The following is a 54,868-nucleotide window of genomic DNA, read 5'->3' as shown; positions in this document are numbered from 1 at the left end:
GAAATTCAACAGTGGCTACAAACTTATGACAAGAATTATTATGTTGCTCAGCGATTAAAACGAAGGCCTCAAATACTGCGAAAGTTAAGAAGACTTAGTGTCAGGCTAACTCAATTACAGGACATTGGAGGTTGCCGAATTATCGTTGACACAGACAAAGACGTCGACGAAACGCTAAATTTTATTAATTCGAAGATTAAAACTTCCGAGATTATCAAAATTCTACGTCGAACAGATTACAGAGAACTGGGGCGCGATGACAGCGGCTATCGCGCCTATCATCTTATTCTTCAAATTGAGGGATGCACTATAGAACTGCAGATCAGGAGCAAGATACAACATTATTGGTCTGAAAGTATTGAGCGGACATCGGTTATTTATGGGTACCGCCTAAAAGAAGGCGAAGGAAATCGCGAGGTCATCGCCTACTTCAAGCAATTTTCAAATGCTCTGTACCGTATCGAACAAGGCGAGAGTCTGGACCGCGATACTGAGATCCAATTGCAGGAACTCAGAATGGGCGCGGAAGAGATAATCGGAAGAAGCTCGGATAAAAGAGCGCTAGGCGGTCACGTCAACTATGACATTGTGAAGACGATGTCAGCAAAAGAAGAACAGAGTTACGGACAGCTCAACAACTGGATACTTGTATTCGATTGGGCGGATGGGAATTTTGTACTGTGGGACATTGTTAGCCGCGAAGCCAATGAAGCTGTCGAGGCTTACTCCAGGTATGAGCGAGAGTTTCCCGAAGAGGAAAAATACGAAGTCGTGCTCATTGGAACTTCAAATATTGCGACAGTCCAACAAACTCACAGCCACTACTTTGGAATTGAGCATCACGTCGAGGCGCTTCAACAAATGGACGAGTCGATCATCGGACTTTCCCACCGAAACGAACTCGATGTAGGGTCGCGCAGAATACTACTTACGATGAAACGACGCAGCTACTGGGGAAAAAACACCATTAACGTAGCCACCTTGAAGAATCATTTCTGCCGAAATGTTGGAACTTTCGAGGACTCGCTATCAAACCTGAGAACCAGAGGGCTCATTATAGGCAGCGATCCCGTCTCCCTCGACGTTAAGAGAGCTCAAGACATCAACTCATACGTTTAAGCCACCGAAGTTGATGTGTGGCCGAGGAAGAGCTGATCGCGCGCGCCCCACAGTTTACAAAATTGGTTTTCACGTCAATAAAGGCAGCAGCAGACGAAGGGGCAAATAAAGCGGCTCCTCGCAGCCTTTCGGTGCGCGTCCGTGGAGGACGAAGACTCGAAGGCATGGGCGAGCGCAAGCTACCTAACCTTCAGCTTTTCCCGGAGAGGGGCGCAGTTCCGTTGGCAATCCTCTCGCCGAGCCTCCCTATTGCAAAATCTGAGCGCTGCCCCTGATCGGACAAGGCTGAAGCTTTGACTGGATCCTCGGGTCAAGCCCGAGGATGACGACCTCTAGCGCGGAGGAAGGTATTCTCTTTTAGCGTTCTGCGACCGAAACGGTGGCGGAGGATACCCGTTGCTCCCCTCACCCTCCGTCATCCTCGGGCTTGACCCGAGGATCCAAACACAAGCGTACCAAAGCCAAACACCCCCGCCAGACACGCCGCAAATCGCAAAGAAGGGGGACGCGCCGTAGCGTTTCCTCAACAAAATCAACAAAACGATTTTTTTTCATCCCCGCCCATTTCCACCCCCGTAGAATCAGCGCTGTCCCGCCCTCGGATACACCTGACGATGCGATGTCAGGCGAGGCGGGGCCGGCGCCGGGATGGAGGGTTGTCGCAGATCCAAGATCCCGGCCCGCTGCAACGGTCTCCCTCCGGACGAGGGGTTGGTAACGAAGGTGGCGGGGTCGGAGCCCCCACACCGGATACCCCGATCGGAAGGACGTGCCTTAGAGGCACACAGACAAGGCGCCCACGCCGTCGCGAACATCACCAGACGGCGGGGCGACAAAAAACGGCGGGGATGAGGGCCGAGGTCGCAAATGACCGAAGGCCGCATCCCCCGGGCGAGGGTCCCGGTCGGCATGGTGCACCATCCGGCGGGAACCTCCCGGGCCACCGGCCAGGCTCTGGCAGAACACTCTTCGGAGGACTCTGTCACAGCCGGACCCTGCGCCCGGTCAATCCTCGGTCCTCGGGTCACGCCCGAGGATGACCGAGGACCGTCGCCGCCTTGCCAGAGAGACGCATGCAGCGGGAAAAAACGCCGAACGAGGCGCCGGAAGGAGCCACATAAAACTACTTAGACAGGTTGCTTCTGGCGCCTCGTCCGAGACAAGTTCGACCCACCCGGAGGGAGATGATCCCAACCGGCGGCGAAGCTTGGGGTTTTTGAAAGTTCGGTGTCACCTCCCCCCGATGTGGGGGAGGACGGAAAATCGAAGGCTTAGGCGAGCGCAAGCCGCCTAAACTTCAGATTTTCCTGGTGAGGGGATCAGTGCTGCGGGCACGGGATAACCGACCCCCTCACTTGCGATTTCAGATGTTTAGGCGGCTTGCGCTCGCCTAATTCATCGAAATCGCTTTCTCCCCCACCAAGGGGGAGATGGCAACCCGTTACCATCACCGATCCCCTCACCAACAACATCTGAGGTTTAGCCCTGATCGGGCTAAGCCTTCGATTTTGTAACCTCCCCACAAGAGGGCGTCGCCCCGCCGCCCCTTCCGAAATTCCCTATTTCGCCAATTCCCGAAACACCGAAAGGAGCTCGACATGCCAGACCCACAAACCACCCCCGCCCCCGAAGCGTTGACGCTGCGCCTGCTGCGCGACATCTTCGACAAACGGGGAATCCCGCGCCGCTGCCCACGCCGCCGATGCCGGCGCAGCCGACACTGCAGCGGTGCAGCGCTCAGCCCGGCCGACCCGCTCACCACAGGCGAAAGGCTGCCGCCCTGCGCCGTCAGCGCCAAACCCGAGGCGCGCCGGCAGTTCATCGCCATGGCGAGAGATTTGCTCCCGCCTCTGGACGACAGCACCACCCTTGGCACATGGCCCCATGACAGAGAGGCGGCCAACCATCTTCGCCAGGCGATCGCGATCGTCGAGCGTATTCATTCCCGCCCCGGGCCGCATCCGGACAGCGAAGGGACAGCGCTTGCCGCCTGGCATGCCACCGACCCAGCATCGGAACTCACCGCCCTTTGCCGCCGCATCTGGCGCCAACCCAAAGCGGAGAAGCGCCCGACCGCGAGCCCGGACACCGCGCCCTCATGAGGCACGCCCCCATCCTGCGACAGGAGGTGACGCGGCCTGCCGTCGTCAAGGCGGACAGGCCGCAAGGCCGCGATCGTCGCAACAGGAGGGAAGCGCCGCTAGGTTGCCGCGAGACTGAGCTCGCCGCCAATAGGCTCGTAGAGAAGGAGAAGCTCCCTGTGGACCTCGGCCTGAAAGGCGAGGATCTCCCGGCGCACATCCTCATAGGTTTGGCCGGTATCGAACAGCTCGGTTTTCAACCGGCTGCAGAGCGTTTTCCAGAAATCGGTCGCCGCCTGTCCGTTCAACTGATCCAGCCGACAGGCGGCGGAGCGAACGAGTTGCCGACGATGCGCAAGGGGGAAGTGAATGATCGTCTCGCGCGCCTGCGAAACGAAGCCGTCGCTGTGCATCTGTGCCTTCTCCAGTTGTTGGTATCTGGGGACCCCTCCCAGGGGCTCACGGATCAGGATGAGGAGATAGCGCAAACGCGCGCAGCGCCCGGCGGAGCTGATCCATGCCATGCTATGCCATGCCATGCCAGTCCTACTGGGGTGACAGTGCCGATACCGTCGTCGACAATGGCCAGTTCACCGGAGTATTCGGCAATACTAAAAAACGATATGTCACTGTCAACAGGCGTTGACAGGTTCTCCACCAGATTTGCGTTTGGTCAGATTGTCCAAGGCGGACTGTCAACCGGGGCTTACGTTTCGCCCCTACTCCGCCGCCTTGGGCAGATCCTCGACCTCGGCCTCGACGGGCAGCGGCTCCATTTCGTAGGAATAGCCCTCGAGCATGGCATAGGCCCGCTCGATCGCCGCGATCTGCACCTCCGAGGCCTTGATGGCGTCGGTGATCGATTGCGCCCGCGCCCGCAGCATCGAGCCGAGCACGTCGGTGTCCGGCCGGCGGCCGAGGCGGTCGAGATGCTTGCGCACGCGGGCCCGGTGGCGCTCCAGCTCGAGAATATGGAAGCGGCATTTGAGGATGTCGTCGGTGAGCTTGCGCCGCAGCCCCGCGACCGGATCGAAGGAGCCGGGCTCGCGCTCGTCGAGGATCATGTCGTTGATCAGCGTTTCCAGCACCATCAGCCCCTTGAGGTCGGTGGGCTCGGCGAGCTGCGGATCATAGCCGGTGTCGTCGAACACCCGGCGGCGCACGGGATCCTTCAGGAGCTCGTAGCAGGCGGAGATCTTGGCGAAGGCATCCGCATCGCCGCCGGCATCCGGATGGGCCGTCTTCGCCACCTTGCGATAGGCGGCCTTGATCGCGGCCTCGTCGGCATCGCGGGTCACGCCCAGGAGCTCGTAAGGATCGATCACCGCGGCACCCGTCTTTGCCATACTCATCCACTCCCGCGTCCTGAAAGCCTCGACCCCGCCCCCGGTCATCCCTCCCCTAAACCCGGAAGGCGGCTGCTTCAAGACGGAACACGAGCTCGTCCAAGGTCGCGATTGGGATGGGCTTTCGCCCGGGCGGCGGGCAACGCTTTGCGAGCGCCGCCGCTTCACCCCTCAAATCTCAAGGATTTCAGCCCGTTGCAGCCGAAAAGCGCGGCCGACTGTGACTTTTCATACTTGCCAAGATTCCGAAATGACCCTACCTCTTGTCGCGTTCGGGCAGCAATGATCCCGGAGACTGGACTGATGTGTATTGACCGCGACCCGCGGTCCTGGGGGCCTTCTCCCGCCGGTAGACGTTCTTTCCCCGTTATCGCGACCACTCGACGGTTCCGTTTCGGCGGAACTTTACCTAGCCGCTTCCGGTCCGCCGGCCGCGGCGCAGACGACAAACACGGGAACAAGGAACTCTCCCATGGCCACCAAGGGCACCGTAAAATTCTTCAACCAGGACAAGGGCTTCGGCTTCATCACCCCGGAAGGCGGCGCGAAGGACGTATTCGTCCACATCTCCGCGCTCCAGGCTTCCGGCATGCAGACCCTGCAGGACGGCCAGCAGGTCACCTTCGACACCGAGCCGGACCGCATGGGCAAGGGCCCCAAGGCCGTCAACATCCAGGCTGCCTGATTACACGATTTCGAATGGCGTCCCCCGGGACGCCATTTTTGATTTACGACCTTAGAAACGCCGGAATGCCGCGCTAGACCTTATTCCGCAGCGGCAGAACTGCTCGAAGTACCCTGTGTCTTCGGCCCGCCCGCGATGTCGACCGCCGCAAAGGCCTCGGCGATGAGGTCAGGCGACACGCCCGGCTTGGTCGCCTCGGACGACAGGATCTGCCGGTAGCGCCGGGCCCCCGCATAACCCTGGAACAGCCCAACCATATGCCGCGTGACATGGTTGAGCCGCCCGCCGGACGCCACCACCCGCTCCGCATAGCCGATCATCTGATCGCGCACCGCATTCCAGTCGACCGGCTTCGCCGCCTCGCCATAGATACGGGCATCGACCTCGGTCAGAAGCGTCGCATTGTGATAGCTCGCCCGCCCGAGCATGACGCCATCCATGACAGCGAGATGCTCGACCGCCTGGTCGAGATCGGCAATCCCGCCATTGATGCCGAGAAAGACATCCGGGTTTTCCCGCTTCATCCGGTAGACGAACTCGTAATCCAGCGGCGGAATCTCCCGGTTTTCCTTCGGCGACAGGCCCTTGAGCCAGGCCTTGCGCGCATGGGTCCAGATCGCATCCGCCCCTGCCCCGATCATCCGGGCGATGAAATCCGGCAGCACCGCCTCCGGCTCCTGCTCGTCCACCCCGATCCGGCACTTGACGGTAACCGGCCCCGTCGCCACCTTTTTCATGGCCGCAACGCAAGCCTCCACCACCTCGGGCGTCTGCATGAGGCAAGCCCCGAAGGTGCCCGACTGCACCCGGTCAGACGGACAGCCGACATTGAGGTTGATCTCGTCATAACCGTAATCGGCCGCGATCCTCACCGCCTCGACAAGCTTTGCCGGATCCGAGCCACCGAGCTGCAACGCCACCGGATGTTCGGCTTCGCTGAACGAAAGCAGCTTCTCCCGCGGCCCATGGATGATCGCATCGGCCACCACCATCTCGGTATAAAGCAGCGCCCGGGCCGAGAGCTGCCGGTGGAAGAAACGGCAATGCCGGTCCGTCCAGTCGATCATCGGGGCCACGGCAAACACCGCCCGCCCATAGGGTGCGGGACCGGGAATGTCGCGGGTGAGGAAGTCAGCATTCGTCGTCATGGCGGCGCAGATATCACGCTTTGCCGGGAAATGACACCATCCACGCCAAGCAAGGCGAGCACCGGTGCGTCAGCTATCAAGCCCGATCACTTTCTCGAGCGCTTCCCAGCTGTCGTCCATCGCGTAAGCCGCAAGGAATGGCAGGTTGATATGGCCGTAGAGCGGTGAGAGCTGCCACTCGGCCTCCTCCTCGTCGACACCTGCCACCTGCTGCAGGAAGATGACAGAGGCAAGGCCCGTGCGGTCGGCGCCGGACATGCAGTGCACGAGGATCGGCTGTTCGGCCGTCTTCAGGATTGAAAGCAGTTCCTGCGTTCGTTCGGCGGTGAGGTCCTTGCGGGCCGACATGCCGAAATCGACGTGTCTTGCGCCATGCGCGGCGGTTGCCGCAATCTCGTCGTCATACCAGTCCTTGCCCGGATTTTCGCCGCGAAGGTTGATGACCGTCTTGATCCCATAACGGTCGATTTCCGCGCCCAGCCGCTCACCCGAAAGCTGGGCCGAGCGATAGAACTGGCCGGGGAGCACCTCGTGAAAATTCCCGGAGAGAATAAGCAGTCCGACATAGGCGCCGAAGAGCAGCGCCAGAGCCGCAATCGTCACGAAGGCCCGCCGCACGGGCACGCGCCAGGAAGACCGCTTCGGAGCATTTGCCGCCGCTGCAGAATGCGTCTTGTCGATATTATCCAAAGTCAGACCCACCCATGAACCTTACCCGCAGACAGGCTGCTCGCCGATTCCGGCGTTAGAATGGCGGAACAAAAGGCAGGACACCAGGAAAAGAAGCGCGGATGAAGGCCTTGGTCAGAGCAGTCCCAGTTCGGCGAGTTCCCGCTTCAGATCGTCGGGCATGTCCTCGATATTGGCACCGGATGCCGAGAGGTCCCGGGGGGCGGCGTCCGCCTCGAGATAGCGCCAGCCCTGGAAGGGACGACGCGGCGCAGGCGCCACCTCCACCACTTCGGGTCCGAGGATCAGTTCGCAGCGGGTGATGCCATCACCGCCGGTGAACGTCTTGATGTCGAGCAGCTTCTGACGGGCGGCGAGCTGGCCCTTGATGATCCAGTAGAGCGAGCCGCCATCGAGCAATTCTTCAACGCGCTTCGGCACCATGCGGGTGACATGCGACGAATGCGGCTCGAGCCCGGCTGCGACCGCCACGAGGCAGCGCTCGGCGACCCAGTCGCGCAGGTCGTCGATGGAGTCGGCTCCGACGCAGAGCTTGAGGAGATGCAGTGCCATGACACCGAGATAGCCGCTCCCCGCGGCGGGTCAAGGGCCGGGGTGTCGCAGGGGTGATGTGCTCAACAGTTTCGGTATGTTTCGCGGTCAGCGTCATCCTCGGGCTTGGCCCGAGGATCTATTGAGGGCGGCCATTCGCGGGACGATGGCATGGGTATGCCACGTCCAACGTCGGGGGCGTCGGGGGCGGAGCGGACGTAGCAGATCCTCGGGACAAGCCCGAGGATGACGGCAGAGACGGGCCGGGACAGGGTTAGCCCCTGCCCGCCTCAACACTCCACGACGTTGACGGCGAGACCGCCGAGCGAGGTTTCCTTGTATTTCTCGTTCATGTCGTTGCCGGTCTGGCGCATGGTTTCGATCGCGGCGTCCAGCGGTACGAAATGCACACCGTCGCCCTTCAGAGCGAGTGAGGCGGCGGTGACGGCCTTGACGGCGCCAAGCGCGTTGCGTTCGATGCAGGGCACCTGGACGAGGCCGGCGACGGGGTCGCAGGTCATGCCGAGATGGTGTTCGAGGGCGATTTCCGCCGCGTTCTCGATCTGCTCGGGCGTGCCGCCCATGACGGCAGCGAGACCGGCGGCGGCCATGGCCGAGGCCGAACCGACCTCGCCCTGACAGCCGACTTCCGCGCCGGAAATCGAGGCGTTGTGCTTGATGATCCCGCCGATGGCGGCAGCCGTGAGCAGATAGTCGCGAATGCCCTCCTGATCCGCATCCGGATGGAAGTGCAGATAATAGCGGATCGTCGCCGGCACGACTCCGGCAGCGCCGTTGGTGGGCGAGGTCACGACGCGGCCACCAGCGGCATTTTCCTCGTTGACGGCCATGGCATAGACCGACAGCCAATCATTCGCGAGCACGGGATTGAGGCGGTTCGAGCGCCACTCCTCCTGCAGCTTGTCATGGATCGACTTGGCGCGGCGGCGAACTTTCAGCCCGCCCGGCAGCTGGCCTTCCTGGCGCAGGCCGCGGTCGATGCAGCTCGCCATCGCATCCCAGATCCGGTCGAGGCCGGCATCGAGGTCTTCGCGCGAGCGCACCACTTCTTCATTCGCCCGCTTCATCTGGGCAATCGTCAGCCCGGAAGAAGCCGCCATGGCGAGCATCTCCTTGGCCGAGGCAAAGGGATAGGGCACCTTCTGGCTCGAGGCCTGTTTCTTCTGCTTCTGAATGGCCAAAAGCTCTGTATCGGTGACGACAAAGCCGCCGCCGATCGAATAGTAGATCTGGGTCAGCAGAACCCGGCCGTCCTTGTCGAGCGCAGACAGGCGCATGCCGTTCGCATGGCCGGTCAGCGGCGTCTTCTTGTCGTAGACGAGATCGTCCTTCGGCTGGAACTGGTAGGCCGGATGTCCCGGCGGGGTAACCCGACCCGTGCGCTCGACATCGGCAATGATCGTTTCCATGCGATCGGGATCGACACTGTCAGGCGCCTCGCCCATCAACCCGATGATCACGGCATTGCCGGTGCCATGGCCGATGCCGGTATAGGCCAGAGAGCCATGCAGGCTCGCCTTAAGGGCGGCCACATGAGCGCCGGCCGGACGCGGCCACTGGTCGGACAGAATGAGATCGAGAAAGCGATTGGCCGCCGTCATCGGACCCATGGTGTGGGAACTCGAGGGGCCGACGCCGATCTTGAACACGTCGAAAACCGATAGAAACATGAGGCTCCTCGCATGCGGGATAAGAAAGCGCAAAGGCTAGTGCATCGCCTAACACGAATGCGCCTTGCAATCGACATAGGCTTTCATCGCCGCGACATGCCGGAGATGGTGTATGGGTCGCCGAAACGCAAACAGCGCGGTCGAAACGACCGCGCTGTTTGTTCAATCGCCTGTGGCGGATGTCAGATCGTGCCGAAAAGATAAGCCAGGCACATAATGCCGGCAAAACCCATCAAGGCACGGAAGGTGACACCCCAGCACGACTTCTGGAAACTGCCTTCCATGAAAACTCCGTGTGAGATCACATTCACAGGAAAGCCGTCCCCCGACCGCTTTCTGTGTGTCTGATTATTAAAATCGGGGCCGCTCCGCAACCGCAAAAATGGCAAAAGGAAGGCGCATTTTGCGCATCAGGCATGCGCTCACCGCATGGATTTATGAAATTTCAATGGGTTAGAGCATTAATTCGTTAACGGCCACAGCGCGCACAAAGCCCCAATTCGGGCCAATGTCTTTCGCGTGGTTAATTCCCGTTGTGGAGAAACACGCGACAACGATAATGCCGGCAGCCTTCAGACTCTGGGATTCGCTCACATGACCATCGTTGATTACTGCGCCATGGCGCTCTTTCTGCTGCTCTGGCTCGCCTATGCCCGCATCATCGGCGATCAGCAGATTCTCTCCCGCACCAGCCTGACCAAGGCCATGGCTGAGCGACGTCGCGAATGGATCCTGAACTCGATGAACCGCGACCTCAAGATGATCGACACGCAGATCATGGGCGGTCTGCAGAACGGCACAGCCTTCTTTGCTTCCACGACGATCTTTGCAATCGGCGGCTGCTTCGCCTTGCTCGGCGCCACGGAACAGGTCGATGCGATCCTGAAGGACATCCCCTACATCGTCCAGGGCGGACGCGCGACTTTCGAGCTCAAGGTCTGCGGCCTAATCGGTCTCTTCGCCTATTTCTTTTTCAAGTTCGGCTGGTCCTACCGGCTGTTCAACTATTGCACCATTCTGTTCGGCGCGATCCCAATGACCGAGGAAGCGGCCAAGGACCCGGAGCGGGCGATGGCCGCGGCCGAGCGCACGATCCAGATGAACATCATTGCTGCCAGCCACTTCAACATGGGCCTGCGCGCCATCTTCTATTCGATCGGCTATCTCGGCTGGTTCGTCAGCCCCTGGATCTTCATGGTGGCCACGGTTCTCGTCTTCATCGTTCTCCTGCGCCGGCAGTTTTTCTCAAAAGCCCGCCTTGCTCTCCTCAACGGAAGCGATACCTGAAAGACGGCGCGCGGGTCCGACAGCCATGAATTCGCCGTCTTTGAACCCGACCGGGCTCTCAGTGAAAAGCTTGCCGATTAAGACGTGAAGGACGACTGCGTGGCAGACATGATTGAGCCCCGATCCGGGTCACAGAGACCGCGCCTGCTCTCCCTGGACGCCGCGCGAGGGCTCGCTCTCATTGCCATGGCGACCTACCATTTCAGCTGGGATCTGGAGTTCTTCGGCTATCTCGCCCCGGGCACCTCGACGCAAGGCTTCCTGCGGATCTATGCGCGCCTGATCGCTTCGAGCTTCCTGTTTCTGGCAGGTTTCAGCCTGGTGCTGGCGCATTATCCGAAGATCCGTTTTGCGCCTTTCCTGCGCCGGCTTGGCGTGATCGTCGCGGCCGCCGCCGTGATATCCGTGGCCACCTACTGGTTTACCCCGGACAGCTGGATCTTCTTCGGCATCCTCCATGCCATCGCGGTGTCGAGCCTGATTGGGCTCGCATTCGTCAGGCTGCCGCCATTGCTGACGCTTGGCGTCGCCGCGATTGCCATTGTGCTGCCGGCCCTGTTGCGCTCGCCGAGCTTCGACGCGCCCTGGTTCTGGTTCCTTGGCCTCTCCGAGACCCTGCCACGATCGAATGATTATGTGCCGCTCCTTCCCTGGATCGGCGCCCTGCTGGCGGGCATTGCAGTCGCGCGCCTCATGATGGACCGTCAAAAACTCGACGTTCTCGATCGGCTGCCGGCCGGACCCCGCTGGCTACGCTGGGGCGGGCGCCATTCGCTGACCGTCTATCTGCTGCATCAGCCGATCCTGATCGCCGGGCTTTATCTGGCAAACTTCGTCGTGCCGCCGCCGGCCGTCGACCCTGTCGCCCAATATACCGGCAGCTGTGAAGCAAGCTGTCTGGAACAGGGTAATGAAGCGGGGCTCTGCCAGCGCTTCTGCGCCTGCACGCTCGAACGCCTGCAGGCGGAGAATCTGTTCGAACCGCTCCAGTCTGGCGCAATCTTGCCCGATCAAGATCAGCGGATACAGACGCTGGCGGATGACTGCACCATCAGGAGTCAATCAGCGCCGTAGGGAGGAGTTCTTCAATGAATGCCTACCGTGCGAAGCCACTGAGATATCCCTGGCCACCGATGCTCTATCTGACGAGCATCCTGACCGCCATGCTGGCCGGCCGGATCGCGCAACTGCCGCCGATCCCCTCGCCTTTTCCGTTCGTCCTGCCATCCCTCGGTTTCGCCATCGCCATGCTGGCGGTGACCCTCGACATCTGGGCGGTGCGAACGCTGATGCAGCGGCAAACGGCCGTGCTCGACAGCGGCTGCGCCCGCTACCTCGTCACCTGCGGTCCCTTCCGCTTCAGCCGCAACCCGATCTATCTCGGCTATACGCTGTTCACTATGGCGCTGGGGCTGATCTCCGGAAACAGCTGGTTTTTCATTGCTGCCATCCTTTCGGTGACAGCCACACGCGTGATCGCCATCCCGAGCGAAGAGCGGCATCTCGAGGCCCGTTTCGGCTTCGACTACGAGACCTACCGGAAGCGCACACGACGCTGGATCTGATTCGGGAATAGACCCGGGGCGGCGTCAGGTGCCGACGCCGATCTCCACCAGGCGGGTCAGACAGGCTTCTTCGGCCTGATCGAGTTCGGACAGGGTCTCGTCGATGTCGCGACGCTTCTGGCGCAGCTCGTCGCGCTTCTCGTCGATCTTCTTCATCATCAGCTTGAGCTGCCCGATTTCCCCCGGCGGCTCCTTGTAGACGTGAACGATCTCGCGGATTTCTGCGATCGTGAAGCCGATGCGGCGGCCGCGCAGAATTTCCTGGAGGAAACGCCGGTCGGCGGCGCGGTAGAGGCGCGTGCGGCCCCGACGTTCCGGATGCAGCAGGCCTTCGTCCTCGTAGAACCGCAGGGTGCGCGTCGAAACACCGAATTCACGCGTGAGCTCTGTTATGCTATAGTATTTCTTCACGGTCGTCCGATCCTGTACTGGAGACCATGATATTGACTTTTACGTACAAGTCAATTTTTTGCCCTACCCTCACCCACCGGTGAGTGCCCGGGGCGCGCTCTTATTGTGCGATTCCTCACATAAACCACCAGGTGGCAAGGCCGAGGAAGGCAAAGAAGCCGGTGATATCCGTGACCGTCGTGACGAAGACGGCGGAAGCAACCGCGGGGTCTGCCCCGAATCGATCAAGCGCCAGCGGAATGAGAATGCCGGCGATGGCAGCCGCCATCATGTTGATCAGCATGGCAGCCGCGATGATGCCGCCAATATTGACGTCCTGGAACCAGAAACCGGCGATCGCGCCGATCAGGATACCGAACACCACGCCGTTCAGGAGACCGACGCCGGCTTCGCGGCGCACGACGCGAAAGGCGTTGTGGATGTCGAGATTGCGCGTCGCCAGCGCCCGGACCGTGACCGTCATCGTCTGCGAGCCGGCATTGCCCCCCATGCCGGCAACGATCGGCATCAGCACGGCGAGCGCCACGATCTGCTCGATGGTGGCTTCGAAGAGCGAGATGACGGACGCGGCCAGGAAGGCGGTGACCAGATTGACGGCAAGCCACGGCACGCGCGAGCGCGAGGTTTCGGCGACGCTGTCGGACAGTTCTTCGTCACCGACACCACCGAGACGCAGCAGGTCTTCCTCGGCCTCTTCCTGGATGACGTCGACGACGTCATCGATCGTGAGAACGCCGACGAGGCGCTCGTTCTCGTCGACGACGGCGGCCGAGAGAAGGTCGTATTGTTCGAAAAGCTGCGCCGCCTCTTCCTGGTCCATCTCGGCGGGGATCGGGTGGTTCGTCGCATGCATGATCGTCTCGATCTTCACCTGCCGCTTGGTGCGCAGGATCCGGTCGAGATTGACGGCGCCGAGCAGTTTGAAGGTCGGATCGATGACGAAGATCTGGGTGAAGCTCTCCGGCAGATCCTCCTCGTCGCGCATGTAGTCGATCGTCTGACCGACCGTCCAGAACGGCGGCACGGCAACGAATTCGGTCTGCATACGGCGACCGGCCGAGCTTTCCGGATAATCCAGCGCCCGGCGCAGGCGCACGCGCTCGGTAAACGGCAGCTGCGCGAGGATCTCCTCGCGGTCCTCGTCATCAAGGTCTTCGAGAATGTAGACGGCGTCGTCCGAATCAAGTTCGCCGATCGCTGCCGCGATCTGCTCGTTCGGCATCTGATCGACGATCTGCATGCGGATCGCTTCGTCGACCTCGGTCAGCGCCGTCATGTCGAAGTCGTCGCCGAGCAGGCGGATCATCGCGAGACGCTGATCGGGCTGGATCGCCTCGATCAGGTCGCCCAGTTCCGATTCGTGCAGCCGGGCGACGTTCTGGCGCAGGAAGATGACGTCCCGGTCGGCAATCGCCGCGCCGACCATGGTCAGGAAGTCGTGTCGGACCGAGCCTTCCTCGTCATAGATATCGTCATGCGTCTCGTCAGCCGCCGGGCGGTCGAGAATGTCGTCTTCGTTCTCTGTCATCCCACCCTCACGCTTTGCGGCACCTGTCTCGACGCCCCGGAGAATGGCGGCAAAAACCCTCAAGTCAACAAGCAGATAGCGGAAAAATGCCGGTGGCTGTGCAAAGCAGGCGGCTTCCTGCTAGCGTGACCCGCATGCCACAGCCGATTGCTGCGGCACCACCCGAGAGAAGTGACGATATCGTGACCCGCCTGACCATCCGCCGCTATCCCGATCCCGCGCTGAAGACCGTCGCCGCACCGGTCGTCGACTTCGGCCCAGCGCTCCAGTCCCTGGCCGACGACCTCTACGAGACGATGAAGGCCGCTCCCGGTGTCGGCATCACTGCGCCGCATTGCGGCATCTCACTACGCCTGACGGTGATCGAACTGCCGGAGCTTGGCGGCCGCAAGGATTACGCCAACCCGGAGATCCTCTGGGCTTCGCCAGACCAGATGACGCAGACCGAGGGCAGCGTCTCGATGCCGGGGATGACCGAGGAGGTCACAAGACCCAGGGCGGTCCGGGTCCGGTACCAGACGCTGGATGGCGCAATCGTCGAGGAAATGCTCGAAGGCTTCCCCGCCATCTGCATGCAGCACGAGATCGACCAGCTGGACGGGATCTTCTGGATCCAGAAACTCTCGCGGCTGAAGCGCGAACGGCTCCTTAAGAAATGGGAAAAGGCGTCCCGCTGACGGCACCTGCCGAACAAAGGCGAAGCCGCGGCGTTATCTCGTCAACCAATGTGACGAAGGAGCCCTCCCATGGCCAAGGACGACCGCAAGACCGATTTCTCCCGCGAAGACGATTACCGCGACTATGACCAGCGCAATATCGGTGACGGCTGGCCCTATGCGGATGGCCCTGGCGCCACCGCGACACCGGTGGAAAATCGCGGTTACGGCGAGACGGGCGCGAATTTCGACCGCGACCGCAATGAGGGTTTTCGTGTCGACGCCGTGGATGGTGAAGGCTTCGAACCCGACGTGGCAACACCCGTCCTGCCGACCACCGACGGTCGCGAAGATGACGACCAGCTCGAATCGGACATTTCCGTTGCACTCGAGGCCTTTGACGACAGCCTGCTGACCGGTCTCGACATCCATGTCGACGGCCATGTCGTGACCCTGCGCGGCTCGGTCGATACGGCGGAAGAGCGCCGCGCGATCGAGCTGAAGGTTCTGGGCGTGCGCGGTGTCAGCGAAGTCAAGAACTTCATCACCACGCTCGGCGTCGACAGCCACATTCCCGACGACGGCGAATGACAAGGGATTGAAATCACAGCAACAAAAAACCCGGCACAAAGGCCGGGTTCTTTTTTGGTGCGGTCGAGAAGACTCGAACTTCCACGGGTTGCCCCACAGCGACCTCAACGCTGCGCGTCTACCAATTCCGCCACGACCGCATCGTGGTAGGCGCCGAATTGCTCCGGCGCGGCTGCATGTAGCAAAAGCATTCTGGGTCCACAAGCCCGTCGTGACAGATTTTTGAAAATTCGTCACGACCCGTGGAAAACCCCTCCGGACGGGGGTGGCCGCTGCCCTTGAACTCCCGGGCTTTTCTTGCCAAATACAGGGAAAACAAGGCTTTTCGCCAATCCACAGCCGAAGGCAGATTTCATGCTCCGCACCGAACTCGACCATGCCATGCATGCCCGCGAAGGCTCAGCACCCGTGCGCTGGCGAGTCTCCGACGGGCTTGTCCCTTACGAGGACGCGGTGGCCGAAATGGAGCGCCAGGTGGCGCTGATTGCCGACGGAAAGGCCGATGAACTGGTCTGGCTGGTCGAGCACCCTCCCCTCTATACGGCGGGTACAAGTGCCGATTCAAAGGACTTGATCGAGCCGGATCGGTTTCCGGTTTTTGCCACCGGACGCGGCGGCGAATACACCTATCATGGTCCCGGCCAGCGGGTGGCCTATGTCATGCTCGACCTGAAGCGCCGCCGCCAGGACGTGCGCGCCTATGTGGCAGCACTCGAAGAGGTGGTGATCCGCACCCTCGACAGCATGAATGTCAAGGGCGAGCGCCGCGAGGATCGTGTCGGCGTCTGGGTTCGTCGGCCGGAGAAACCTGTTTTGCCCGACGGCACGATGTCCGAGGACAAGATCGCCGCCCTCGGCATCCGGCTGCGTCGCTGGGTGAGCTTTCACGGACTGTCGATCAATGTCGACCCGGACCTGAGCCATTTCACCGGGATCGTGCCATGCGGCATCTCAGCCTATGGCGTGACAAGCCTCGTCGATCTCGGTCTGCCGGTCATGATGGCGGATGTCGACATGCGGCTGCGCGAAGCGTTCGAAGACGTCTTCGGGCCGACCGTGATGGAGGCCTGACGCCTCAGGCGCGGCCCATCACCGGGCCGTCGAGATCGCCCGACTTGCGGCGGCGCTCGTCCTTCTCTTCATAGGATTCGATCTGACGGGCGATCTTTTCGATCAGCCTGCCCGTCTCGAGATGGGCCTCGGTCAGGCGCTGCAGATCGAGCTTCAGCGCCTCGAGCGGCAGGTCCCCGCTTTCCTGGATCGGGCCGGAGCCGACACCCGTCATCAGCCACATCGGAGAGACACCCAGAATACCCGCAAGGTCGATCAGGCTGGAGGGACGCGGCTCGGCACGATCGGCTTCCCAGGCGAGCAGGCTTTCGCGCTTCACGCCGATCCGGTTGGCGACATCGGCAAGGGACAGCCCCGAGGCATCGCGCGCCGCAGACAGGCGTCCGCCCAGCGTGTCATCGCTCGAATCCGTCATTCGGTGATAGTTTTCGCGTGCCGGCATCGCGACCTCCTGATCGTTCGGGATCCGCCGCGCATAGCTGTCGACGGACAACAAAGTTCCGATCTCACATCGCTATATTAGCCGATACGAAGACCTCACATCTGCCCCGGGACGCCACCAACCTGTACAAAACCGCCGTGTGGGGCTGTCCGAAAGAAGCATACAAACATGCGGATAACGCGGAAGTCGACCCTTTGTTCCAAATTTCTTTTGCTTGATTGCGCTTCAGCGCCGTGCTTGGTCACGACCCACAAACACTCTCCCTTTTCAGAGTCGCCACAATGCAGGCTTCGCTTTCCAGTCCTTTCCGCGGCATCGTCTTGATGGCGGGATGCATGCTCGTGCTTCCGGTGATGGATGCCATCGCCAAATACATGGCGAATGTGGAGGGCATGTCGCCGGGGCAGATCACCTTCTATCGTTTCTTCTTCCAGCTGGCCTCCGTGCTCCCGGTGCTCCTAGCGCTCAATGGCCTCAGCGCCTTTTCCGCCAAGCGTCCCTGGGTCAATCTGTTGCGCGGTGCAATTCACGGCGCCGCCAGCCTGATGTTTTTTATGGCGGTCAAATACATGCCGCTGGCGGACGTTTTTGCGATCTATTTCGTCGAGCCTTTCATTCTGACGGCCATGTCGGCGATCTTTCTGAAGGAGAAGGTGGGCTGGCGGCGCTGGCTGGCAATTGCCGTCGGCTTCGGCGGCGCGATGATCGTCATCCAGCCGAGCTACGAGGTCTTCGGCCTGACGGCCCTCCTCCCAGTCGCCTGCGCCTTTCTCTATGCCCTCTACATGTTCCTGAACCGCGCCATCGGTGAAGCCGATTCGCCGATGACGATGCAGACCATGGCGGGCATCGGCGGGACGCTGTTCATGGCGGGCGCCTTGATGGCGGGGACGGCTGCGGGTGACGCGGACTTTGCACTCTCGCTTCCCGACTCGACGCTGGGCCTCGGGCTTCTGATCCTGTTGGGCGCGATCTCCGGCTATATCCATCTGCTCGTCGTGCGCGCTTTCCGGATGGCGACGCTCTCGGTCCTGGCTCCGTTTCAGTATTTTGAGATCATCGCCGCCGTAGCCCTCGGCTATCTGCTATTCGATGACTTTCCGACCCCGTCGAAATGGCTGGGCATCGTGATCATCGTCGGCTCTGGCCTTTTCATCCTCTGGCGCGAGCAGAAGCGGGCCTCCCCTGCACCGCTGGTGGCAGAGGCGGGTTGAGCAAGATCAGGCAATCGGTCGCATTTTACCGATTCTGCCCACCAGATCGTAAGGTCTGTCGTTTAGTCTGGCGCTCATCATCCTCACCATCGGGAGAGCCCTCTTGGCGACTTATCAGGCCGCAGTCTTTCTGGCCGCGTTCAATCTCGCCTTGCTATGGCTCCTGATGGCAGCGCCCCTGGGCCGCCGGACAATCCGTGTCAGCCGCGTCATCCGGGAGCGCCCCGAAGAGCTCTGGAATATCACGCGGCCCGCCGGCAACCAGACAGCCTGGCACCCGAATGTGATCTCGGTCGAGCCTGTGCAGGGAAAGCCGGATCTCGTCGAATTCGCCTACAAACATCCGGACAGGCACGGGCGCCCGAGCCGACGCACCATGATCGTGGACCGGACAGCGAGAACGGCCGCCGGCTGTTTCTCGTGCGATCTGCGCGTTGTCGGCGACAGCACACTCGACCAGACCTTCTGGGAAGGCTACCGGGAAAGCCGCAAGGTGGAGCGCGCGCCGCTCGGTAGCCGGGTCACCTTCGAGCAGACCGACAATTACCGCGGGCTTGCCTTCTATCTCTTCCGCCGCATGGCGCTCGCCCGCGAACTGGTTTCGCTGCAGGATCACGTCGAGCAGCGCCGCAGCCATGGCTTGCTGCATTTCGAGCACCCGCTCTGGCAGACGGCGCTGGTGATCGTGTCGACGCTCCTGCTCTGGCCATTCTTCAGCCTGACCGCGACCGGACTGATGATGTCGGTCTTCCTGACCCTGGTCATCCTGCTGCATGAACTCGGCCACATGGTCGCCTATCGCGCCTTCGGTCATCCCAGCGTGCGCATGATCTTCGTGCCCCTGCTCGGCGGGATCGCGATTGGCGGGCGGCCCTATAACAGCCATTTCGAGGTGGCGACTTGCGCCCTGATGGGCGCTGGCTTCTCCGCCCTTCTCGTCCCGATCCTGATCGCGGCGCATGAATCGGCGCAAGGGATTCCCCACTCCGTCGCCATGGATGGGCCGGCACTGGTCTTCCTCGTCATTCTCGGCGCCTTCAACCTGCTCAATCTGCTGCCGACCTACCGGTTCGACGGCGGCCAGGTCTTGCGACAGGTGTTCGAGGGGCAAAAGGCGCTTGCCGTGACAAGCTTCGTCGTCACAGCCGTCATCCTCTGGACCGGATGGCGGATCGGCCTTGGCGCGCCCATGCTGATTGGCGGCCTCGCAATCTTCATCCTGCTCAGCATGATCCGGACAAAATCCATCAAGCCGCGCGAAGCCCTGGTGCCGATGAACGCCCCAGAGAGACTGATGACCGGCTTCGGCTATTACGCGGCACTCGCCATTCACGCCTATGCCGTCATCTATGCCTGCGACAGGCTGTTTGCCTGAACGGATCGGCGATCCCGCCGCTTGACAGAACGACCGGCTCGGGTTCCAACGGGCGCATGGACAAGACCAACGCCCCCCTCTCCGCTGGCTACCACGACGTCGCGCCCGAAATGCTGGCAACGATCGTGACCTGCCTTGAAATGACGGCCAGACCCGATCCGCGGCCGAACCCACCGGCCGACGGCCTTTCGGTGGAGCGCTGGATTGCGCCGACGCTTGATGAATACCGCAGCGTTTACCGCAGAGTCGGCGAGAATTGGCTCTGGGTGTCCCGTGCCGTCATGGAAGACGACCGGCTGAGGGCGATCATCGAAGACCCCGCAGTCGAGATCTACACCATGATGCGCGACGGCGAGCGGCTCGGGCTTCTGGAACTGGACTTCCGCGAATCCGGGCAATGCGAACTCGCCTTTTTCGGTCTGGACCAGAGCCTGATCGGCTCCGGTGCAGGTCGCATCCTGATGAATGTCGCGATCGACAAGGCCTGGGAGAAACCGATCTCCCGCTTCTGGGTGCATACCTGCCATCTCGACCATCCGGCAGCACTTGCCTTCTATCAGCGCTCCGGATTTCGTCCCTACAAGCGCATGGTCGAGATCTTCGAAGACCCACGCCAGACCGGAAAACTGAGAGCCGACGCGGCTGCGCATTTCCCTGTTCTTCGCGCAAAATAGCCAAGAAGAATCAGACTATTGAGAAAATCCGGTTCTGCTCTTGAGCCGGATGGTGAAGCCGTGCGAAAGTCCGCGCCAACGATTTGTCAGGGAGATAGACCATGGATGTCCGCGCCGCCGTTGCCACCCAGGCTGGGAAGCCGCTCGAAGTCATGACAGTTCAGCTCGAAGGCCCACGCGCCGGCGAAGTGCTGATCGAGGTGAAGGCGACTGGCATCTGCCATACCGACGACTTCACGCTCTCGGGCGCTGATCCGGAAGGCCTGTTTCCGGCCATCCTCGGCCATGAAGGTGCGGGTATCGTCGTGGATGTCGGCCCCGGCGTCACCTCGGTGAAGAAGGGCGACCACGTCATTCCGCTCTACACGCCGGAATGCCGCGAATGCTATTCCTGCCTGTCCCGCAAGACCAACCTCTGCACGGCGATCCGCTCCACCCAGGGTCAGGGCCTGATGCCCGATGGCACCAGCCGATTCTCGATCGGCAAGGACAAGATTCACCACTACATGGGCTGCTCGACCTTCGCGAATTACACGGTCCTGCCGGAAATCGCGGTGGCCAAGGTCAATCCGGACGCGCCCTTCGACAAGATCTGCTACATCGGTTGCGGGGTCACGACCGGCATCGGCGCCGTGATCAACACGGCCAAGGTCGAGATCGGCTCGACGGCGATCGTCTTCGGTCTCGGCGGGATCGGTCTGAACGTGCTGCAGGGCCTGCGCCTTGCCGGCGCCGACATGATCATCGGCGTCGACATCAACCCCGACCGCAAGGAATGGGGCGAAAAATTCGGCATGACCCATTTCGTGAACCCGAAGGAAGTCGGCGACGACATCGTGCCCTATCTCGTCAACATGACGAAGCGCGGCAACGACCTGATCGGCGGCGCGGACTACACCTTCGACTGCACCGGCAACACCAAGGTGATGCGCCAGGCGCTGGAAAGCTCGCATCGCGGCTGGGGTAAGTCCGTCATCATCGGCGTGGCCGGCGCTGGCCAGGAAATCTCGACACGCCCCTTCCAGCTAGTCACCGGCCGCAACTGGATGGGCACGGCCTTCGGTGGCGCACGCGGCCGCACCGACGTGCCGAAGATCGTCGACTGGTACATGCAGGGCAAGATCCAGATCGACCCGATGATCACCCACACCATGCCGCTCGAAGACATCAACAAGGGTTTCGACCTGATGCACAAGGGCGAGTCGATCCGCGGCGTCGTGGTCTATTGATGTCTGCGCCTTACAGCGTCGACGTGCGGAGGCTCGACGAGTTCTCCGCCGTCGATCTCTACGCCATGCTGAAGCTGCGCGTCGATGTCTTCGTCGTCGAGCAGCATTGCCCCTACCCGGAACTTGACGGCAACGATGTCGACTGCCTGCATCTCAGGCTGCTCGATGGCGAAGATCTTCTGGCCTGCGCACGGCTCTGGCGACCGACGCCGGAGCATCATCCCCGCATCGGTCGGGTGGCGGTCTCGCCGGATCATCGCGGCAAGCGGCTGGGTGAAGCCCTGATGCGCGAGGCGATTTCAGAGGTGGAGAAGCGTCATCCGGGTGAGCCGATCGAGATTTCCGCGCAGAGCCATCTGCAGAAATTCTACGGGTCCCTGGGGTTTCAGGTGATCTCGGAGGAGTATCTGGAGGACGGGATTCCGCATGTGGATATGCTGCGGCGGGAATAGGTTTTCACGATCTTTTTCGAGAGATGGCTGGTTGTGCGTGGTCATGCTAGATTAGTATGATCTCCGGGAGTTGACGTCATGAAGCATGACCGCATTGTGTTGGACGACAGACAAGCTGCTCTGGTCGAGCGCTTGGTGGAATCAGGCAGGTTCAGCTCAACCACAGACGTCATCGGTTACAGCCTTGATCTGCTCGAGCAACGCGAGGCGGCGGCAGCACAGTTCTTATCTGAACTGGAGGATGAAGCCGTTCGGGGACTGGAGAGCGGCCCAGCGGCCGACATGGAAACTGCGGAGGAACTCATCTCCATGTTTCGCAAACGGCGTTGAGCCATGGCCCGGATCCGGCGACGACCGCTCTTCGTCGAGGATCTCAATGCGATCTGGAAGTTTGTCGCTTCCGATAACGAAGCGGCCGCCGAACGGCTGATACGCGACCTGGAAGAACGCTACCAGATGTTGGCGGAAAGGCCTCTACTCGGCGTGCAACGTTTCCCGAGGTACCCGGCCATGCGCCTCTTCCCCTTCCGCCGATACCTGATTATCTATCAGCCACTCGACACCGGGGACGGGATCGAGCTCATCCGTCTCCTGCATGCGGCGCGAGACTATCGCAGATTCTTTGACGACTGACCCATGCCCGAAATCTATGTCGATGCCGATGCCTGTCCGGTGAAACCGGAGATCCTGAAGGTCGCCGAGCGGCATGATCTGCCCGTGACCTTTGTCGCCAATTCGGGTCTGCGCCCCTCGCGCGATCCCAAGGTCAAGAATGTCATCGTGTCAGGCGCCTTCGATGCGGCGGATGACTGGATTTCCGAGCGCTGCGGCGAAGGCGATATCGTCGTCACCGCCGATGTGCCGCTCGCCGGGCGTTGCGTGGCCGCTGGCGCGCTGGTGACCGGGCCGACCGGACGCATCTTCGACACCGCCAATATCGGCATGGCGACCGCCATGCGCGACCTTGGGGCACATCTGCGCGAGACGGGCGACAGCAAGGGCTACAATGCGGCCTTTTCGCCGCGGGACCGCTCCGCCTTTCTCGAAACGCTCGACCGGCTGTGCCGCCGCGTCAAGAAATAAGCCTCCAAAGGCTCAAGCATAAGGACAGATCCCATGAACATCCTTTCCCAGAACACCGCCTTCGGCGGCATGCAGGGCGTCTTCTCGCATCAGTCGGAAGCGACCGGCACCGAGATGACCTTCGCGGTCTTCGTGCCGCCCCAGGCAATCAATGAGAAGCGGCCCGTGCTCTGGTATCTCTCCGGCCTGACCTGCACCCATGCGAATGTGATGGAAAAGGGCGAATACCGCCGCATGGCTGCCGAGCTCGGCCTGATCGTCGTCTGCCCGGACACGAGCCCGCGCGGCAATGACGTGGCCGACGAGCTCACCAACTGGAAGATGGGCAAGGGCGCGGGCATGTATCTGAATGCCACGGAAAAGCCCTGGGCCGAGCATTACCAGATGTATTCCTACATCACGGAAGAGCTTCCCGCCCTGATCGCCGAACAGTTCCGCGCCGACATGGACCGCCAGGGCATTTTCGGCCATTCCATGGGCGGCCATGGTGCCATGACGATTGCGCTGAAGAACCCGCAGCGCTTCAAGAGCTGCTCGGCCTTCGCGCCCATCGTCAATCCGCTGACCGCCGACTGGACGCAGGACGCCTTCGAAAAGTATCTCGGCCCCGACCGCGCCAAGTGGCGGGAATACGATGCCTGTGCGCTGGTGGAAGACGGCGCCCGCTTCCCGGAATTCCTGATCGATCAGGGCAAGGCGGACAGCTTCCTTGAGACAGGCCTTGCGCCCTGGAAATTCGAGGAGGCGGTGAAGGGCACCGATATCGCCCTGACGCTCAGGATGCACGAGCGCTACGACCATTCCTACTACTTCATCTCGACCTTCATGGAGGATCATTTGAAGTGGCATGCGGAACGGCTGGGGTGAAAGCGAGCCGGCTCGTGATGCTCGGGCTCGTCCCGAGCATCCGCTACCGTTGAATCTACTGCGACGTCAGTAGATCCTCGGGACAGGCCCGAGGATGACGTGCCAGGGTTTAGGCCCCTTCACCACATCCTCTTGAGACGCCGATCACCCATGCCCATGACGATGATGCAGATCCGGGTAATGCGGATGTTTGTGACGCAGCGGCGTGTGGCGGTGCCAATGCGCATGCGGCTCGGTCACCGGGCCGTCATGGACATGGCTGTGGTGGTCGTCATGGCTGTGGAGATGATCATGCTCAAGCGGATCGTGCTCATGGTCATGCTCGTGGCGTTCGGACAGATGTAGCCACAAGCCGATGCCCATCAGGAAAGCCGCGATAAGGAGCGAGACGGATGGCGCCTCGCGAAAGACGGTCACGGCGATCAGGGCGCCGATAAAGGGCGCGAGTGAGAAATAGGCGCCGGTGCGCGCGGTGCCGAGATGGCGCAAGCCCAGCATGAACATCACAAGGCTGACGCCGATGCCGAAAAAGCCGACGACAGCGCCGGCGGCGATGATCGTCACGTCGGGGATGGCGGCGCCAAGCGTAAAGGCCAGGATGACATTGGTAGACCCGGCGGCCAGCCCCTTGATCATCGCGATCTGCACCGGGTCGGCAGACGAAAGCTTGCGGGTCAGATTGTTATCGATGCCCCAGCAGAGGCAGGCTACCGCAATCCATAAACCGCCCGGATCAAGCCGGAAAGCGCCACCGTCAAATGACAGGATCGCCGCCCCGAGAAGAATGGCAAGCGCGCCGATCAACAGGCGGCGATCGACATTTTCGCGAAACACCAACCAGGCGATCAGCATCGTGGCCAGGCCTTCGAGATTGAGCAGCAGGGAGGCGGAAGAGGCGGTCGTCAGCGACAGGCCGAGCATCAGGAAGAGCGGCGCCATGATGCCGCCGAACAGAACGACGGCGGCAAGCCAGGGCAGGTCCGGGCGCGACAGCGGGGTTTCTACCCGCTCAAGTCCGATCAGCGGCCGCACCCAATGAACAAGCGCGAGGCCGATCCCGGCACCGAGATAGAGGATTCCCGCCAGAAGCCAAGGATCCACGCTGCCGAGCAACCATTTCGACAGCGGCGCCGAGGCGCCGAACAGGATGGCCGAGCCGAGGGCGAGCGGAACGCCGGGAAAGAGGTGAGAATGATGTTGGTGGTCCATGCGCCGAGTTTAGCGACAATGTCGAAAGCGTACAGCCCATTTCACGCCGCGACTGTCCATCCGGGCACGAATGCACTGACGCATTGGTACGACATAGCCTCCCCGCGCCGTCATGCTCGGGCCTGTCCCGAGCATCTGCGACCGTCGAACAAAATGAAACCACAGTAGGTCCTCGGCACGAGGCCGAGGATGACGATCAATAAATGCTGTGCCCCTCACCCCCGCCGATAGACGAACCGCTCGAAATCCGCCGGTCGGCCCTGGCCCGTGATGTCGAAGCAGAACATAGCGGCAAAGGCGCCGGTGAAGGAGCCGTGTTCACCGAAGCCGCCTTCGTCGGAGACGACGCCGGCGTCGAGGATCGGGCCGATGGCTTGCCATTCGCCCTCGCCTGCCAATCGCCAGAAGAATTGCAGGTCATTGTCGGTGATCTCCATGGCAAGATCGATGGTACCTTCGGGAATCGACTGCCCCATGCCGATGGGGAACTCAAGGCTGCCCGAGGGATAGTCGCCCGGGCAGGACAGGATGATCAGCGAGCGGCCGAGCTGTTCGTCCGTGGAAATGCCGAGCGCGTGGAATTTGTAGCGATTGTAGTAATGCGTCAGGCCCGCGACCTGCTGATAGGTTTCGGGCGCAAATTCAAGCCGTGTTTCGGCGCGGAAGCTGTGATGCTCCTGGCGACGGGCGACCAGCGACTGTTCGAACCAGGAGCCGATGCTTTCGCGGCCGAAGAGGCGCAAGCGCCCTGCCCGCTCGGTCAGGCTGAACAGGCGCTCCGGCTGCGGCGTGCGCAGCCACTGGAACTCCTTCGGTAAGTCGGCGCTGTCGAATGTCCGGACGATCTCGACCGGTTCTTCGCGTTTGACGGCACCCTCGAGCCCCGGCACCTCGACGGCCGGCACGACGCCGCCCTGTTCGAGATAAAGCCAGCCGTCTTCTTTCCAGACGCATTTCTGCAGCCCCGTTTCGCGACCCAGCGTGCAGCGGCGCTTCGGGGCCATGGGCCGGCCGCAGAGATGGGTGTGGTAGACCTGCCCGTCCGGCGTCTCGACATATTGGCCGTGACCGGCGCGCTGCAAGACGGCGTCGGGCGCATCTTTCGACGTGATGAGATGCGTGTTCGGATGCATCTCGTAGGGGCCGTCGATCGAACGCGAACGCGCCATGGTCACCACATGGTCATAGCCGGTGCCGCCCTCGGCGGTGGTCAGATAGTACCACCCGTTGCGCTTGAAGAGGTGCGGGCCTTCGACGAGGCCTTGTTTACTCCCCTCGAAGATGTTCTTGATCGGGCCGGTGAGCTTTTGCGTCTTCGGGTCCCATTCCTGGAGCAGGATGCCATCAAACTTGGCATGGCCGATGGTGTTGCGGGCTTCGGGGCGGTGGTTCCACTGCATGTTGGTGAACCACTTGCGGCCGTCATCGTCATGGAAGAGCGAGGGGTCGAAGCCGGAGGAATTGACATAGATGGGGTCGGACCACGGGCCCTCGATCGCGGGTGCGGTGACGATGTAGTTGTGCGCGTCCTTGAACGATCCCTCGAAGCGTTTGACGTCGGTATAGACGAGCCAGAAAAGCCCGTCGGCATGGGAGAGGCACGGCGCCCAGACGCCGCAGCTATCCGGGTTACCACGCATGTCGAGCTGGCTCGCGCGATTGAGCGGGCGGGTGACGAGGTCCCAGTTCACGAGGTCGCGCGAATGATGGATCTGCACGCCCGGATACCATTCGAAGGTGGAGGTGGCGATATAGTAGTCCTCGCCCACGCGGCAGATCGAGGGATCCGGATTGAAGCCCGGCAGGATGGGGTTGATGATCATGGTGTATGTTCTCCTGCCTGATGGCAAATCTTACGTGGACGATGCCCCTCATCCCCCTGCCGGGACCTTCTCCCCGCAGGCGGGGAGAAGGCGGAGACGGCGGCCGCAGTGCCCTTCTCCCCGTTTACGGGGAGAAGGTGGCGGCAGCCGGATGAGGGGCCATCTTCAGCCTTACTTCTTCTTCCGCGGCGGGCCCTTGCGCTCGGCGGAGGCGGCCCAGATGTTGATGTCGGCGTCCTTGGCGAAGACGTCGATTTCGGCGAGTTCTTCCGCCGTGAAATCCGGCGTCTCGATTGCCTTGACGCAGTCCTCGACCTGCGAGGGCTTGGATGCCCCGATCAGCGCCGTGGTGATGTGGCCGCCGCGCAGCACCCAGGAGAGCGCCATCTGCGCCAGAGTCTGGCCGCGCTTTTCGGCGATGCGGTTCAAGCCCCGGATGTTTTCGAGATTGCGCTCGTTGAGGAAGCCCGGATCGAGCGACTTGTCCTGCGCCGCGCGGGTGCCTTCGGGGATACCGTTCAGGTATTTCGAGGTCAGCATGCCCTGCGCGAGCGGCGAGAAGACGATCGAGCCGACACCGAGCTCTTCGAGCGTGTCGATCAGCCCGTCTTCCTCGATCCAGCGATTGATCATCGAATAGCTGGGCTGGTGGATGAGAAGCGGCGTGCCCAGGCTCTTGAGGATCTCATAGGCTTCGCGGGTGCGCTTGGAATTGTAGGAGGAAATGCCGACATACTGTGCCCTCCCCGACCTGACGATATGATCAAGCGCGCCGCAGGTTTCCTCGAGCGGCGTGTCTGGATCGAAGCGGTGCGAATAGAAGATGTCGACATAGTCGAGGCCCATGCGCTTCAGGCTCTGGTCACAGGACGCGATGATGTATTTGCGGCTGCCCCATTCGCCGTAAGGACCGGGCCACATGTTGTAGCCGGCCTTGGAGGAAATGATCAGCTCGTCGCGATAACCGCGGAAGTCGGTGCGCAGGATCTCGCCGAAGGCTTCTTCCGCCGAGCCGGGCGGCGGGCCGTAATTATTGGCGAGGTCGAAATGCGTGATGCCAAGGTCAAAGGCCTTCTGGCAGATCGCCCGCTTGGTGGCATGCGGCGTGTCCTGGCCGAAATTGTGCCAGAGACCGAGCGAGATCGCCGGCAGCTTCAGCCCGCTCTTGCCGCAGCGATTATAGGTCATCCGCTCATAGCGGTTTTCGGCGGGGGTGTAGGTCATGGATGGTTCTCTCCCGGATGCAGACGCTTCATACTTGCCCCTCATCCCCCTGCCGGGACCTTCTCCCCGCAAGCGGGGAGAAGGAGCAAGACGCCGGCCACACCGACCTTCTCCCCGCTTGCGGGGAGAAGGTGGCGGCAGCCGGATGAGGGGCTAAGACACGAAGCTTATCTAAGCAGAGCCTGCGCTTCGTCGATACCCAGAGCCGCCGGTTGGGTGCAGGTTGTCGACAGGGTTACGAATTCACCCGTCTCACCCGATTTCAGGATCGACACCATGACATCGACGCCGTGCAGGGTGCGATCCAGCGAGCAGCGGGCATCGCGGCCTTCGAGTATCGCGACCGCCATGTCAGCCAGACCTGCCGTGCGGTAATTGGCACGCGGTCCCTGCGGGCTCTCCTGGTTGTTGCGACCGAAGGGATGATCCCAGGATTCGAGCGGCTGGATGTTCTTGTCGCGACCGGAGGCCTCGACGACACCGCCGAAGAAGTTCGGATCGGGGACGTAGAGCGAACCATCGGTGCCGTAGAGCTCCATATTGGCGTGGCGGTGGCTCCAGACATCCCAGCTGGCGGAGAGCGTAAACGTCGCGCCATTCTGGAATTCCAAGAGCGCATGGATGTTCGTCGGCGTCTTGACCGGGATCGTCTCGCCATTGCGCGGCTGGCTGGTGATCGTGCGGGTCTCGTTCGCCATCGAGGTGAGAGCCGCCACACGCTTCACCGGACCGATCAGGTTGATCAGGTTGGCGATGTAATAGGGGCCGAGGTCGAGGACCGGGCCGCCGCCGGGCAGGAAGAAGAAATCCGGGTTCGGATGCCACATTTCCATGCCGGGGCTCATGACATGGCAGGTGCCGGATGTGACGCGACCGATGCCGCCCTTGTCGATATAGGCGCGCGCCAGCTGGTGCGCACCGCCAAGGAAGGTGTCGGGCGCGCAGCCGACGGACAGGCCCTTGGATTTGGCGATGGCGCGCAGGTCCTCGCCCTGCTCAAGCGACAGCACCAGCGGCTTTTCCGAATAGACATGCTTGCCGGCTTCGAGGATGCGCTTGGAGACCGGGTAATGCGCATCCGGGATCGTCAGGTTGACGACGATGTCGACCTCGTCATTGGCCAGAAGTTCATCGATCGTCTGGGCCTTGACGCCATATTCGGCGGCCCGGGCCTCCGCCGCAGCCGGATTGATGTCGGCGCAGGCGACGACCTTCAGGCCGCGAAACAGCGGCGCCAGCGAGAAGTAAGTGGTGGAGATATTGCCGCATCCGATGATGCCGACGCCGAGTTCGCGTGCCATGGAAATGTCCTGCTTGCTGCGAGTGGTTCAGTAGGTCTTGAAGGAGGCGATCGAGCGGGTGATCAGCCGGTCGATGTCCTTCGGATTGTCGTGCTCGACGACGAAATGCTTGACGCGGGTGTTCTTCAGCGCCGCGATTAGGCCCTTCCAGTCGACCGTGCCATGCCCGACATCGGCCCAGCCGTCTTCATCCGTGTTCTCGCCTGATGGTGCGATATCCTTCACATGCACGGCGCTGATGCGCTTGCCGTAGCTTTCGATCCAGGCGAAGGGATCTGCCTTGCCGCGGATGACCCAGGCGATATCGGCTTCCCAGTCAAGTTCGGGGCCGCCGGCAAAGATCTGTTCCTGCGGGGTCGAACCATCCGGGAGGGCTGCAAATTCGAAGTCGTGATTGTGCCAGCCGAAGACGAGGCCGGCGTCCCGCAGCGGCTTGCCGGCGGCCTGCAGGCGCTGGCCGAAGGCGAACCAGCCGCTCGCATCCGTCGGGCGCTGGTCGGGCATCAGATAGGGGCAGTAGACCGCTTCGATGCCAAGCGTCCTGGCGATCTTGATGACACGGGCGGGGTCATTCTCGATCATGTCGAGGCCGAAATGGGCGGTCGGCATGGTGAGGCTGTTGTCATCGAGCTCCTTGCGGAAGGCGTCGAGCTCGCCATCGGCAAGCGAGGCGTAGAGCGCGCCGTAACCCTCGACCTCGCCATAACCGGCAGCCTTGAGCTTCGGATAGATCTCGCTGAAGGGCTGGAAGTTGCGGGCGCTGTAGAGCTGAAAGCCGAGCGTGGTCATCGGGTAGTCCTCCTCGTTGATCCCTGGATCGGGCGCCCAGGGCCTTGATTGCCTCGCCTGTCAGTCCACCGACTGGCAGGTGTAGAGATCGTAGATGCGGAACTCCGGCAGCTCGCCTGCGGGCGGAGCCGTCTCCGGCGTGAAGATGATGCGGCGGCTCTCGCCGGCCGAGAGGTCGAAGGCATTGTCGGAATAGCGGCCGGGAGTGCGGCTTTCGAGCATGACGAAAAGCGCAAGACCCTGGGCCGTGACCGTGACCTCGAAGGCACCATCCACGGTCGGGGTAACCGAGGTCTCGATCCGGGAAGGCTTAAGATCGAGCGCCTTGTAGGTGCCGTTGAGAAAATGTCCCTCCCCGCTCATGCCGTTCGACGCAATGAAGCTCCAGGCCAGCAGACCGTCTGCCGGGATTTCGGTCGCATCGAGCGTGATGAGCGTTTCCGCAGCATCCGGGCCGCAATCGCCCTGCACGCTTTTCAGCGGAATACGATCCCCCGACAGCGTCAGCACGAAAAGGTTGGCATCGATGGTGACGGTATCGAGCGTGTCGTTGACCATCGACAGCTTGATCGACGTGCCATCCTCCGAGGGAATGGCGGCAACCGTGACCGGCTGGAAGAAGCGGCGCACCATGTAATGCATGGCCTTCCAGCTGCCGCCGTAATCGAGGCTGGACCAGGAGGCGACCGGCCAGGTGTCGTTGAGCTGCCAGTAGATCGTGCCCATGCAATGCGGCTTCAGCGAGCGCCAGTATTCGACGGCGGTCTTGATGGCCAGCCCCTGCTGGATCTGGCTCAGATAGACGAAATTGGAAAAATCCTTGGGGAAGCGGAAATAGCGGAACATGGTGCCCGCAATCCGCTCATTGCCACCGGCATTCTTCTGGTGCAGCTCGATGACGGGCGAGGCAATGTTCATGTCCGCCTTGTCGGCGAAGCTCTCGATCACCGGCAGTGAAGTATAGGACTGGAAACCGAATTCCGAGCAGAAGCGCGGTTTGACGGTTCGGTAATTATCGAAACTCTTGTTCTCGTGCCAGACCGACCAGTAATGCATGTCGCCGGAGCCATCGGCATGCCAGGCGTCACCATAGTCGAGATAGCCCGAGGCCGGGCTCGAAGGCCACCAGATGCCTTGCGGGAAGCACTTCTTCACACCCTGCTCGATGACGCGGTTGAGCCGGTCATAAGCGACGAGATAGCGGTCTCTGTTGTCGCGCGATTCCGGGAACCAGGTCAGCGCACCGACGAGCTCGTTGTCGCCGCACCAGATGACAATGGAGGCGTGGCTGGAGAGCCGCTTGACCTGATACTCGACTTCGTGGGCGACGTTGTCGAGGAAGTCGTCCGTGCAAGGATAGAGATTGCAGGCGAACATGAAGTCCTGCCAGACCATCAGGCCCAGCCGGTCGCAGAGATCGTAGAACCAGTCGGCCTCGTAAAAGCCACCGCCCCAGATGCGGATCATGTTCATATGGGCGGCGACGGCGGAGTTCAGCAGATCGGTCGTCTTCTCCTCGGAAGAACGCGAGAACAGCGCATCCGCCGGGATCCAGTTGGCACCGCGGCAGAAGATCTCGCGGCCGTTGACCTTGAGCGCGAAGCGGCTGCCGGCTGCGTCCGGATCGGTGATCAGTTCGACTGTGCGCAGACCGATCTGGCGGGTAACGGCCTCTGTCGGCAGGTCGACAGTGAGTGAGTAAAGTGCTTGCTCGCCGGAACCTGCCGGCCACCAGAGGCGCGGGCTTTCGATCTCGAAGACATGCACGACCTTCGTTTCACCGGCAGAAATACCGACATCGAGGCGCACCCGTTCCCCATCGAGAGCGAAATGGATCGGCACGACCGCGGGATCGATCGAATGGATGGTAGCGGTAACCTTGAGCTCCACGCGACCGTCGGCGTGATGGACCTGCTCGGTCTCCACATGTTCCAGGCGCGCCGGGTCGAGTTTCTTGAGAGCCACCGTCCCGTAGAGCCCGAGGGGGGCGATCGCGATGTTCCAGTCCCAGCCGAAATGGCATTGCGGCTTGCGCAGCATGTTGCCGTTCGGGATCGGGGAGTTGGCGGTCGAATAGGGAATGTAGAAGGGCTGGCGGGCCTGGCGCTCGGCGCCGGCGGTGATGCTCGAATGGAAGACGATGCGGATCGTGTTTTCGCCCGGCTGAAGCGCATGGCTGACATCCGGCCGATAGCGGCGGAAGCAGTTGTCGGCGGAGAGAACCGGCACGTCGTTGACGAAGACGACCGCCACCGTGTCGAGATAGTCGATGTCGAGATACCAGCTGCCGGCGATATCTGGAACAACGACCTGACGCTCGATCACCCAGTCGCGCTCAGCGACCCACTGCACGACCTCCTCGTTTCGCCCGAAATAGGGATCGGGGATCAGGCCTGCGGCAGTGAGCGCCGAATGCACATCGCCCGGCAGCGTGATCGCCGCCTGATGGTCGCCGTCGACAGACGAAAGACGCCATTCGCCGTGGAGATCGATGACGCCGCTATGGGCATTCTGGGTCATGACTGAAGTCCTGCAGAAGAAAAAGGCGCCCCGGTCACAGCCCGGGACGCAGGGGGGAAGGTGTCAGATGCGCTCTTCGGTCTCGGCATCGAAAAGAGAGGCGACTTCCATGTCGAAGCCGAGACGAACCTTGGCGCCCGGTGCATAGCGGCGCGTGCCGCCGATGCGCACAGACATGGAATGGCCGGCATGCTTCAGCCAGAGCAGATTGTCCGCGCCCATCGGCTCCTCGATGTCGACCACCGCCTCGTGCAGCTCGCCGATGCCGGTTTCCTCGTCGACCTTGATATGTTCCGGGCGGACGCCAAGCACGACCTTGCGTCCGGCGGTGAGCGGCTCGCTGGCCTTGTAGCCCTTCATCGAGAAGAGCACATCATGGGTGCGGAAGAAGACCTCGCCGCCTTCGTTGATCAGATCGCCCTCCAGGAAGTTCATCGAGGGAGAACCGATAAAGCCGGCAACGAAGAGGTTCTTCGGCTGGTTGTAGATCGTGTTCGGATCGGCAAGCTGCTGGATGACGCCGCTTTTCATGATCGCGATGCGGTCGGCGAGCGTCAGGGCCTCGATCTGGTCATGGGTGACGTAGATCATCGTGTTCTTGAGGTTCTGGTGCAGGCGCTTGATTTCGACACGCAGCTCCGAGCGCAGCTTGGCGTCGAGGTTCGACAGCGGCTCGTCGAACAGGAACACGTCGACATCACGCACGAGTGCGCGCCCGATCGCCACGCGCTGCCGCTGACCGCCGGAAAGTTCGGACGGCTTGCGCTTCAGGAGCGGGCCGATCTGCAGGATGTCGGAGGCACGCTCGACGCGTCTTGCGATCTCATCCTTCGGCATCTTGGCGACCTGGAGGCCGAAGGACAGGTTCTTTTCCACCGTCATCTGCGGATAAAGCGCATAGGACTGGAAGACCATGCCGATGCCGCGGTCCTTCGGCTCTTCCCAAGTGACGTTCTTGCCTTTGATGAAGATCTGCCCGTCGGTCGGCTCGAGCAGGCCGGCAATGCAGTTGAGCAGCGTGGACTTGCCGCAGCCGGACGAGCCGAGGAGAACGATGAACTCGCCGTCGACGATGTCGAGATTGAGGTTCTGCAGCACCTTGACGGCGCCGAAGCTCAACGAGAGGTCCTTGATCGATACACTATGCGACATGAGCTTAACCCTTGACTGCGCCGGCGGCGATGCCCCGGACGAAGAGGCGTCCGGAAATGAAGTAGACGATGAGCGGCACGGCGCCGGTCAGAAGTGTCGCGGCCATATTGACGTTGTATTCCTTCACGCCCTGGACCGAGTTGACGATATTGTTGAGCTGAACCGTCATCGGGTAGTATTCCGGTCGGGTGAAGACCACGCCGAACAGGAAGTCGTTCCAGATGCCGGTGATCTGCAGGATCATGGCGACCACGAAGATCGGCAGCGACATCGGCAGCATGATCCTGAGATAAATCTGCCAGAACCCTGCCCCGTCGATGCGCGCGGCCTTGAACAACTCTTCCGGCAGCGAGGTGAAATAGTTGCGGAAGAGCAGCGTCAGGATCGGCATGCCGAAGATGGTGTGCACGATGACGAGACCGGTCAGCGTTCCATAGATGCCCAGTTCGCGCAGCACGATGACGATCGGATAGATCATGACCTGATACGGGATGAAGGCGCCTATGATCAGGATCGTGAAGAACAGCTCCGCGCCCTTGAAGCGCCAGTTGGCCAGCGCATAGCCGTTCACCGAGGCGATCAGGATCGAGATCAGCGTGGACGGCACGGTGATCCGCACGGAGTTCCAGAAGCCGCGTGACAGACCATCGCAATTGAGGCCGGTGCAGGCGGTGGCCCAGGCTTTCACCCAGGGCTCGAAGGTGATCTCGACCGGCGGCGAGAAGATGTTGCCAAGTCGGATCTCCGGCATGCCTTTCAGCGACGTCACGACCATCACGTAAAGCGGGATCAGGTAGTAGATCGCAAAGAAGATCAGCGAGCCGTAGAGCATGATGTTGCGGGACGAGAACGCCCGCTTCGGCTTGGCGCCACGGGGGCCCGTCGCGACATGATCGGAGACGGCATCGAAACCGGCGGCGGTAGCGTTAAGGGAACCGGGATTAGCCACGCTTCTTTCCTCCGAATTCGAGATAGGCCCAGGGGATGATGACGATGGCGACCGTGAGCAGCATCATGGTCGAGGCGGCAAAGCCCTGGCCGAGGTTCTGCGCCTGGAACATGTAGTCATAGACGTATTTTGCCGGCACTTCGGACGCGATGCCCGGGCCGCCACTGGTCTGGGCGACGACGAGGTCATAGAGGCGAACGATGCCCGAGGTGATGATCACGAGCGTGGTGATGAAGACCGGACGCATCATGGGAATTATGATGAAGACATAGGTCTTCCACATCGGGATCCCGTCGACGCGCGAGGCTTTCCAGATGTCCTCGTCGATGCCGCGCAAGCCTGCGAGCAGCAGGCACATCACGAGCCCGGTGCCCTGCCAGAGGCCAGCGATCAGGATGCCATAGATGACGATCTCGGAATTATAGAGCGGATTGAAGGTGAAGGTCTCCCAGCCCAGCGAGCGGACGATAGACTGCACCCCGAAATCCGGGTTCAGGATCCACTGCCAGACGAGACCGGTCACGATGAAGGAAAGCGCGAAGGGATAAAGGAAGATCGTGCGGAACGCGTTTTCGAAACGGATCTTCTGGTCCATCAGGGCCGCCAGCACGAAGCCGATCACGATCGAGAAGATCAGCGACAGGATACCGTAGATCGCGAGATTCTGGATCGAGGTGACCCAGCGCGGCGCATCCCAGAGGCGCTCATACTGGTCGAAACCGACGAAGCTTGCCCGCGGCAAGAGCTTTGAATTGGTGAAGGAATAGACGATCGTCCAGATCGTGCCTCCGAGGAAGATGACCAGGGCGGTCAGCACCATCGGGATGGAGGCGATCTTGGCATTCAGATTGCGAAACAGCTTGTTGGGTCGACCGGCATGCGACGCGCTCGCCATGGGTCAGTCCTCCTCGTCCTGGACACGGGGTGTCAGCCAAGACCGTCACGCTGAAACGCACACGCTTCCCGCACACGGCCGGCGGACGGGCGCATGCGCCCTACCCGGTCGATAATGGCCAATGTCCGGCCAGGGCTTTGCCCCTGGCCGGACAGGTCACCCGCGATTACTCGGCGGAAGCGATGATGTCGGCGAAGCGCTTCTGCGCATCCTCGACAGTCATGGACGGATTGGCGAAGAACTCGGAGAAGAGATCTTCCTTCTGCTTCTGGCTGTCGGCCGAAAGCAGCTGGTCGGTGCCCTGAATGACATTGCCCTTGGCGAGGATGTCGAGGCCCTTCTTCATGCAGTCGTTGGCGGCTGCCAGATCGACGTCGCCGCGAACCGGCAGCGAGCCCTTCTTCAGGTTGAAGGCAACCTGCGTGGCAGGTGCCAGCAGGGTTGCAGCAAGCACGTCCTGCGCAGCAGACTTGGCTTCGTCATCGACGGCCGGGAAGTAGAAGGCATCACCACCGGTGGAGATGATCTCGTTCACACCAAGCCCCGGAAGGCAGGTGTAATCCTTGCCAGCAACCTGACCGGCAAGCGCGAACTCACCCTGAGCCCAGTCACCCATGATCTGGCCGCCGGCCTTGCCGGTGATGACCAGATTGGTGGCCTGGTTCCAATCCTGGACGTTGGAGCCCTTGGACATGCGACGGGCATCGTCGGCAGCCTTGAACACCTTGGCGATTTCAGGACCGGCAGCGACTTCCTCGTCCTTGTCCTGGAAGACCTTGTAGAAGGTGTCCTTGCCGGCGATGGCGACCATCAGAACGTCGAAGGCACCGGCCGACTGCCACGGCTGACCGCCAACGGCGAGCGGAATGATGCCCTTGGCTTCGAGTGCCGGAGCGGCTGCGACGAATTCGTCCCAGTTCTTCGGCACAGCGACGCCTGCCTGTTCGAAGGCGGCATTCGACAGCCACAGCCACTGCCAGGAGTGGATGTTGACCGGCGCGCAATAGATCTTGCCGTCGATCGTGCAGCTGTCGAGCAGGCTTGCCGGCTTGACGATGTCCTTCCAGCCTTCCTTCTCGGCAACAGCCGTCAGGTCCTTCATCAGGCCGGCTTCGACGAGTTCCTCGGCCTGACGGCCGTGGTTGAACTGCGTGGCGCCCATCGGATCACCGCCGGTGATGCGGCTGATCATGATCGGGCGGGCGGTGCCGCCGGAGCCGGCGATCGCCCCGTCGACCCACTTGTTGCCGGTGGCATCGAATGCCTTGGCAAGCTCGGCGACGGCCGCGGCTTCACCGCCGGACGTCCACCAATGAGTCACTTCGAGATCGGTGGCCTGCGCTGCCGCATACGGCATGGCGACGGTAGCGGTCAAAGCTGCCGCAAAGCTACGAAAATTCATGAGTCTCCTCCCTCACTGAAACGTTGCCGGAAAAACTTATGCGAAAGGTTTGAGAGACGCAACCAGCCGGATTGGAAAAAATGCGTTAAAACCCGTTTTCATCGTCAGGGTGCAGTTGCACACACCCTTTCAAAACGCTTTGATCCCCATGGAGATAGCTACACAGCCGCGGATATTATCCCTTTTTTACAGAGGTTTAAGACGTCGAAACATCCGTATCGCCCGGCTATCAGATTACGGCCGAAACCATAGTCTCTTTCCGCAGCGCACAATCGCAAAAGTTGCAGATCTTCGCACCGCAGCACAAGAAATGGCTCGACAAATCTACTGTATCGTTTCAGATTTTCCCTTCGCCGCACCGGGAGGAGGTGCCGGTCTCCAGGTTTGCAGGCGAGGAAAAGCCAACTATAAGCGTGGCTTGTGCGAGTGGCGGGGACGACATGACAGATCAGCAGGGGGGCGGCCTCATGGACCGCCCGGTGGCGACGAAGGAGCGGCCGACGCTCAAGACGATCGCTTTCATGACGGGCCTTGGCATTACCACCGTGTCGCGGGCCCTGAAGGATGCTCCCGATATCGGCGCAGAAACGAAGGAGCGCGTGCGCATGGTCGCACGGCAGCTCGGCTACCAGCCGAACCGCGCCGGCGTCCGTCTGAGAACCGGAAAAACGAACGTCATCGCGCTCGTGCTCGGCATCGACGAGGAAATCCTCGGCTTTTCCAATCAGATGGTCGTTGGCATATCGGAGGTCCTGTCAGGCACGCCTTACCATATCGTGGTGACACCGCATGCGCACACCAAGGATCCGATGCTGCCGGTGCGCTACATCCTGGAAACCGGCTCGGCCGACGGCGTCATAATCTCCCGCACGGAGCCGGATGATGCCCGCGTCCGTCTGCTGACCGAGCAGAACATGCCTTTCGTCACCCACGGCCGCACGGCCATGGGCATCCAGCATCCCTATCATGACTTCGACAACGAGACCTTTGCCTTCGGAGCGGTCGAGCAACTGGTGAAACGCGGCCGAAAGCGGATCGCCCTCCTGCCGCCACCGAGCAAGCTGACCTATTACCAACACACTTTCGATGGCTTCATGCGGGGCCTGCGCGCCTTCGGGGCGGAGGAAGTGCCGCTGCACATCAACATCGATGCGCCGCTTGGCCAGATACGCTCTGCGGTCGAGGCCCTGATGCGTGGTCCGGATGCGCCCGATGGGCTGATCTCCTCCTCCGGCAGCAGCGCGATCGCTGCCAATGCCGGGATCGAGGCGGCTGGCAAGCGCGTCGGCGCCGAGATCGACCTCGTTGCCAAACAGGGTACGCCCATCCTGAGCTGGATCCGGCCCGACATCATCGCCGTCTATGAAGACGTGCGCCAGTCAGGCCGGGAGCTCGCCAAGGCCGTCATTGCCCGCATCGACGGGGTGGATCCGGAACTGTTGCAGAGCGTGAGCGAGCCGCGCTGGGAGTAGCCGGCAGAAGCGGGGGCAGCACCCTGCCCCACATCCGACTTTCTTCAAGAGCCTCAGGCGAAGGACGGCCGGTGCCCCTCGCCCCAGACAACGACCGAGTTGCGGCCATTGACCTTCGCGCTGTGAAGGGCCGCATCAGCCCGCTTCAACAGCTCGTCGGCAGTCACCTGCATGGCGCCATGCGCCACACCGACGCTGACCGTGACCGGGACAAGATCATCCCCGAGGAAGAACATGTGCTGCTCGACGCTGTCGTGGATGATATGCCCCAGCCTTTCGGCTTCCTCGACCTTGCAGAACGGAACGTAAGCCGCAAATTCCGCACCGGCGAGGCGCCCGAGAAGGGCATGTTCGGGCAGTTCCCGCAGGATGAGATCGGCACAGGTCTTCAGGACATCGTCGCCGCCCGAATGTCCGTAACGGTCGTTGATCCGTTTGACATGGTCGACATCGACATAGAGGAAGGCGCCCTCGCCGCGGACCTTGGTCGAAAGCGTCTGCAGCATGTCGAGGAAGGTGAAGCGGTTGGCAAGGCCGGTGAGCGCATCCGTGGCACTCGCCCACTGGGTCTCGACCAGCAGGCGATCGCGCGGCAAAAGCACAAAGGTGAGCGGCCCGACGATGGACTGTAGGAAGACAGCCAAGGCGGCAGCGCTGGCCCAAAACGGCAGGTCCGCCGAGACAATTTGCTGAGGCAGGGGCGCGATGAAGGTAGCAAGCCCGGCCAAAAACAGAAGACCTGCCTGCAGCGAGAACCAGATGCGGGCCGCCCGCCGATTGGCCAGGTGCTCCTCACGCTCCGAGATCCAGTGCTCCCCGGCAATAAGACCTGAATAGAGCGCACCAAGCATGGACAGGAGCAGAATACGCGCATTGGCATCCTGCTCGAAGACAGGAGCGGATGCCGTGAGAACGAAGAAGAGAGCCGGACCGGCGATTGCCAGGCGCAGATCGAATTTGCGGTGATCAAAGACCCTGAGACCCTGCCAGGCGAGCGCGCCAGCGAGCAGCAGGTAGCTTTGCGCGAAGGACGTACCGACGAGATAGCTCTCGCTGAGCAACGCCAGGACCGCACCCAGCGAGCCAGCAGCGGCACCGAGCGCCCAAAGGACGAACTCAATGCGACCTCGATCCTCCCGCCAGTGGCGAAGGAAGACTGCCGAAAAAACGGCAAGAACGGCAAAGCTGCCCAGAAGGAGCGTATGAATATCGATGGAAAACATCGCAAAAGCCTGAAATTCGAGCGGATTCGTTAACTACTGCGTCACGCTAGGGCTGACTTGTTAACTCCGTCATAAAACAGGAATTAGATTTTTAACCAATTCGGCTGCGATCGCCGGATCAAGGCGAATTGTTCACAGGGAAATAACGAGCCCATCCCGACCGACCACAAGGGAACCGCCGAAGACGCGGGTAACCGCCGCGCGCCAGTGCGCTTCGGTAAAGGCCGGATCGTCTGCGGGGATCAGGTGGTTGAGCACCAGCATGCCAACACCTGCCTGTGCAGCGATCTGCGCAGCATCCGCGGCAAAGCTGTGGGAGGCGACCAGATGCTCGCGCAGACGGCTGCCGTTTCCGGTTCGCCTGACGATGCTGTCCAGTCCTTCCGGCAGCATGGCCTCGTGCACCAGGAGATCGGCCCCGAGGGCGAAATCGGCCAACGGCGGAAACGGTGCGGTGTCGGCGGAAAAGACGATGGTCTTGCCCGATCCGACGAACTTCAAGGCGAAGCAATCGGTGACAGGCGGATGATCGACGCGCAGTGCGGTGACCGTCAGATCCTGATCGGTCAGCACCTCGCCCGGGCCGTATTCGATGATCTCGACCAGACCGGCGAGATCTGGCCGTCCCTCGTCGGCGATACGCGTCTCGATGTCATAGGCGAGCGACGCGAGGAAGCCGGCCCAGACGGCGCGCGTACCGGCAGGACCATAGACGATGACCTTGTGGTTGAGCCCCGTCGTCCAGGCCGTATGGATCAGAGGGCCAAGCTCGAGCACATGGTCGGAATGCAGATGGGTGATGAAAACAAGATCCAGCTCTTTCAGCGACATGCCGGCCTCGACCAGACCACGCGACACGCCGAGCCCGCAATCGATGACGATGCGGCGTCCCGAAAGCGTTAAAAGCATCGAGGTCGGATTGGGACCGCCGGGGCGAATGGCCGGCCCGCCCTTTGTGCCGAGAAGCGTCAGCGTGTTCATCATCGAAGGCTCCCATGAAAAACAGGCCCGACATCGCGAGATATCGGGCCTCGATCAGATGACGGGTCTCGAGGGACCGATCAGAACTGGCCGGCCCAGGGTCCGTGATGGATGTCCTTGCCGTCGAGACGGTCGAAGCCATGGGCGCCGAAGAAGTCGCGCTGGGCCTGGATGAGGTTTGCCGTACCGCGACCGCGACGATAGGTGTCGAAGTAGGAGAGCGCGGACGACAGCGCCGGGACAGGAAGGCCGGACAGCGCGGCATGGGCGACGACGCGGCGCAGCGCACCATCGGTTTCCTTCACCATGGCGGCAAAGGCCGGGGTGACGACGAGGTTCGGCACGTTCGGGTCCTTGGTGAAGGCCGAGGTGATTTCGTCGAGGAACTGCGAGCGGATGATGCAGCCGGCACGCCAGATCTTGGCAATCGTCGGCATTGGCAGCGACCAGTTGAATTCGGCCGATGCCGCAGACATCACGGCGAAGCCTTGGGCGTAAGCGGCAATCTTGGCGGCGAGCAGCGCGTTTTCGAGATCGGCGATGAAGGCGACCTGATCAGCAGGTGCCTCGGCAAGGGCCGGCAGGCCGAAAAGCTTTTCGGCGGCAAGACGCTCGTCGCGTAGCGAAGACAGGACACGACCGGCAACAGCAGCCTCGATGCCGGAGGCAGCGACCGCGAGGTTCTGCGCCTCAATGGCCGACCACTTGCCGGTGCCCTTCTGGCCAGCGGAATCGACGATGACGTCGACCATCGGCTTGCCGGTTTCCGGATCGGTTGCCTTCAGCACCTTCTCGGTGATCTCGATCAGGTAGGAATTCAGACGCCCCTTGTTCCACTGACCGAAGATCTCGCCGATTTCGGCAGCCGACATCTTCAGGCCATCGCGCAGGATACCGTAGATTTCGGCGATCATCTGCATGTCGGCATATTCGATGCCGTTGTGGATCGTCTTGACGAAGTGACCGGCGCCATCGGTGCCGAGCCAGGCAACGCATGGGTCGCCGTTGAATTTTGCGGCGATCGAAGTGAGAACCGGCTCCACGCGCTTCCAGCTCTCTTCCGTGCCGCCGACCATGATCGAGGGGCCGTGGCGGGCACCTTCTTCACCACCCGACACGCCCATGCCGATAAAGGTGACGTCGGTTCCGGCGAGCCGCTCGAAGCGGGCGACGGTGTCGCGGAAGTTGGCATTGCCGGCATCGATCATGATGTCGTTCTTGGCAAGATGCGGCAGAAGCGCGGCCATCTGCTGGTCGACGGCCTCGCCGGCCTTGATCATGATGATGATCGGACGCGGCGGGCGAATGGCAGCAACGAATTCTTCGATCGTGTGGCAACCGATGATGCGGTCGGCGAGATCGCCGGCTTCGCCGAGGAATTCATCCGTGCGCGCGGGCGTCCGGTTGAAGACTGCGATGCGATTGCCTTTCTCGGCAATGTTGAGCGCCAGATTGGAGCCCATGACTCCGAGACCGATCAGTCCGATTTCCGCTTGCTGCACGATGAAGCCTCCGCATGCAATTTCAGGGATGCGGCTTTCTCGCATTCGCGAAGGCATGCGGCAAGAGTGAAATTTGACCGTCCGGTAAACGCTGTATCAAGCATCCGGCTTGTCATCGGCCTCCGAGATCACCCGCCAGGCAGCCCCGTCGAGATCCTCATACTGGCCGCTCTTCAGCGACCAGAGAAAGGCGAAGAGACCGAGACCGCCCAGGAAGAGCGCAATCGGAATGAGGAAGATCAACATGTTCATGCGGCAATCCTCCGAGCATCGGCATGGCCCGCCGTCAGACCTGCGGCCGGAGCCTCGCCGAGCACGCGTTCGTCGAGCGACAGACGGTTGAGCCTGAGCGCATTGGCAACGACGATGATCGACGAGGTCGACATGGCAACGGCGGCAATCAGCGGAGTGGCGTAGCCGAGAAGCGCGATCGGAACGGCAATGACGTTGTAGCCGATCGCGAGCGCGAAATTCTCGCGGATTAGACGGCCGGCGCGGCGCGAGGCTTCGATGGCGAAGGGGACCGCCTCGAGGCCGTCGCGCATGAAGACGAAATCGGCGGCCTGACGTCCGACATCGGCAGCCGTTGCCGGCGCCATCGACACATGGGCGGCCGAAAGCGCCGGTGCGTCATTGATGCCGTCACCGACCATGAGCACGCGACGTCCTCGCGCAGAGGCATCGGCGCAAGCCTCGGCCTTGTCGCGGGGGGTGAGGCCGGCGCGCCAGTTGTCGATGCCGAGATCGGCAGCGAGCTTGGCCACGACCGGCGCGCGGTCGCCCGAGAGGATGCCGAGATCGAGGCCAAACTGACGCAGGCTGTCGATGGATGTCCGGGCCCGTGGCCGGAGCGTGTCCTCGAACAGGAAGGTGGCACGCTCGACGCCATCAAGTGAGAGAACGACTTCGGAATAGGGCTTTTCATCCGCAGCGCCAGCCTCAGCACCACAGGCAAAGCGACGGTTGCCGAGACGCCAGACCCCTTCCGATGTTTCCGCTTCGACGCCAGCGCCGGGAATTTCCCGGACGGTCTCGAAACTGCGCGGCTGTCCGCCATAGGCCGCCCAGAGCGCCCGCGACAGCGGATGGCGGGAATGCGCGGCAAGGCCTGCGGCAATGCCGAAAGAGACGGGTTCAAGCCGGGCGGCGTCGACGAGGCGCGGACGGCCAAGCGTCAGCGTGCCGGTCTTGTCGAAGGCCACAGCCTCGATTTCGGCAAGTCGCTCCATCGCCGAGCCGTCCTTGACCATGACGCCCGCTTTGAACAGGCGACCGGCGGCAACGACCTGGACGACAGGCACGGCGAGCCCGAGCGCACAGGGGCAGGTGATGATGAGAACCGCAATCGCGACCATCATCGCGTGTTTCCAGTCGCCGTCGTAAAGACCCCAGGCCACGAAGGAGGTGATGGCCAGGAGATGCACGGCCGGCGAATAATACTGCGCGGCGCGGTCGGCGATGCGGCGATAGCGCGCCCTGCCCCCCTCGGCGGCTTCCATCAGATGGATGATTTCCGAGAGGAAGGAGTTCTGCGCAGTTGCCGTCGCGCGGATGGTTAGCGAGCCGGTGAGGCTCAGCGTGCCCGCCTGCACCTCCGAACCGGGGTGGACCGAAACCGGCGCGCTTTCGCCGTTGACGATCGACATGTCGAGATCGCTCTCGCCGGAGACGACCACGCCATCAACCGGGATCCGGTCCCCGGCGGAAATCACCACCTGATCGCCCACACGGATTTCGTCGACGGCGCGGTATTCACGAGATCCGTCTTCGGCCAGAACCATGGCACCGCGCGGATTGAGACGGGCAAGGCCACTGATCGCCGAACGGGCCCGGTCGCGCATGATGTGATCCAGCGTGCGGCCGATCAGAAGGAAGAAGAGGAGCGACGCGGTCGCATCGAAATAGGCATGCTCGCCGTGATGGATGGTTTCCCAGAGCGAGGCGAAATAGGAAAGCGTAATGCCGATGGCGATCGGCACATCCATATTGGTGCGGCCGTGCTTCAGCACATTCCAGGCCGACTCATAGAAAAAGCGGCCGGCATAGATGAGCGCCGGTGCGGCGATCATCGCCGAGATCCAGTGGAAGAGATCGCGCGTCGAGGCATCCGCGCCGGACCAGACGGAGACCGAGAGCAACATGATGTTCGTGGCGGCAAAACCCGAGACCGCAACGGCGCGGATCAACTGGTTGCGCAGCGCATCGGAAGCTTCCTCCGCCGCTGTGAACAGATGCGCGGTGTAACCGGTCGAGGCGATCGCGCGTGCGAGATTGACGGGATCGGTCTCGACCCCGTCGACGCTCTCTTTCCACACCACCGAGACACGTTTCGTCGAGAGGTTGACGCGGGCGCGCTCGACTTCCGGGAGCGCCCTCAGCACTCCCTCGACCGTCGTGATACAGGTGCCGCAATGCACTGCGGGCACGCTCATGTCGACCTGCCAGAGGCCCGGCCCAACGGCACGGCTGGAGAGCTTCAGCTCTTCCGCCGAGGGGAGCGAGACCCCTGCCCGCTCCATGTCGAGTGCGCCTTCGGTGCCTGCTGCACAGCAACTCATCGTCATTCTCCCGAAACGGTGACCCGCTTCGCCTCATGCATGATCATCTTGCCACCCTTGGTCGCCTTGATCTCAACGATCCAGCTTCCGGGAAGAACGGCCGTTTCGGCGAGGTACAGGCCATCACCGGCAGGTGTCAGAACCAGTTCAAAGTCCTGATGCTCACCCACCGGGCGCTTGAAATGGGCAAGCACGCTGTCGGCAACGACAGGCACGTTGTTCGGCAGTGTCAGCCGGTAGCGCATGCCCTTCGTGTCAACAGAGAGGTCGCCGGCAATGCCCGTCGCCAGCATCTCCTTGATTGCAGCGGTCTTGCCGTTGAACTCCTGGCTCGCGACATAGGTGTTTTTCACCACCAGGCCGCTCCAGGTGGACGTCGCGAAATAGGCCATGGTGAAGTTCACGGTGATGATCGTCCCGAAGAAGGCGAGCATGATCGCCAGCATGTGCCAGCCGGTGAAGGTGAAGGGTTTGCGTGTTTCAGCGGTCATTTCTTTGCTCCCGGACCCATGAAGACTGCATCATAGACGTCGCGCTCATCACTGCCGGTATCCTTCGCTATGAACTGGAAATCCTGGTTGTCATCGGTGACCTTGTCACCGGCGAGTGTGACGAAGACCTTCAGCGTCGTGGCCTCATCCGGCTCGACCGATACGGTGAAGGTACGAGCCGGCGGCTGGTTGATGCCGTTGATCTTCATGGTGGCCTCCGGCAGGCCTTCGAGCGACACCTCGATCTCGCGCGGTGCGGCGATCATGTTGAGGATGCGCACGGTGTAGCCGTTGCGGATCGACCCGTCCGACTCGAGCACATATTGCGGATTGCGATCGTGGAGCACATTGACCTCCAGCCGGTCGCGGCCGAGCAATGCGACGAGCATGGCGACACCCACGGCGGTCCACACGCCCATGTAGAGCAGCGTACGCGCCCGGAAGATCACGCGCCAGTCGAAGTGGCGGATCTTGTCGGAGAAGCTGCCATCGGCATTGCGCACCTTGGCCGGATCGATGCTGCCGGTCCCGCCATTGGTCGCGAGCGCCATGTTCGACTGGTATTCGTCGAGCGTCGCATAAGCGATCAACCCGCGCGGCTTGCCGATCTTGTCCATGACGCCATCACAGGCATCGATGCAGAGCGCGCAGGTGATGCATTCGAGCTGCTGGCCGTCACGGATGTCGATGCCCATCGGACAGACGGCAACGCAGGCATTGCAGTCGACGCAGTCACCGACTGCTTCACCGGCCGCGATTGCCTTCTTGGCGTGCCGCGTGCGCGGTTCGCCACGCCAGTCGTTATAGGTGACGACAAGCGAATTCTCGTCGAGCATGGCGGCCTGGATACGCGGCCAGGGGCACATGTAGATGCAGACCTGCTCGCGCATCAGTCCGCCGAAAACGTAAGTCGTGGCCGTCAGAATGGCGACGGTCATATAGGCGACGGGTGCGGCATTGCCGGTGAGGAAATCCATGGCGAGTGAAGGCGCATCGGCGAAATAGAAGATCCAGGCACCGCCCGTCAGCACGCCAATCAGGATCCAGGTCGCGTGTTTCGTGACCCGCTTCCAGATCTTGTCGAAGCTCCAGGGTGCCGCTTCGAGCTTGATTCGGGCATTGCGATCGCCTTCGATGAAGCGCTCGACAACCAGGAAGAGATCGACCCACACCGTCTGCGGACAGGTATAGCCGCACCAGGCGCGGCCGACGGCGGAGGTCACCAGGAAGAGGCCGAAACCAGCCATCACGAGCAAACCGGCGACGAAGAAGAACTCCTGCGGCCAGATCTCGATGAAGAAGAAATAGAAGCGGCGATGCGCAAGATCGATGAGGACAGCCTGATCAGGCGCAAATTCCCCGCGGTCCCAGCGCAGCCAGGGCGTGAGATAGTAGATGCCGAGCGTGATCGCCATGACGATCCACTTGAAGCGCCGGAAGCTGCCTTCGGCACGTTTCGGGAAGATCTTCTTGCGGGCTTCGTAGAGCGGCTTGCGGGTCTTGGCCGACATCACGGCTTCGGCGTCATGTCTCTCGACCTCAGGCGCGTCCGGCGCACGGGTTTGATCGGCATGTATGTTCATGGGACGAGAACCTTCTTCTGATGCTCGCCTTGTCCCACCTCCACGGCGACCCCGCCTTGACTTAAGTCAAGCAGCGGCGAAGCGTCGCAACAGATAGTCTTTTTCGAATGTAAAACGAAAGAAGGGCCGCATCACCGGATGCGGCCCTCAGTCTCGGAGGAAGAGGAGGCTTATTCGCCGCCGCCCAACTGGTGCACGTAGACGGTCAGCTGCTTGACGGTGGTGTCACCGAGGCGGGCGGCCCAGCCGGGCATTGCGCCGTGACGCGGCTGCCGGATCTGTGCGGCAATCTGCGCCTCGCCATCGACCTTCAGCCAGATGGCATCGGCGAGATTCGGCGCACCGAAATCGCGGCTGCCCTTGGCATCTTCGCCGTGGCAGGAGGCGCAGTTTTCGGCAAACACCTGCTTGCCCGGTTCGACCATGGACGCGTCGAGCGGCGTGCCGGTCAGGCTGACCACATAGGCAGCGGCCTGTTTGATCTGCTCGGCGTCGAGAATGTCGGTAAAGGCCGGCATTTCCGAGACCCGGGTATCCGGATCCTGATCGTAGCGGATGCCGTGGGCGATCGTGGTGTGGATCGCTTCGAGATCACCGCCCCAGAGCCAGTCGTCGTCGTTGAGGTTCGGATAACCGGCACCACCGGCAGCACCCGAACCATGGCAGGGCGAGCAGTTGACCTTGAAGGCGGCCGCGCCGCCGGCAACCGCAAACTGTGTGAGCTCCTTGTCGGCGACGATCTCTTCGAGCGGCAGCGTGGCGATCCGGTCGAGATAGACAGCCTGGGTCGACTTCGCCGCGGCCAGTTCCTGCGCGACCTCGGCACGGCTGGAATAGCCGAGCAGACCCTTGGTGTTGTCGGTCAGGAGCGGCCAGGCCGGATACATGATCGTGTAGCCGATGGCCCAGACGATGGTCGCGTAGAAGGTATAGACCCACCAGCGCGGCATCGGGTTGTTCAGCTCGCGGATGCCATCCCACTCATGGCCGGTGGTCTCGACGCCGCTGATCTCGTCGATGTGTTTCTTGTCTGCCATTGTTCAATCCTCCTTGAGAGGGATGCTGGCCGCGTCGTCGGCAGGCTTTTTGCCGCCCGGGCGGAATGTGAAGAGCACGACGCCAACGAAAAACAGGGTCATGGCGAGCAGAGCCCAGCTGTCGGCGAAGTGGCGCATGGCGGTATAGGTTTCCATGGCGCCCTCCTCAGCGGTAACCGCTTGCGTCGTCGTAGGTGGAGAAGTCGACGAGCGTGCCGAGCATCTGCAGATAGGCGACGAGTGCGTCCATCTCGGTGAGCTTCGTCGGATCGCCGTCGAAATCACCGACCTTGGCCTTCGGATAGCGCTCCAGAAGGCCTGATGTGTCGGCATTCGGATCGGCCTGGGCAACCAGGTCCGCTTCCGCCTGCGCCATCATGTCGTCGGTATAGGGCACACCGACGAGGCTGTTGGCCTTCAGGTCCATGGTGACGTTGGCGACCTTGAGCGGCGTCGTCTTCAGATACGAGTAGCTCGGCATGATCGATTCCGGCACGACGTCGCGTGGTTCGGTCAGGTGCTGGACATGCCATTCGTTGGAATAGCGGTCGCCGACGCGCGCAAGATCCGGACCCGTACGCTTCGATCCCCACTGGAACGGATGGTCGTACATCGACTCCGCCGCCAGCGAATAGTGACCGTAGCGCTCGACCTCGTCCTTGAACGGCCGGATCATCTGGCTGTGACAGACATAGCAGCCTTCACGGATGTAGATGTTGCGACCGGCCAGTTCGAGCGGCGAGTAGGGACGCATGCCCTCCACCTTTTCGATGGTGTTCTCGAGGTAGAAGAGCGGCGCGATCTCGACGATACCGCCGATGGTGACCACCAGAAGCGAACCGAGGAAGAGAAGGCTCGTGTTCTTCTCGAGGATTGCGTGTTTATCAAGAATGGACATGGGTGCCCTCCTCATTCAGCCGGCTGCAGGGCAGCAGGGGCGACCGATCCGGGGATCGGAGCTTCCTGGCGCTCATAGCCGAGGATGGTCATCAGGATGTTGTAGGCCATGATCACGCTGCCCAGCAGGTACATGGCACCGCCGACGGCACGCAGGACATAGTAGGGGAACATGGCGGCGACCGACTCGGCGAAGGAGTAGACCAGGAAGCCCTGGGCATCATATTCGCGCCACATCAGACCCTGCTGGATACCGGCAACCCAGAGCACGGCGGCATAGACCACGATACCGAGGGTGGCGAGCCAGAAGTGCCAGTTGACCAGACGCAGCGAGTAGAGGCGGTTGCGGTTCCACAGCTTCGGCGTCAGGTAGTAGATGGCACCGAAGGAGATCATGCCAACCCAGCCGAGGGCGCCCGAGTGAACGTGACCGATGGTCCATTCGGTATAGTGGCTGAGCGAGTTGACGGCCTTGATCGACATCATCGGGCCTTCGAAGGTCGACATGCCGTAGAAGGCGATCGCGATGACCATCATGCGGATGATCGGGTCGGTGCGGATCTTGTCCCAGGCGCCAGAGAGCGTCATCAGACCGTTGATCATGCCGCCCCATGAGGGCATCCAGAGCATGACCGAGAACACCATGCCGAGCGTCTGTGCCCAGTCCGGCAGAGCCGTGTAGTGCAGGTGGTGCGGGCCGGCCCAGATATACATGAAGATCAGGGCCCAGAAGTGGATGATCGACAGGCGGTAGGAATAGACCGGGCGTCCGGCCTGCTTGGGCACGAAATAATACATCATGCCGAGGAAGCCCGCAGTCAAGAAGAAGCCGACGGCGTTGTGGCCATACCACCACTGGGTCAGCGCATCCTGAACACCGGCAAAGGCAGAATAGCTCTTGGTGCCGAGGAAGGAGACCGGGATCGCGAGGTTGTTCACGATGTGCAGCATCGCGATCGTGATGATGAAGGAGAGGTAGAACCAGTTGGCCACGTAGATGTGGCTTTCCTTCCGGGTCATGATCGTGCCCATGAAGGTGATCAGATAGGCGACCCAGACGACGGTGAGCCAGAGATCGACATACCATTCCGGCTCGGCATATTCGCGGCCCTGGGTGATGCCCAGAAGATAGCCGGTGGCGGCCATGACGATGAAGAACTGATAGCCCCAGAAGACGAACCAGGCGAGATTGCCGCCGAACAGCCGCTGGCGCGAGGTGCGCTGGACCACGTAGAACGAGGTTGCGATGAGCGCATTACCGCCGAAGGCGAAGATGACGGCCGAGGTGTGCAGCGGACGCAGGCGCCCGAAGTTCAGCCAGGGCTCGATGTTGAGATCGGGATAGGCGAGCTGCAGAGCCACGACGACGCCGACGAGGAAGCCGACGACGCCCCAGAAGACGGTCGCGATGACGCCGTAGCGCACCACTTCGTCGAAATATTCCGACGGCGGCGCCTTGGGCTTGAGCGTGGAGGAGGATGCCGCAGACGGAGCAAACTGCATCCGGCGCAGCATGACGATCGTGCCCGCAGTGAGCACGAAGAAGGCAACCCACATATGGGCTGCGAAGAGGCTGTCCTGGGTGAAAGCCACCCCGAGCAGCGCGGCGAAGGCGAGAACCGCCATCACCAGTGTCTCTAACGTGTAGTTCATTGTTGGAATCCCCCAACGCTTGCTGATCTCATCGCGGCGGCGGTCCCCAAACTGGAGATTCCTTCCGCGTCGGATGCACCAATCGCATTGGGGACGGCCATCCACCTTGATCCAAGTCAATGCACCGACCTCTAAAATTCGCGAGGCTTTGAGCTGCAATCGGGTTCGCGTTCATCGGAGACCAAGACCGACACGTCGCATCGACCAAGGCCCGTTGCGCGTGTCTTGGAGCACTGGGGTGCCGAGCGGCGGTCGACCCCGTTGGAGAAAACGGACATGCTGACGAACATCGAAAACAGCAAGCGCATCGCGGGGGACACGCGGACGGGCAACCGCCTGCTCGACGCCGGCAAGCGCGACCTCGCATGGCTGGACCGCGCCCATGCGGAGCAACTGGCTCTGTGCCGGGAACTGGAAGAAATCGCCGACTCACTGCCGGCGAGCATCAACCGGCAGAAATGCATCTATGCGGCCAAGGCACTTGGGCCCCTAATCAAGGGCATCCACCACTACGAGGAGACCGTTCTGTTTCCGCAGCTGCAGGCCAATCCGGATGCGACGGAGGCGCTCGGGCCGACGCTCGAGAGGCTGAAATTCGAGCATTGCGAGGATGAGTGCTTCGCCGAGGAACTGACGGACGCGCTGCTCAAGCTTGGCTCCGGCGATCGGGTCAATATGGAAGCGGTCGGCTATATGCTGCGCGGCTTCTTCGAAGGCATCCGCCGCCACATCGCGTTCGAGCGCGAGCATCTGCTGCAGGGCGTGACGGACGAGGAATTGCAGACGGCAGGTGCCTGAGCGTCACCTCCCGGATCATGCATCCTCAGGCAGCGACTTCGCCGAACACCGGTTCCGATTCACCCAGGGTCAGGATCGCGCCGCTGATGCTGCCATCGGCCGAGCGCAGCGGAGAATAGCGGCCGCGCATGTCCCCCTCGGACATGATGGCGGGAACGCGGGCGAGGAACGAACCGGACCGCCCGGCAAACGCCGAATCGAGCGCATCCTGCAGCCAGTCGCTATTGCCATCCGCCAGGCAGAGATCGAAGGCGCTGCGACCGATGATATCCATCTGCCGCACACCCAGCATCCGGGCCATGGCCGTATTGGCGAAGAGATAGCGGTAGTCGCAGGTGATGACGGCCACCCGTTCCGGGAGATTGTTGAGAATGGCCTCGTTCAGCTGCTCGTCGTCGCCGACCTGCACCGGACGCGCCGACGATACCGCCGGCTGCGGCGCCTCCTCTGCCCGTTTCGGACCGAAATAGCGTTCGACCAGCAGCGTCAGCATGGAGGCGTGCCGCAAGACGCAGGACCGGTCATCGGCATCTTCGCGCAGAAGCTTCGTCAGGAGACGCATCTGCAGATAGATGTCGTCGATATCCGACGCACGGTAGCTGATGAGGGCGGAGATCATCGGGTCGATCTCGCGATCGAGAACCCGCACGAGCTGGTCGTTGCCGCTGCGAATGGCCTGCTGCAGCTGAAGATTCTTCAACGAAACCGCTTCGAACATTGCCCGCAGATTCGAATCACGGAACTCGCCAAATGACATTCGCAACCTCACCCCTGAGATGTGACAAAAAAAATGAAGACGTCACAGATCTTCGGGCTGCGTAACATGAGGTTGTGTCACCTTCAATTGGCAGAACCGGCAGGATTGCGCCCAGCCCAAAAAATATCGTTGGGGCCAAATGAAATGAATGATGAGAAATCAGGCTGACGCGAGCGCGTCACAGCAAGAACGCTGGAGCGAATCAAAAGCGCTGATAATGCGGCGGTGATAGCGGGATCAGATGGACCGCTTGATGTCCCAGCGGTCGTGATACCAAAGCCACTGCTCCGGATACTCGCGCACCCAGGCCTCGACCTTGTTGTTCAGCATCTGCGCCGTCGCATTGACGTCGATCTGACCCTTGTCGTTACGAGGCAGGATGAACTGTGGCTCGATCTCCAGCCGGAAGCGGTTGCCCGGCAGGCGAATGCAGCGCGCCGGATAGACCTCGCACTCGAACTGGCGCGCGAGCTTGGCGAGCAGCGGATTGGTGCGGACCGGATTGCCGAAGAACTGGGTCTCCAGACCCTTCTTGAACTTCTGGTCGACCAGCACACCGACGCCGCCGCCCTGCTCCAGCTGCCGGGCCAGCGCGAAGGACGAGCCGGCATGCGAGGGCACGAGCTTGCCCATGCGCTTGCGGCGGAAGTCGAAGACCTTCTCGGCGATGTAGGGATTGTTCGGCGGCCGGAAGAGAACGGTCACGTAAAGCCCGAAGGCGGCACCCGCGACCGGCAGGAGCTCGAAATTGGCGGTATGGCCGGTGAAGACGATGAAGGGGCGCGGATTGTCGCGCAGGTCGAGGAACTGCTCGACGCCGGAGACTTCCACCCTGCCCTCGCCCGGTTTCTCCGGATCAAAATCGAACAGACGATCGAGGAAGACGTATTCGGCCGCGAGGCGGCCCATATGGCCCCAGCTTGCCAGTGCAATCTCTTCGCGCTCGGCCTCGGACTTTTCAGGAAACGCATTGCGCAGGTTCACCTGCATCAGGCGATGGCGCTTCGTCTTCGGCCCGACCCAACGCATCAGCCGGTCGGCGAAATTGATCGCGGAATCAGCCGGAAAGATCTTGAGCGCCGTCAGGAAGCCGAAGGCCGCCTGGGCGACGGACCACTGATAGAACTTGCGCAGCGCCAGAACGATGCGGGTGACGAGCATCCGCACGCGATCAGTCCATCTTCAGAATGATCTTGCCGAAGACCTGGCGGCCTTCCATGCGGGCGAGCGCCCGGTCGATATCGTCGAAGGTGACTTCGGTGTCGATGACCGGATGCACGATGCCGCGCGCCATCTTCTGCATGGCGTTCGCCATGTTCTCCATGCGGCAGCCAAAGGATCCGAGCAGCTTCAGCTGCTGCTGGAAGAGCATCATCAGGTTCATGTCGGTCGACACACCCGAGGTCGAACCGCAGGTAACGAGACGACCGCCGCGCTTCAGGCAGAGCATGGAGCCGGCCCAGGTGTCCTTGCCGACATGTTCGAAGACGACGTCGACGCCCTTCTTCTTGGTGAGCTTGCGCACGACACCTTCGAAGCGGTCGGTGCGGTAGTTGATGACGTGATCGGCACCGAGCGCCTTGGCCGGCTCGATCTTGTCGTCGGAACCGACGGTGGTGATGACGGTGCAGCCGATCTTCTTGGCAAGCTGAATGGCCGCCGTGCCGATGCCCGAACCACCGGCATGCACAAGGATGGTTTCACCCGGCTCGAGCTTGGCATTGTCGAAGAGCATGTGTTCGACGGTGCCGAAGGTGACGGGAGCGAGAGCGGCACCGACTGCATCGACGCCGTGAGGTGCCGGCACGAGCAGCCGGGCCGGCAGGTTGATCTTTTCCTGGGCGAAACCGTCGAGGTGGAAGCCGTGCACGCCACCGACATGTTCGCAGAGATTGTCACGGCCTTCGCGGCAGGGCTTGCAGAGACCGCAGGTGCGCGCGCCGTAAACGGCCGCCAACTGGCCAGGCAGGATATTGCCGACGCCAGGGCCGATCGCCTCGACCACGCCCGAAGCTTCCGCACCGATGACGAGCGGCATCTTGCGCTTGGCGAATGCCATGCCGCGCCAGCCCCAGACGTCGATATGGTTCAAGGCAACGGCCTTGACGCGCAACGTGACCTCGCCTGGACCCGGTGCATCCGGCTCCGGCAGGTCGACGATTTCGAGCTTGCGGTCTTCGACGAGTTGCAATGCGCGCATGACTGTTTCCTTCAGGGCCAGGTGGCGGATGAGGCGTCGTCACGCTCCCATCGTCATGCCCGGGCATGTCCCGAGCATCTGCCGACCTTCATTGTTTAAGCAGGGTTCGCGGATCCCCGGCCTCAAGCCGAGGATGACGTCCCGAATTGTTGGCGCAGGCCTTAGACCGGTTCCCGCGTCATGACAAGGCTGGCGTTCTGGCCGCCGAAGCCGAAGGAGTTCGAAAGAACCGCCGAAACGGAGGCCTCCCGCTTCGTGTTCGGCACCACGTCCAGCACGATCGACGGATCAGGATTGGTGTAGTTGATCGTCGGCGGCAGCGTGCCCGTCAGCATCGTCTGGATCGAGAACACGGCTTCGACCGCACCGGCAGCCGTCAGCGTGTGGCCGATCATCGACTTGTTCGATGAGCACGGAATGGCGTCCTTCAGACGGTCACCGAAGACCGACAGCATGGCGCCATACTCCATCTTGTCGTTCTCGGGCGTCGAGGTGCCATGGGCATTGATGTAGCCGATGGCCTCTTCCGACAGTCCGGCATCTGCAAGGGCTGCCTTGATGGTCGCAATCGCAGGACCGCCGTCCGGCGAAGAGCGCGTGCGGTGGAAATGGTCGGCCTTTTCGCCGCAGCCCTTGATGATACCGAGCACCTTGGCACCACGGGCAACTGCCGATTCCAGCGATTCCAGCACCAGGGTTGCTGCACCCTCGGCGAT

54 protein-coding genes and 1 tRNA gene (1 of these 55 cut by a window edge) are annotated in these 54,868 nt (G+C 61.7%); 20 read left to right on the top strand and 35 right to left on the bottom strand.

The annotated features are described in order from the left end of the window. A partial coding sequence (locus FAA86_RS14915; protein ID WP_136541791.1) for a RelA/SpoT domain-containing protein occupies nucleotides 1-1,119 on the top strand: 1,119 nt, incomplete at its 5' end. 1,598 nt (nucleotides 1,120-2,717) lie between these two features. Continuing rightward, nucleotides 2,718-3,221 (top strand): hypothetical protein, encoded by a 504-nt coding sequence (locus FAA86_RS14910; RefSeq protein WP_136541789.1) that lies wholly within the window; start codon nucleotides 2,718-2,720, stop codon nucleotides 3,219-3,221. A gap of 98 nt (nucleotides 3,222-3,319) precedes the next feature. On the opposite strand, the gene FAA86_RS14905 is transcribed toward FAA86_RS14910, so the two are convergent. Together FAA86_RS14905 and FAA86_RS14900 are read right to left on the bottom strand one after the other, a co-directional pair. Further along, the gene (locus FAA86_RS14905) at nucleotides 3,320-3,724 is read right to left on the bottom strand and encodes a DUF6074 family protein (RefSeq protein ID WP_246035088.1); all 405 of its coding nucleotides are present in this window, start codon (nucleotides 3,722-3,724) and stop codon (nucleotides 3,320-3,322) included. Nucleotides 3,725-3,919: 195 nt separating this feature from the next. Next, on the bottom strand, nucleotides 3,920-4,546 hold the full coding sequence (locus FAA86_RS14900) for a J domain-containing protein (protein ID WP_377343277.1): 627 nt from the start codon (nucleotides 4,544-4,546) through the stop codon (nucleotides 3,920-3,922). Nucleotides 4,547-5,018: 472 nt separating this feature from the next. On the opposite strand from FAA86_RS14900, the gene FAA86_RS14895 reads away from it, so the two are divergent. Continuing rightward, on the top strand, nucleotides 5,019-5,231 hold the full coding sequence (locus tag FAA86_RS14895) for a cold-shock protein (RefSeq protein ID WP_113459654.1): 213 nt from the start codon (nucleotides 5,019-5,021) through the stop codon (nucleotides 5,229-5,231). Between the two features lie 80 nt (nucleotides 5,232-5,311). Here FAA86_RS14895 and dusA read toward each other — a convergent pair whose 3' ends face one another. From dusA to FAA86_RS14875, 4 genes are all read right to left on the bottom strand, one after another. Continuing rightward, nucleotides 5,312-6,379: a tRNA dihydrouridine(20/20a) synthase DusA gene (gene dusA / locus FAA86_RS14890; protein ID WP_136541785.1), complete on the bottom strand. Its 1,068-nt coding sequence runs from the start codon at nucleotides 6,377-6,379 to the stop codon at nucleotides 5,312-5,314. A gap of 69 nt (nucleotides 6,380-6,448) precedes the next feature. Further along, nucleotides 6,449-7,069 (bottom strand): dual specificity protein phosphatase family protein, encoded by a 621-nt coding sequence (locus tag FAA86_RS14885; RefSeq protein WP_210309954.1) that lies wholly within the window; start codon nucleotides 7,067-7,069, stop codon nucleotides 6,449-6,451. A 114-nt stretch (nucleotides 7,070-7,183) separates the two neighbouring features. Next, nucleotides 7,184-7,621 carry a DUF1489 family protein gene (locus FAA86_RS14880; RefSeq protein WP_136541783.1) on the bottom strand — a complete coding sequence of 146 codons (438 nt, stop codon included), beginning with the start codon at nucleotides 7,619-7,621 and terminating at the stop codon, nucleotides 7,184-7,186. Nucleotides 7,622-7,890: 269 nt separating this feature from the next. Then, nucleotides 7,891-9,291: an L-serine ammonia-lyase gene (locus tag FAA86_RS14875; protein ID WP_136541781.1), complete on the bottom strand. Its 1,401-nt coding sequence runs from the start codon at nucleotides 9,289-9,291 to the stop codon at nucleotides 7,891-7,893. Between the two features lie 594 nt (nucleotides 9,292-9,885). Between FAA86_RS14875 and FAA86_RS14870 the strand changes: the two genes are divergently transcribed. The 3 genes from FAA86_RS14870 (at nucleotide 9,886) to FAA86_RS14860 (ending at nucleotide 12,143) form a co-directional block, all read left to right on the top strand. Continuing rightward, the gene (locus FAA86_RS14870) at nucleotides 9,886-10,578 is read left to right on the top strand and encodes a DUF599 domain-containing protein (protein WP_136541779.1); all 693 of its coding nucleotides are present in this window, start codon (nucleotides 9,886-9,888) and stop codon (nucleotides 10,576-10,578) included. A gap of 108 nt (nucleotides 10,579-10,686) precedes the next feature. Beyond that, entirely contained in the window at nucleotides 10,687-11,652 is a 966-nt protein-coding gene (locus tag FAA86_RS14865; protein WP_136541826.1) for an acetyltransferase domain-containing protein, read from the top strand. 14 nt (nucleotides 11,653-11,666) lie between these two features. Next, nucleotides 11,667-12,143 carry a methyltransferase family protein gene (locus FAA86_RS14860; protein ID WP_136541777.1) on the top strand — a complete coding sequence of 159 codons (477 nt, stop codon included), beginning with the start codon at nucleotides 11,667-11,669 and terminating at the stop codon, nucleotides 12,141-12,143. 24 nt (nucleotides 12,144-12,167) lie between these two features. Here FAA86_RS14860 and FAA86_RS14855 read toward each other — a convergent pair whose 3' ends face one another. Together FAA86_RS14855 and mgtE are read right to left on the bottom strand one after the other, a co-directional pair. After that, on the bottom strand, nucleotides 12,168-12,554 hold the full coding sequence (locus FAA86_RS14855; RefSeq protein WP_006726220.1) for a MerR family transcriptional regulator: 387 nt from the start codon (nucleotides 12,552-12,554) through the stop codon (nucleotides 12,168-12,170). 115 nt (nucleotides 12,555-12,669) lie between these two features. Then, nucleotides 12,670-14,082 carry a magnesium transporter gene (gene mgtE, locus FAA86_RS14850; RefSeq protein ID WP_113459647.1) on the bottom strand — a complete coding sequence of 471 codons (1,413 nt, stop codon included), beginning with the start codon at nucleotides 14,080-14,082 and terminating at the stop codon, nucleotides 12,670-12,672. Between the two features lie 134 nt (nucleotides 14,083-14,216). Between mgtE and FAA86_RS14845 the strand changes: the two genes are divergently transcribed. After that, on the top strand, nucleotides 14,217-14,759 hold the full coding sequence (locus FAA86_RS14845) for a peptide deformylase (protein WP_136541775.1): 543 nt from the start codon (nucleotides 14,217-14,219) through the stop codon (nucleotides 14,757-14,759). Between the two features lie 69 nt (nucleotides 14,760-14,828). Beyond that, complete coding sequence (locus FAA86_RS14840) at nucleotides 14,829-15,329, top strand: BON domain-containing protein (RefSeq protein WP_136541773.1); 501 nt, start codon at nucleotides 14,829-14,831, stop codon at nucleotides 15,327-15,329. A gap of 55 nt (nucleotides 15,330-15,384) precedes the next feature. Here the strand turns inward: FAA86_RS14840 and FAA86_RS14835 are convergent. Next, a tRNA-Leu gene (locus FAA86_RS14835) sits at nucleotides 15,385-15,469 on the bottom strand. Nucleotides 15,470-15,683: 214 nt separating this feature from the next. Here FAA86_RS14835 and lipB point away from each other — a divergent pair. After that, the gene (lipB, locus tag FAA86_RS14830; protein WP_136541771.1) at nucleotides 15,684-16,400 is read left to right on the top strand and encodes a lipoyl(octanoyl) transferase LipB; all 717 of its coding nucleotides are present in this window, start codon (nucleotides 15,684-15,686) and stop codon (nucleotides 16,398-16,400) included. A gap of 4 nt (nucleotides 16,401-16,404) precedes the next feature. On the opposite strand, the gene FAA86_RS14825 is transcribed toward lipB, so the two are convergent. Beyond that, nucleotides 16,405-16,893 (bottom strand): helix-turn-helix domain-containing protein, encoded by a 489-nt coding sequence (locus tag FAA86_RS14825; RefSeq protein WP_246035087.1) that lies wholly within the window; start codon nucleotides 16,891-16,893, stop codon nucleotides 16,405-16,407. Between the two features lie 230 nt (nucleotides 16,894-17,123). Between FAA86_RS14825 and FAA86_RS14820 the strand changes: the two genes are divergently transcribed. The 9 genes from FAA86_RS14820 (at nucleotide 17,124) to fghA (ending at nucleotide 23,736) form a co-directional block, all read left to right on the top strand. Further along, a complete protein-coding gene (locus FAA86_RS14820; protein ID WP_136541769.1) occupies nucleotides 17,124-18,056 on the top strand; it encodes a DMT family transporter in 933 nt (310 codons plus the stop codon). 103 nt (nucleotides 18,057-18,159) lie between these two features. Next, nucleotides 18,160-19,431 (top strand): zinc metalloprotease, encoded by a 1,272-nt coding sequence (locus FAA86_RS14815; RefSeq protein ID WP_136541767.1) that lies wholly within the window; start codon nucleotides 18,160-18,162, stop codon nucleotides 19,429-19,431. 56 nt (nucleotides 19,432-19,487) lie between these two features. Continuing rightward, a complete protein-coding gene (locus FAA86_RS14810) occupies nucleotides 19,488-20,105 on the top strand; it encodes a GNAT family N-acetyltransferase (protein WP_136541765.1) in 618 nt (205 codons plus the stop codon). Between the two features lie 101 nt (nucleotides 20,106-20,206). After that, nucleotides 20,207-21,334, top strand: coding sequence for an S-(hydroxymethyl)glutathione dehydrogenase/class III alcohol dehydrogenase (locus FAA86_RS14805; RefSeq protein WP_136541763.1), 1,128 nt, complete (start codon nucleotides 20,207-20,209; stop codon nucleotides 21,332-21,334). After that, nucleotides 21,334-21,786: a GNAT family N-acetyltransferase gene (locus FAA86_RS14800; RefSeq protein WP_183954674.1), complete on the top strand. Its 453-nt coding sequence runs from the start codon at nucleotides 21,334-21,336 to the stop codon at nucleotides 21,784-21,786. Before FAA86_RS14805 ends, FAA86_RS14800 begins: the two co-directional genes overlap by 1 nt. Before the next feature lie 78 nt (nucleotides 21,787-21,864). Next, nucleotides 21,865-22,116: a ribbon-helix-helix domain-containing protein gene (locus FAA86_RS14795; RefSeq protein WP_136541759.1), complete on the top strand. Its 252-nt coding sequence runs from the start codon at nucleotides 21,865-21,867 to the stop codon at nucleotides 22,114-22,116. 3 nt (nucleotides 22,117-22,119) lie between these two features. After that, nucleotides 22,120-22,419 (top strand): type II toxin-antitoxin system RelE/ParE family toxin, encoded by a 300-nt coding sequence (locus FAA86_RS14790; protein ID WP_136541757.1) that lies wholly within the window; start codon nucleotides 22,120-22,122, stop codon nucleotides 22,417-22,419. A 3-nt stretch (nucleotides 22,420-22,422) separates the two neighbouring features. Further along, a complete protein-coding gene (locus FAA86_RS14785) occupies nucleotides 22,423-22,869 on the top strand; it encodes a YaiI/YqxD family protein (protein ID WP_136541755.1) in 447 nt (148 codons plus the stop codon). A gap of 33 nt (nucleotides 22,870-22,902) precedes the next feature. Beyond that, on the top strand, nucleotides 22,903-23,736 hold the full coding sequence (gene fghA, locus FAA86_RS14780) for an S-formylglutathione hydrolase (RefSeq protein ID WP_136541753.1): 834 nt from the start codon (nucleotides 22,903-22,905) through the stop codon (nucleotides 23,734-23,736). A gap of 144 nt (nucleotides 23,737-23,880) precedes the next feature. On the opposite strand, the gene FAA86_RS14775 is transcribed toward fghA, so the two are convergent. The 10 genes from FAA86_RS14775 to FAA86_RS14730 form a co-directional block, all read right to left on the bottom strand. Next, complete coding sequence (locus FAA86_RS14775) at nucleotides 23,881-24,945, bottom strand: DMT family transporter (RefSeq protein WP_136541751.1); 1,065 nt, start codon at nucleotides 24,943-24,945, stop codon at nucleotides 23,881-23,883. A 215-nt stretch (nucleotides 24,946-25,160) separates the two neighbouring features. Further along, nucleotides 25,161-26,768 (bottom strand): glycoside hydrolase family 43 protein, encoded by a 1,608-nt coding sequence (locus FAA86_RS14770; protein ID WP_136541749.1) that lies wholly within the window; start codon nucleotides 26,766-26,768, stop codon nucleotides 25,161-25,163. 171 nt (nucleotides 26,769-26,939) lie between these two features. Beyond that, a complete protein-coding gene (gene mgrA, locus FAA86_RS14765; protein WP_136541747.1) occupies nucleotides 26,940-27,992 on the bottom strand; it encodes an L-glyceraldehyde 3-phosphate reductase in 1,053 nt (350 codons plus the stop codon). Between the two features lie 167 nt (nucleotides 27,993-28,159). Next, nucleotides 28,160-29,293, bottom strand: coding sequence for a Gfo/Idh/MocA family protein (locus FAA86_RS14760; protein WP_136541745.1), 1,134 nt, complete (start codon nucleotides 29,291-29,293; stop codon nucleotides 28,160-28,162). Nucleotides 29,294-29,320: 27 nt separating this feature from the next. Next, nucleotides 29,321-30,082 carry a sugar phosphate isomerase/epimerase family protein gene (locus FAA86_RS14755; RefSeq protein ID WP_136541743.1) on the bottom strand — a complete coding sequence of 254 codons (762 nt, stop codon included), beginning with the start codon at nucleotides 30,080-30,082 and terminating at the stop codon, nucleotides 29,321-29,323. A gap of 60 nt (nucleotides 30,083-30,142) precedes the next feature. Next, entirely contained in the window at nucleotides 30,143-32,602 is a 2,460-nt protein-coding gene (locus tag FAA86_RS14750) for a beta-mannosidase (RefSeq protein WP_136541741.1), read from the bottom strand. Between the two features lie 63 nt (nucleotides 32,603-32,665). Continuing rightward, a complete protein-coding gene (locus tag FAA86_RS14745) occupies nucleotides 32,666-33,754 on the bottom strand; it encodes an ABC transporter ATP-binding protein (RefSeq protein ID WP_136541740.1) in 1,089 nt (362 codons plus the stop codon). 4 nt (nucleotides 33,755-33,758) lie between these two features. After that, nucleotides 33,759-34,703 (bottom strand): carbohydrate ABC transporter permease, encoded by a 945-nt coding sequence (locus FAA86_RS14740; RefSeq protein ID WP_113459628.1) that lies wholly within the window; start codon nucleotides 34,701-34,703, stop codon nucleotides 33,759-33,761. Beyond that, nucleotides 34,696-35,598 carry a carbohydrate ABC transporter permease gene (locus tag FAA86_RS14735; RefSeq protein ID WP_113459627.1) on the bottom strand — a complete coding sequence of 301 codons (903 nt, stop codon included), beginning with the start codon at nucleotides 35,596-35,598 and terminating at the stop codon, nucleotides 34,696-34,698. The genes FAA86_RS14740 and FAA86_RS14735 overlap by 8 nt, the downstream gene beginning before the upstream one ends. A gap of 166 nt (nucleotides 35,599-35,764) precedes the next feature. Next, the gene (locus FAA86_RS14730) at nucleotides 35,765-37,000 is read right to left on the bottom strand and encodes an ABC transporter substrate-binding protein (protein ID WP_136541738.1); all 1,236 of its coding nucleotides are present in this window, start codon (nucleotides 36,998-37,000) and stop codon (nucleotides 35,765-35,767) included. A 440-nt stretch (nucleotides 37,001-37,440) separates the two neighbouring features. On the opposite strand from FAA86_RS14730, the gene FAA86_RS14725 reads away from it, so the two are divergent. Beyond that, entirely contained in the window at nucleotides 37,441-38,472 is a 1,032-nt protein-coding gene (locus FAA86_RS14725; RefSeq protein WP_246035086.1) for a LacI family transcriptional regulator, read from the top strand. A gap of 53 nt (nucleotides 38,473-38,525) precedes the next feature. On the opposite strand, the gene FAA86_RS14720 is transcribed toward FAA86_RS14725, so the two are convergent. The 11 genes from FAA86_RS14720 to ccoN form a co-directional block, all read right to left on the bottom strand. Further along, nucleotides 38,526-39,695: a GGDEF domain-containing protein gene (locus FAA86_RS14720; RefSeq protein WP_136541736.1), complete on the bottom strand. Its 1,170-nt coding sequence runs from the start codon at nucleotides 39,693-39,695 to the stop codon at nucleotides 38,526-38,528. 132 nt (nucleotides 39,696-39,827) lie between these two features. Continuing rightward, a complete protein-coding gene (locus tag FAA86_RS14715; RefSeq protein WP_136541734.1) occupies nucleotides 39,828-40,679 on the bottom strand; it encodes an MBL fold metallo-hydrolase in 852 nt (283 codons plus the stop codon). 77 nt (nucleotides 40,680-40,756) lie between these two features. Further along, complete coding sequence (gndA, locus tag FAA86_RS14710) at nucleotides 40,757-42,178, bottom strand: NADP-dependent phosphogluconate dehydrogenase (RefSeq protein ID WP_136541732.1); 1,422 nt, start codon at nucleotides 42,176-42,178, stop codon at nucleotides 40,757-40,759. A 96-nt stretch (nucleotides 42,179-42,274) separates the two neighbouring features. After that, nucleotides 42,275-42,430: a cbb3-type cytochrome oxidase assembly protein CcoS gene (gene ccoS / locus FAA86_RS14705; protein WP_113459623.1), complete on the bottom strand. Its 156-nt coding sequence runs from the start codon at nucleotides 42,428-42,430 to the stop codon at nucleotides 42,275-42,277. Next, entirely contained in the window at nucleotides 42,427-44,736 is a 2,310-nt protein-coding gene (locus tag FAA86_RS14700) for a cation-translocating P-type ATPase (RefSeq protein ID WP_246035085.1), read from the bottom strand. The genes ccoS and FAA86_RS14700 overlap by 4 nt, the downstream gene beginning before the upstream one ends. 2 nt (nucleotides 44,737-44,738) lie before the next feature. Next, nucleotides 44,739-45,227: a FixH family protein gene (locus FAA86_RS14695; protein WP_136541730.1), complete on the bottom strand. Its 489-nt coding sequence runs from the start codon at nucleotides 45,225-45,227 to the stop codon at nucleotides 44,739-44,741. Next, the gene (gene ccoG / locus FAA86_RS14690; protein WP_136541728.1) at nucleotides 45,224-46,810 is read right to left on the bottom strand and encodes a cytochrome c oxidase accessory protein CcoG; all 1,587 of its coding nucleotides are present in this window, start codon (nucleotides 46,808-46,810) and stop codon (nucleotides 45,224-45,226) included. Before ccoG ends, FAA86_RS14695 begins: the two co-directional genes overlap by 4 nt. 170 nt (nucleotides 46,811-46,980) lie before the next feature. Continuing rightward, a complete protein-coding gene (gene ccoP / locus FAA86_RS14685; RefSeq protein WP_136541726.1) occupies nucleotides 46,981-47,847 on the bottom strand; it encodes a cytochrome-c oxidase, cbb3-type subunit III in 867 nt (288 codons plus the stop codon). Nucleotides 47,848-47,850: 3 nt separating this feature from the next. Next, nucleotides 47,851-48,003, bottom strand: a complete 153-nt coding sequence (locus FAA86_RS14680) for a CcoQ/FixQ family Cbb3-type cytochrome c oxidase assembly chaperone (RefSeq protein WP_006726187.1) — start codon at nucleotides 48,001-48,003, stop codon at nucleotides 47,851-47,853. Nucleotides 48,004-48,013: 10 nt separating this feature from the next. Then, complete coding sequence (gene ccoO, locus FAA86_RS14675; RefSeq protein WP_113459618.1) at nucleotides 48,014-48,745, bottom strand: cytochrome-c oxidase, cbb3-type subunit II; 732 nt, start codon at nucleotides 48,743-48,745, stop codon at nucleotides 48,014-48,016. Between the two features lie 11 nt (nucleotides 48,746-48,756). Continuing rightward, the gene (ccoN, locus tag FAA86_RS14670) at nucleotides 48,757-50,397 is read right to left on the bottom strand and encodes a cytochrome-c oxidase, cbb3-type subunit I (protein WP_136541724.1); all 1,641 of its coding nucleotides are present in this window, start codon (nucleotides 50,395-50,397) and stop codon (nucleotides 48,757-48,759) included. A 276-nt stretch (nucleotides 50,398-50,673) separates the two neighbouring features. Between ccoN and FAA86_RS14665 the strand changes: the two genes are divergently transcribed. Continuing rightward, a complete protein-coding gene (locus tag FAA86_RS14665; protein WP_136541722.1) occupies nucleotides 50,674-51,195 on the top strand; it encodes a hemerythrin domain-containing protein in 522 nt (173 codons plus the stop codon). A 25-nt stretch (nucleotides 51,196-51,220) separates the two neighbouring features. Here FAA86_RS14665 and FAA86_RS14660 read toward each other — a convergent pair whose 3' ends face one another. From FAA86_RS14660 to FAA86_RS14645, 4 genes are all read right to left on the bottom strand, one after another. Further along, a complete protein-coding gene (locus FAA86_RS14660) occupies nucleotides 51,221-51,895 on the bottom strand; it encodes a PAS domain-containing protein (RefSeq protein WP_246035084.1) in 675 nt (224 codons plus the stop codon). A gap of 294 nt (nucleotides 51,896-52,189) precedes the next feature. After that, nucleotides 52,190-53,113 (bottom strand): lipid A biosynthesis lauroyl acyltransferase, encoded by a 924-nt coding sequence (locus FAA86_RS14655; protein WP_210309959.1) that lies wholly within the window; start codon nucleotides 53,111-53,113, stop codon nucleotides 52,190-52,192. Between the two features lie 10 nt (nucleotides 53,114-53,123). Next, nucleotides 53,124-54,152, bottom strand: a complete 1,029-nt coding sequence (locus FAA86_RS14650) for a zinc-binding dehydrogenase (protein WP_113376533.1) — start codon at nucleotides 54,150-54,152, stop codon at nucleotides 53,124-53,126. Nucleotides 54,153-54,313: 161 nt separating this feature from the next. Beyond that, nucleotides 54,314-54,868: the 3' portion of a beta-ketoacyl-ACP synthase gene (locus FAA86_RS14645; protein WP_136541718.1), read on the bottom strand. It continues 735 nt past the right edge of the window; 555 of the gene's 1,290 nt are visible here — the last part of the coding sequence; the start codon falls outside the window, past its right edge — the gene reads right to left on this strand; the stop codon is at nucleotides 54,314-54,316.

Origin of the sequence: Rhizobium rosettiformans W3 (genome assembly GCF_004912135.1) — a bacterium.
Classification (GTDB): Bacteria; Pseudomonadota; Alphaproteobacteria; order Rhizobiales; family Rhizobiaceae; genus Allorhizobium; species Allorhizobium rosettiformans.
The sequence above is the reverse complement of the archived record's forward strand: the minus strand, read 5'-3'. Positions and strand labels throughout refer to the sequence as shown.

Bases quoted from the DNA above. Each gene is read 5' to 3' on its own strand.
- FAA86_RS14700 (WP_246035085.1), bottom strand. From the start codon at position 44,736: ATGAGTTGCTGTGCAGCAGGCACCGAAGGCGCACTCGACATGGAGCGG.
- FAA86_RS14870 (WP_136541779.1), top strand. From the start codon at position 9,886: ATGACCATCGTTGATTACTGCGCCATGGCGCTCTTTCTGCTGCTCTGG.
- FAA86_RS14875 (WP_136541781.1), bottom strand. From the start codon at position 9,291: ATGTTTCTATCGGTTTTCGACGTGTTCAAGATCGGCGTCGGCCCCTCG.
- FAA86_RS14800 (WP_183954674.1), top strand. From the start codon at position 21,334: ATGTCTGCGCCTTACAGCGTCGACGTGCGGAGGCTCGACGAGTTCTCC.
- mgrA (WP_136541747.1), bottom strand. From the start codon at position 27,992: ATGACCTACACCCCCGCCGAAAACCGCTATGAGCGGATGACCTATAAT.
- FAA86_RS14790 (WP_136541757.1), top strand. From the start codon at position 22,120: ATGGCCCGGATCCGGCGACGACCGCTCTTCGTCGAGGATCTCAATGCG.
- mgtE (WP_113459647.1), bottom strand. From the start codon at position 14,082: ATGACAGAGAACGAAGACGACATTCTCGACCGCCCGGCGGCTGACGAG.
- FAA86_RS14895 (WP_113459654.1), top strand. From the start codon at position 5,019: ATGGCCACCAAGGGCACCGTAAAATTCTTCAACCAGGACAAGGGCTTC.
- FAA86_RS14665 (WP_136541722.1), top strand. From the start codon at position 50,674: ATGCTGACGAACATCGAAAACAGCAAGCGCATCGCGGGGGACACGCGG.
- ccoS (WP_113459623.1), bottom strand. From the start codon at position 42,430: ATGAACATGTTGATCTTCCTCATTCCGATTGCGCTCTTCCTGGGCGGT.
- FAA86_RS14680 (WP_006726187.1), bottom strand. From the start codon at position 48,003: ATGGAAACCTATACCGCCATGCGCCACTTCGCCGACAGCTGGGCTCTG.
- FAA86_RS14760 (WP_136541745.1), bottom strand. From the start codon at position 29,293: ATGGCACGCGAACTCGGCGTCGGCATCATCGGATGCGGCAATATCTCC.
- FAA86_RS14730 (WP_136541738.1), bottom strand. From the start codon at position 37,000: ATGAATTTTCGTAGCTTTGCGGCAGCTTTGACCGCTACCGTCGCCATG.
- FAA86_RS14910 (WP_136541789.1), top strand. From the start codon at position 2,718: ATGCCAGACCCACAAACCACCCCCGCCCCCGAAGCGTTGACGCTGCGC.
- FAA86_RS14650 (WP_113376533.1), bottom strand. From the start codon at position 54,152: ATGCGCGCATTGCAACTCGTCGAAGACCGCAAGCTCGAAATCGTCGAC.
- FAA86_RS14770 (WP_136541749.1), bottom strand. From the start codon at position 26,768: ATGATCATCAACCCCATCCTGCCGGGCTTCAATCCGGATCCCTCGATC.
- ccoO (WP_113459618.1), bottom strand. From the start codon at position 48,745: ATGTCCATTCTTGATAAACACGCAATCCTCGAGAAGAACACGAGCCTT.
- ccoN (WP_136541724.1), bottom strand. From the start codon at position 50,397: ATGAACTACACGTTAGAGACACTGGTGATGGCGGTTCTCGCCTTCGCC.
- ccoG (WP_136541728.1), bottom strand. From the start codon at position 46,810: ATGAACATACATGCCGATCAAACCCGTGCGCCGGACGCGCCTGAGGTC.
- FAA86_RS14720 (WP_136541736.1), bottom strand. From the start codon at position 39,695: ATGTTTTCCATCGATATTCATACGCTCCTTCTGGGCAGCTTTGCCGTT.
- FAA86_RS14750 (WP_136541741.1), bottom strand. From the start codon at position 32,602: ATGACCCAGAATGCCCATAGCGGCGTCATCGATCTCCACGGCGAATGG.
- FAA86_RS14845 (WP_136541775.1), top strand. From the start codon at position 14,217: ATGCCACAGCCGATTGCTGCGGCACCACCCGAGAGAAGTGACGATATC.
- FAA86_RS14775 (WP_136541751.1), bottom strand. From the start codon at position 24,945: ATGGACCACCAACATCATTCTCACCTCTTTCCCGGCGTTCCGCTCGCC.
- FAA86_RS14880 (WP_136541783.1), bottom strand. From the start codon at position 7,621: ATGGCACTGCATCTCCTCAAGCTCTGCGTCGGAGCCGACTCCATCGAC.
- FAA86_RS14655 (WP_210309959.1), bottom strand. From the start codon at position 53,113: ATGCTCGTCACCCGCATCGTTCTGGCGCTGCGCAAGTTCTATCAGTGG.
- FAA86_RS14810 (WP_136541765.1), top strand. From the start codon at position 19,488: ATGGACAAGACCAACGCCCCCCTCTCCGCTGGCTACCACGACGTCGCG.
- FAA86_RS14795 (WP_136541759.1), top strand. From the start codon at position 21,865: ATGAAGCATGACCGCATTGTGTTGGACGACAGACAAGCTGCTCTGGTC.
- FAA86_RS14715 (WP_136541734.1), bottom strand. From the start codon at position 40,679: ATGATGAACACGCTGACGCTTCTCGGCACAAAGGGCGGGCCGGCCATT.
- FAA86_RS14785 (WP_136541755.1), top strand. From the start codon at position 22,423: ATGCCCGAAATCTATGTCGATGCCGATGCCTGTCCGGTGAAACCGGAG.
- FAA86_RS14865 (WP_136541826.1), top strand. From the start codon at position 10,687: ATGATTGAGCCCCGATCCGGGTCACAGAGACCGCGCCTGCTCTCCCTG.
- ccoP (WP_136541726.1), bottom strand. From the start codon at position 47,847: ATGGCAGACAAGAAACACATCGACGAGATCAGCGGCGTCGAGACCACC.
- FAA86_RS14725 (WP_246035086.1), top strand. From the start codon at position 37,441: ATGACAGATCAGCAGGGGGGCGGCCTCATGGACCGCCCGGTGGCGACG.
- dusA (WP_136541785.1), bottom strand. From the start codon at position 6,379: ATGACGACGAATGCTGACTTCCTCACCCGCGACATTCCCGGTCCCGCA.
- FAA86_RS14900 (WP_377343277.1), bottom strand. From the start codon at position 4,546: ATGGCAAAGACGGGTGCCGCGGTGATCGATCCTTACGAGCTCCTGGGC.
- FAA86_RS14755 (WP_136541743.1), bottom strand. From the start codon at position 30,082: ATGACCACGCTCGGCTTTCAGCTCTACAGCGCCCGCAACTTCCAGCCC.
- FAA86_RS14745 (WP_136541740.1), bottom strand. From the start codon at position 33,754: ATGTCGCATAGTGTATCGATCAAGGACCTCTCGTTGAGCTTCGGCGCC.
- FAA86_RS14860 (WP_136541777.1), top strand. From the start codon at position 11,667: ATGAATGCCTACCGTGCGAAGCCACTGAGATATCCCTGGCCACCGATG.
- lipB (WP_136541771.1), top strand. From the start codon at position 15,684: ATGCTCCGCACCGAACTCGACCATGCCATGCATGCCCGCGAAGGCTCA.
- FAA86_RS14805 (WP_136541763.1), top strand. From the start codon at position 20,207: ATGGATGTCCGCGCCGCCGTTGCCACCCAGGCTGGGAAGCCGCTCGAA.
- FAA86_RS14840 (WP_136541773.1), top strand. From the start codon at position 14,829: ATGGCCAAGGACGACCGCAAGACCGATTTCTCCCGCGAAGACGATTAC.
- FAA86_RS14695 (WP_136541730.1), bottom strand. From the start codon at position 45,227: ATGACCGCTGAAACACGCAAACCCTTCACCTTCACCGGCTGGCACATG.
- fghA (WP_136541753.1), top strand. From the start codon at position 22,903: ATGAACATCCTTTCCCAGAACACCGCCTTCGGCGGCATGCAGGGCGTC.
- FAA86_RS14905 (WP_246035088.1), bottom strand. From the start codon at position 3,724: ATGGCATGGATCAGCTCCGCCGGGCGCTGCGCGCGTTTGCGCTATCTC.
- FAA86_RS14820 (WP_136541769.1), top strand. From the start codon at position 17,124: ATGCAGGCTTCGCTTTCCAGTCCTTTCCGCGGCATCGTCTTGATGGCG.
- FAA86_RS14735 (WP_113459627.1), bottom strand. From the start codon at position 35,598: ATGGCGAGCGCGTCGCATGCCGGTCGACCCAACAAGCTGTTTCGCAAT.